This window comes from Roseivirga sp. UBA1976, from assembly GCF_002336325.1.
Classification (GTDB): Bacteria; Bacteroidota; Bacteroidia; order Cytophagales; family Cyclobacteriaceae; genus Roseivirga; species Roseivirga thermotolerans.
Genome location: NZ_DDDQ01000161.1, coordinates 1 through 47,900 on the forward strand (window position 1 = coordinate 1; position 47,900 = coordinate 47,900).

35 protein-coding genes and 1 other RNA gene are annotated in these 47,900 nt (G+C 43.6%); 21 read left to right on the plus strand and 15 right to left on the minus strand.

Annotated elements, in window-relative coordinates; translation table 11 throughout:
- Nucleotides 1-138 precede the first annotated feature (138 nt).
- Nucleotides 139-1,626, minus strand: coding sequence for a glycerol kinase GlpK (gene glpK, locus B3763_RS16515; RefSeq protein WP_286747945.1), 1,488 nt, complete (start codon nt 1,624-1,626; stop codon nt 139-141).
- Nucleotides 1,627-1,682: 56 nt separating this feature from the next.
- Between glpK and B3763_RS16520 the strand changes: the two genes are divergently transcribed.
- On the plus strand, nt 1,683-2,138 hold the full coding sequence (locus B3763_RS16520) for a RidA family protein (protein WP_286747947.1): 456 nt from the start codon (nt 1,683-1,685) through the stop codon (nt 2,136-2,138).
- Between the two features lie 16 nt (nt 2,139-2,154).
- Here the strand turns inward: B3763_RS16520 and B3763_RS16525 are convergent, their stop codons facing one another.
- From B3763_RS16525 to B3763_RS16545, 5 genes are all read right to left on the minus strand, one after another.
- The gene (locus B3763_RS16525) at nt 2,155-2,586 is read right to left on the minus strand and encodes a hypothetical protein (protein WP_286747949.1); all 432 of its coding nucleotides are present in this window, start codon (nt 2,584-2,586) and stop codon (nt 2,155-2,157) included.
- Nucleotides 2,573-3,736: a DUF4221 family protein gene (locus B3763_RS16530; protein ID WP_286747951.1), complete on the minus strand. Its 1,164-nt coding sequence runs from the start codon at nt 3,734-3,736 to the stop codon at nt 2,573-2,575. Before B3763_RS16530 ends, B3763_RS16525 begins: the two co-directional genes overlap by 14 nt.
- Nucleotides 3,737-3,787: 51 nt before the next feature.
- On the minus strand, nt 3,788-3,916 hold the full coding sequence (locus B3763_RS16535; RefSeq protein ID WP_286747953.1) for a hypothetical protein: 129 nt from the start codon (nt 3,914-3,916) through the stop codon (nt 3,788-3,790).
- Between the two features lie 1,052 nt (nt 3,917-4,968).
- Nucleotides 4,969-6,018 carry a fatty acid desaturase gene (locus B3763_RS16540; protein WP_189630492.1) on the minus strand — a complete coding sequence of 350 codons (1,050 nt, stop codon included), beginning with the start codon at nt 6,016-6,018 and terminating at the stop codon, nt 4,969-4,971.
- 181 nt (nt 6,019-6,199) lie between these two features.
- A complete protein-coding gene (locus B3763_RS16545) occupies nt 6,200-7,072 on the minus strand; it encodes a LysR family transcriptional regulator (protein WP_286747956.1) in 873 nt (290 codons plus the stop codon).
- A 239-nt stretch (nt 7,073-7,311) separates the two neighbouring features.
- Between B3763_RS16545 and hutH the strand changes: the two genes are divergently transcribed.
- From hutH to hutI, 3 genes are all read left to right on the plus strand, one after another.
- Nucleotides 7,312-8,868, plus strand: coding sequence for a histidine ammonia-lyase (gene hutH / locus B3763_RS16550; RefSeq protein WP_286747958.1), 1,557 nt, complete (start codon nt 7,312-7,314; stop codon nt 8,866-8,868).
- A 10-nt stretch (nt 8,869-8,878) separates the two neighbouring features.
- Nucleotides 8,879-10,885 carry a urocanate hydratase gene (locus B3763_RS16555; protein WP_286747960.1) on the plus strand — a complete coding sequence of 669 codons (2,007 nt, stop codon included), beginning with the start codon at nt 8,879-8,881 and terminating at the stop codon, nt 10,883-10,885.
- Between the two features lie 175 nt (nt 10,886-11,060).
- Nucleotides 11,061-12,302: an imidazolonepropionase gene (gene hutI / locus B3763_RS16560; protein WP_286747962.1), complete on the plus strand. Its 1,242-nt coding sequence runs from the start codon at nt 11,061-11,063 to the stop codon at nt 12,300-12,302.
- A gap of 165 nt (nt 12,303-12,467) precedes the next feature.
- Here hutI and B3763_RS16565 read toward each other — a convergent pair whose 3' ends face one another.
- Nucleotides 12,468-12,776, minus strand: a complete 309-nt coding sequence (locus B3763_RS16565; RefSeq protein WP_286747964.1) for a hypothetical protein — start codon at nt 12,774-12,776, stop codon at nt 12,468-12,470.
- 252 nt (nt 12,777-13,028) lie between these two features.
- Between B3763_RS16565 and B3763_RS16570 the strand changes: the two genes are divergently transcribed.
- The 3 genes from B3763_RS16570 to B3763_RS16580 all read left to right on the plus strand — a co-directional run bounded on the left by B3763_RS16570 (nt 13,029) and on the right by B3763_RS16580 (nt 17,947).
- Nucleotides 13,029-14,903 carry a mucoidy inhibitor MuiA family protein gene (locus B3763_RS16570; RefSeq protein WP_286747966.1) on the plus strand — a complete coding sequence of 625 codons (1,875 nt, stop codon included), beginning with the start codon at nt 13,029-13,031 and terminating at the stop codon, nt 14,901-14,903.
- A 106-nt stretch (nt 14,904-15,009) separates the two neighbouring features.
- Complete coding sequence (locus B3763_RS16575) at nt 15,010-16,602, plus strand: amidohydrolase (protein WP_286747968.1); 1,593 nt, start codon at nt 15,010-15,012, stop codon at nt 16,600-16,602.
- Between the two features lie 70 nt (nt 16,603-16,672).
- Complete coding sequence (locus B3763_RS16580) at nt 16,673-17,947, plus strand: hypothetical protein (RefSeq protein WP_286747970.1); 1,275 nt, start codon at nt 16,673-16,675, stop codon at nt 17,945-17,947.
- A gap of 171 nt (nt 17,948-18,118) precedes the next feature.
- Here B3763_RS16580 and B3763_RS16585 read toward each other — a convergent pair whose 3' ends face one another.
- The 5 genes from B3763_RS16585 to tsaD all read right to left on the minus strand — a co-directional run bounded on the left by B3763_RS16585 (nt 18,119) and on the right by tsaD (nt 21,384).
- On the minus strand, nt 18,119-18,616 hold the full coding sequence (locus tag B3763_RS16585; protein WP_286747971.1) for an HNH endonuclease: 498 nt from the start codon (nt 18,614-18,616) through the stop codon (nt 18,119-18,121).
- A gap of 1 nt (nt 18,617) precedes the next feature.
- Nucleotides 18,618-19,403, minus strand: coding sequence for a C40 family peptidase (locus B3763_RS16590; protein ID WP_286747973.1), 786 nt, complete (start codon nt 19,401-19,403; stop codon nt 18,618-18,620).
- Entirely contained in the window at nt 19,403-19,870 is a 468-nt protein-coding gene (smpB, locus tag B3763_RS16595; protein WP_189630482.1) for an SsrA-binding protein SmpB, read from the minus strand. Before smpB ends, B3763_RS16590 begins: the two co-directional genes overlap by 1 nt.
- On the minus strand, nt 19,857-20,264 hold the full coding sequence (locus tag B3763_RS16600; RefSeq protein ID WP_286747976.1) for a thioesterase family protein: 408 nt from the start codon (nt 20,262-20,264) through the stop codon (nt 19,857-19,859). Before B3763_RS16600 ends, smpB begins: the two co-directional genes overlap by 14 nt.
- Nucleotides 20,265-20,370: 106 nt before the next feature.
- The gene (gene tsaD / locus B3763_RS16605; RefSeq protein WP_286747978.1) at nt 20,371-21,384 is read right to left on the minus strand and encodes a tRNA (adenosine(37)-N6)-threonylcarbamoyltransferase complex transferase subunit TsaD; all 1,014 of its coding nucleotides are present in this window, start codon (nt 21,382-21,384) and stop codon (nt 20,371-20,373) included.
- A gap of 44 nt (nt 21,385-21,428) precedes the next feature.
- Between tsaD and B3763_RS16610 the strand changes: the two genes are divergently transcribed.
- From B3763_RS16610 to B3763_RS16635, 6 genes are all read left to right on the plus strand, one after another.
- The gene (locus tag B3763_RS16610) at nt 21,429-25,922 is read left to right on the plus strand and encodes a translocation/assembly module TamB domain-containing protein (protein WP_286747980.1); all 4,494 of its coding nucleotides are present in this window, start codon (nt 21,429-21,431) and stop codon (nt 25,920-25,922) included.
- Nucleotides 25,923-25,962: 40 nt separating this feature from the next.
- Nucleotides 25,963-27,261 (plus strand): cryptochrome/photolyase family protein, encoded by a 1,299-nt coding sequence (locus B3763_RS16615; RefSeq protein WP_286747982.1) that lies wholly within the window; start codon nt 25,963-25,965, stop codon nt 27,259-27,261.
- 17 nt (nt 27,262-27,278) lie between these two features.
- A complete protein-coding gene (locus B3763_RS16620; protein ID WP_286747984.1) occupies nt 27,279-28,172 on the plus strand; it encodes a DUF2279 domain-containing protein in 894 nt (297 codons plus the stop codon).
- A gap of 47 nt (nt 28,173-28,219) precedes the next feature.
- Nucleotides 28,220-29,092 carry a hypothetical protein gene (locus B3763_RS16625; protein ID WP_286747985.1) on the plus strand — a complete coding sequence of 291 codons (873 nt, stop codon included), beginning with the start codon at nt 28,220-28,222 and terminating at the stop codon, nt 29,090-29,092.
- A gap of 28 nt (nt 29,093-29,120) precedes the next feature.
- An RNA gene (rnpB, locus tag B3763_RS16630) (RNase P RNA component class A) lies at nt 29,121-29,442 on the plus strand.
- Between the two features lie 154 nt (nt 29,443-29,596).
- Nucleotides 29,597-30,751 (plus strand): sigma-54-dependent transcriptional regulator, encoded by a 1,155-nt coding sequence (locus B3763_RS16635; protein ID WP_189630475.1) that lies wholly within the window; start codon nt 29,597-29,599, stop codon nt 30,749-30,751.
- A 1-nt stretch (nt 30,752) separates the two neighbouring features.
- On the opposite strand, the gene B3763_RS16640 is transcribed toward B3763_RS16635, so the two are convergent.
- Nucleotides 30,753-30,893 carry a hypothetical protein gene (locus tag B3763_RS16640; RefSeq protein ID WP_189630474.1) on the minus strand — a complete coding sequence of 47 codons (141 nt, stop codon included), beginning with the start codon at nt 30,891-30,893 and terminating at the stop codon, nt 30,753-30,755.
- Between the two features lie 97 nt (nt 30,894-30,990).
- Nucleotides 30,991-31,980: an acyl transferase gene (locus tag B3763_RS16645; protein ID WP_286747988.1), complete on the minus strand. Its 990-nt coding sequence runs from the start codon at nt 31,978-31,980 to the stop codon at nt 30,991-30,993.
- Between the two features lie 72 nt (nt 31,981-32,052).
- Here B3763_RS16645 and B3763_RS16650 point away from each other — a divergent pair, with 72 nt between their 5' ends.
- Nucleotides 32,053-32,814 (plus strand): hypothetical protein, encoded by a 762-nt coding sequence (locus tag B3763_RS16650; protein WP_286747989.1) that lies wholly within the window; start codon nt 32,053-32,055, stop codon nt 32,812-32,814.
- A 25-nt stretch (nt 32,815-32,839) separates the two neighbouring features.
- Here the strand turns inward: B3763_RS16650 and B3763_RS16655 are convergent, their stop codons facing one another.
- Entirely contained in the window at nt 32,840-35,245 is a 2,406-nt protein-coding gene (locus B3763_RS16655; RefSeq protein ID WP_229838656.1) for an alpha-ketoacid dehydrogenase subunit alpha/beta, read from the minus strand.
- A gap of 335 nt (nt 35,246-35,580) precedes the next feature.
- Between B3763_RS16655 and ald the strand changes: the two genes are divergently transcribed.
- From ald to B3763_RS16690, 7 genes are all read left to right on the plus strand, one after another.
- Nucleotides 35,581-36,696, plus strand: coding sequence for an alanine dehydrogenase (gene ald, locus B3763_RS16660; protein WP_189630471.1), 1,116 nt, complete (start codon nt 35,581-35,583; stop codon nt 36,694-36,696).
- A gap of 147 nt (nt 36,697-36,843) precedes the next feature.
- On the plus strand, nt 36,844-37,656 hold the full coding sequence (locus B3763_RS16665; protein ID WP_286747992.1) for an SDR family NAD(P)-dependent oxidoreductase: 813 nt from the start codon (nt 36,844-36,846) through the stop codon (nt 37,654-37,656).
- Nucleotides 37,657-37,748: 92 nt separating this feature from the next.
- Nucleotides 37,749-39,602: a 7TM diverse intracellular signaling domain-containing protein gene (locus B3763_RS16670; RefSeq protein ID WP_229838655.1), complete on the plus strand. Its 1,854-nt coding sequence runs from the start codon at nt 37,749-37,751 to the stop codon at nt 39,600-39,602.
- A 260-nt stretch (nt 39,603-39,862) separates the two neighbouring features.
- Complete coding sequence (locus B3763_RS16675) at nt 39,863-42,916, plus strand: SusC/RagA family TonB-linked outer membrane protein (RefSeq protein ID WP_286747995.1); 3,054 nt, start codon at nt 39,863-39,865, stop codon at nt 42,914-42,916.
- A 17-nt stretch (nt 42,917-42,933) separates the two neighbouring features.
- Nucleotides 42,934-44,475, plus strand: a complete 1,542-nt coding sequence (locus B3763_RS16680; protein ID WP_286747997.1) for a RagB/SusD family nutrient uptake outer membrane protein — start codon at nt 42,934-42,936, stop codon at nt 44,473-44,475.
- Nucleotides 44,465-46,267 carry a LamG-like jellyroll fold domain-containing protein gene (locus B3763_RS16685; RefSeq protein WP_286747999.1) on the plus strand — a complete coding sequence of 601 codons (1,803 nt, stop codon included), beginning with the start codon at nt 44,465-44,467 and terminating at the stop codon, nt 46,265-46,267. Before B3763_RS16680 ends, B3763_RS16685 begins: the two co-directional genes overlap by 11 nt.
- Nucleotides 46,268-46,344: 77 nt before the next feature.
- Nucleotides 46,345-47,900 (plus strand): glucoamylase family protein (locus tag B3763_RS16690; RefSeq protein WP_286748001.1); only part of this gene is annotated, 1,556 nt, incomplete at its 3' end.

Consider the following 47,900-nt stretch of genomic DNA (forward strand, 5'->3'; position numbering starts at 1 on the left):
CTTTTCTTACATCGAACTCAGGTTGCTTTATATTCCATCGATCTAACACCTAATGTCAAGAATTAAATTCCTCGCTAATCAAATTCGGCCTGGTGGTAAGAATACCGCGATTGACCATAAATCGAGGTATTTCAACTATCACTCTTCCACCCACGCTTTTGCTCTTTCAACTGCCCGTGCCCAGTTGTGTTTTAACTTTTCTACGTCTTTTCCTGAAGGGCTAAAGTGCTTATCGGCTTTCCAGATGGCTCTGATCTCATCCATATTCTCCCAAAAGCCAACGGCCAATCCGGCCAAAAATGCCGCTCCCTGAGCGGTGGTCTCTACAATCTCCGGCCTAACAATATCCAGCCCGGTCACATCGCTCTGGATCTGCATTAATAAATCATTGGCCGATGCCCCTCCGTCTACCCGCAATTCCTTTAAGTCAATCCCCGAATCTAGCGCCATTGTAGTGATCACCTCCATACTTTGAAGAGCCAGAGCTTCCAGAGCGGCTCTGGCTACATGCCCTTTTTGAGTACCCCTGGTTAGCCCAATCATTAGTCCCGTAGAATATTGGTCCCAATGGGGAGCACCCAGCCCCACAAAACCGGGTACAAAATATACTCCACCGTTGTCTTCTACACTGCGCGCCAGAGATTCTATCTCAGCCGAAGACTCCACAAAATGCACATTATCGCGGAGCCACTGCACAATGGCACCTCCAATAAAAATACTGCCTTCCAAAGCATAACTTACCTCTCCATTTACCTGCCAGGCTATGGTGGTAAGTAGTTTATGTTTAGAGGTTATGGCTTTTTTTCCGGTGTTCATTACTAAGAAACAGCCTGTACCATAAGTGTTTTTTACCATGCCCGGCTCAGTACACATTTGCCCAAAAAGGGCAGACTGTTGGTCTCCTGCAATACCGGCAATGGGTATTTCTGCTCCAAAGTGTTCTTTGGCGGTATGCCCATAGAGGCCGCTGCTCTGCTTCACTTCCGGCAACATGGCCTTAGGAATATCAAATAAGTCGAGTAGTTCATCGTCCCATGTCAAATTATGTATGTCAAACAGCATGGTGCGGCTGGCGTTACTCACATCGGTAGCATGCACCTTTCCGTTGGTCAACTTCCACAGCAACCAGGAGTCTACCGTACCAAAGGCTAACTCCCCGTTTTCTGCTCGTTCCCGGGCACCCTCCACCTGATCGAGAATCCAGCGAATTTTAGATGCAGAAAAATAGGCGTCAATCAGCAAGCCCGTTTTTTGCTGAATGATCTCGGCATGTCCTGCAGCCTTTAACTCTTCGCAGTACCCTGCGGTTCGTCTGTCTTGCCATACTATGGCTTTATAAATGGATTTGCCTGTTTTCCGGTCCCACACCAGGGTGGTTTCGCGCTGATTGGTAATACCAATTGCCGCAATATCCTGAGCCGATACTCCTTGTTTTTCCAGTACATCATTGATGGTAAACTTCTGTGTCTCCCATATCTCCAATGGGCTATGTTCTACCCAACCGGGCTTTGGGTAAAACTGTTGAAATTCACGCTGTGAGGTGCTCACAATTTGCCCCCTTTTATTGAAAAGTATGGCCCTCTCGCTGGTTGTACCGGCATCAATGGTAATGATATAGTCAGACATGGGAAGTTTTATTGATCAATTCCTAAATTATGATTTTAAATGATCTCAAGAAACCTATGAAACCACTCTTCAGCCTATCGTTTGTATTAATTTTCTTTATGTCTTGTAACAGTGCCAGTCGCAGCCCAATAATTGAACACTATCAGTCGGAAGAAATGGCGGCTTTGGGCTTGCCCTTTAGCGATGCCGTTCGGGTAGATAACGTGCTTTACCTTTCAGGAGTTATTGGTATGAAACCGGGCAAAATGGAGTTGGTTGAAGGCGGGCTGGAGGCAGAAGCACGACAAACCATGGAGAGTATTAAAAAAGTGCTGGAAGCACATGGCAGCTCACTGGAACATACCATTAAGTTCACAGTTTTTATAGATGATATTAATCGTTGGAGCGACTTCAACAAGGTTTATGTGGAGTACTTTCCCGGTAAAAAACCGGCCCGGTCAGCCTTTGGAGCCGAAGGTTTGGCCTTAGGCGCTTCTGTTGAGGTGGAGTGTATTGCGGTAATCAAGAATTAAACAAGAATAAGAACACTTATTGATAGCGCTTCCAAACCTCTAAATTGGAAGGGTCAGCAATAACAATTTCATTATTATCATTCCTGAAATCTAGTATGGTTGGATAATAAGAAGACACTCCATGTTCAATTATTTTTGACGCCTCATTAATAAAGATTAGGTTCGAAACCTTCACTTGATAAATGTTCAAACGGATTTTGATTTCTTTTTCTGAACTATAATTGATAAATACTATTAAATCCTTTTCAATGGGATTCTCTTTTAAATAATCGAATGCTTTTGCCACACAATTAGAACACCCTCGATAAGGTATAAAAACAACCTTTTCGAATTTACTTTTAACAGGAACAATTTTTTCCAGTTCTGTAATAATTCCATCCGAATCATTGATTACGCATGATTGAACCAGATACAAGAACAGAATTAAGAATAATCTAAATGACTTCATAAAGTTCGAACATAGCAAAGCTTAATAGGTTTTCATCTTCTTGATTCTTGAGAATAAATAGCTTTCCATCTTGAACAAACATCGAATTAAAATCCAGATCAAATCGGTTTTCGAAAGTAAATTCTCCTAAAGCACTGAAATCATGATCATAAATCATTACCGAATAGTCCCAATTTCTTTTCTCACCCGTCTCTCTAACCTTAGAAAGTAAATCCATGGATGAGGGTAATCGAGCAAAACGGAAAACAAATCTATTTTCATCATCTGATAAAATCGCGTGATACTTAGCTGTTATCATAGAATAATCGATGTAATCTTGAGACATGTATGTTTTTTGATTTATCTCTTCACTATAGATGCTCATATCAGCTATCTTGGGATTAGCTAAGTCAATGATTTCTATTTCGGAATCTGAATATTTGATTATCCTATGATCCTTAGGGTAGCTGACTAAAACATCACCATAGTTTATTCTCGTATTAGAAGGTTGAAAAAAATATGAGCTACCAACTCTTAACCTGTCCCATTGAGTATAAAGCGGTAGGTTTTCAGGTAGGTTTAACTTGATTTCATTTTTTAAATCGAGAGTCAAAATAGGAGGAACACCATCTTCATACCATGAAAGAGAGCCTACGATTATAATTTTACCATCTTGAAATTGAATCGGATTCAAAGTGTTAATCACATATGCAGGATATTTCGGATCATCTCTAATTGATTCTATACCCCATTTATTTTTGACCGTAGCGTCAGAGGAAATTAAAAAAAGCTGACTTTGTACAGCAGAATAAATAAATATTGAATCTAAATTTTTAATGTAAAAGTTGCTAGGTGCAGAGTTAATAGATATCAATGCGTTTGGCCCTTCAGTTTGAAGTCTCACTCTTTGAACTAATTGCTTAGTGTCGAAATCGTATAGTAGTATTGAATTATCAGGTTGATTAAAAAATGACAAGAATACTTGATCCTCGTTTTTGATAATAGAAAAATGATCAGATTTAGCTATTGAAATACTATCCAAGGCAAAATTGATTTGCCCACTTTCCCTAAACGAGTAGTTCTTATCAAAGACTAAGTCTTCATTTGAACTAGCCCCACATGCACAAATAAAAAAAACTGAAAATTGCCAGATAAGGATCCTTCTAAACATAATAGTGACCTAAAATTAATTTGGTATTGATTTACTGTGGAACAGGATTCATTAGATCCCCAATACAATCCATTGGTTGATTTGGGTAACCAGGGAACCAATCACATCTAAATACCAACTCACCATGCTCTCCATTTTCTGTATGCCTACAATGTCCTGTGGCCTTGGGGTGATTTTCATCTGTAGGTGCACAATACACTAGTTGATCTGGCTCAAAATATGCCCGAAGACTCAAAGCAGAAAATAATATTAATAGAACCAGAATTTTCTTTTTTTTCATAAAAAAATTATTAAAATTAAACTACTCAGTGATAGGTTCAGCATTAAGTAAGTTTCCAATGCAATCCATCTGTTGACCTGGAGCTCCTGGAGTACTTTGACACCTGAAATATATATTACCATAATTCTTCTCATAAAACGCACAATATCCATCTGCATTTGAGACTTGTTCATTCGGCTCAATGCAATAGGTAAATTGAGGTTCAGATTGGAAGGAAAAAACCAAATATGATGTTGAAATTAACACCAAAATCACATTAAATACTCTTTTCGTTTTTGCATTTTTATTGTAAAAACAAGATCAGTTAACTTTAAAACTAAACGAGAAAAATATTATTAATATAAACTAATATATATATTATAACCAAGCTAATATATTAAAGTATACATGAAATCTAATCATCTAATTATAATTACAAATTATAACATAATAAATTAAATTGTCAATAAAAAGATCATTTTTATTGACAACTGTTTTTACTAAAATCGGTAAGGTAATTGACCATGTGTTAAATATTGATCAGTGTTGAAAACAAGAATATTTAATGGTGCTTTGTTAAAAATAAACCCTCTATGAGGCCAAAAAAGGAAGCTTGAGCAGTACTTTAAAGTTGTTTTTTGAGTTCGAGTCGATCGGACTGTTTAGGAAATCAGACAGGTGAATATAAGCTATCCAATGATACCTGACGGAAGATAGCCTATTGGAAACAGCCCATCTCCTTCTAACTATCTACCTACTACTTCCATAGGCAACACCCTATCAAAGAACACTAGATTTGTATTTTATTAGCGTTTTGGTGGTCTATTTAGAAGTACATTAGGGTGGAAATCTCTGCCTGAGTTATTTTTTGAACAACAGTTCGATATACCATCGATGCTTGTAAATGACAGCAAGTTCCATCATATCATATTTCTGATTAGTCCCCTGGAATTGTCCTCCATTTTCAATCAGGTTAAGACCTAACCCTTATAGCCTGCATTTTTTCCTTACGGTAAAACTCGCGGAAGCTAATCATGCGCTGCTCGGCTTCGTCCCAAAGCTTGTTGGTAATGAGCGTTAAACTTTGCCTAAAGTTGATAGTGGTGGTGTACTTATTCAACCATGGGTTCTCCTCAATACATTTCTTGAGATTGTAGTTGGGAATAAACGGGTTTAGATGATGCACATGGTGTATACCAATGTTACCCGTTAGCCAATTGAATAATCGGGGAACCTTATAGTAAGTACTGCCTTTGAGTGCAGAGGTCACATAGTCCCAATTTTTCATCCACTGTTTGTAGGTATACTCATGTTGATGTTGCACATAAAAAAACCAGATGGCGATAATGGAAAACAACACCAATATGGTCAGGTGTACCAGCAGGAATTTTTCCCAGCCCAGTAAGAACCCAAAAAACACAAAGATGGCCAGCATTACAAAGTTGTTGAGCACCAACCACTTTTTGGCTTTCTGAAACATGGGTAGTTTAATAAAAGCAATGCGGTTATGAATAAAAAGGTAATACACCGGGCCAATCAAAAACATTACAATGGGCGATCTGTAAATTCTGTACTTCAGTCGGCCCCATCGACTCATTTGCTTAAATTCTTCAACAGTCATGGTGGTCACATCGCCTATATCTCTCATTTCTAACTGACCATTGTGCTTGTGGTGCACATTGTGCGACTTGGACCAGTAGTTGAATGGTATAGCGGAGAAATAACTGCATATGTAGCCAATGATTTTCTGAGCCTTTCGGTTTCTCAGGAAAGACTGATGACCGCAGTCGTGCTGAATGATGAAAATTCGAACCAGAAAAAAGGCATTAACTACTCCCAGCCCAAGGGTAATCCAATAACTGTAATCGAGGCTAATGTACATCAACGTCCAAAGGCCAAGAAAAGGTAAAAACGAATTGATGATTTGTATAGTAGCCTTGGCTTTATGTTCCTGTGCGTATTTTTTTAAAGCCAGAATCTTCTCTTTGGCTAGTACTATTCTTTCTGAAGGTGAATGCTGCATGAAACAGATGGTATTCTAAATTATTCTATGAGTTAGTAACACACAAATTTAATCAGTTCGTTCCTTAAATGCAGTAGTTTAAAATGCATTTCTGGTTATTATCCATTCTAAAAACGGTAGTTAGATCAATAATTTATGGCATGCGATGCCCCAAGAGTGCTCTCTTTCAAAGAAGTAGACCTTAGTCAGACAATAACTCCAAAAACTTGCCTAAAGCTTCATTTCGGTTCTGTTTATGCCAAACCGCCATCAGTTGCGTTCTTTGCCTCAGGTGGGCCAATGAAATAAACTCAATATCCAGGTTTACACCGCTTTGCAAAGCACTGGGCACAATAGCTACACCCAATCGCTTTTCTACCAAACGGAAAATGCTGTTGGCCTGAACTGACCGATGGGAGACCTTGGGCTCAAATCCATGATCGGTGAAAATACTCATGATGTTGTCGTAATACTCCTGACTGTAGTCATTCGAAAAAAGAATGAAATTTTCTTTTCTGAATTGCGTCAGGCTGGAAAAATTACTTCTGCTCACCGGATGTGTTTTCGACACTACCAGCGAAAAGGAATCTTCAAAAACCACTTGGGTTTCCAGCTCTTTCGGTACGGTAACTAAGCGCACAAAGGCAATATCGAGCTTATCATGCCTAAGGGCATCCAACTGGTCTCTATTGTTCAATTCCTGCAAAGAAGTATGAATTCCCGGGTGCTTCTGGTGAAGTTTTTCAAGCAAGTTGGGAATAATATTTTGCATAGCCGACCCCACAAAGCCAATCCGAACTTCTCCCTCCTCACCTTCCGCCTTCCGTTGCGTAGCCTCTACTACCTGCTCTAAATGATTAAGCATGTACTCCGCTTCGGTAAGCAAATATTCACCGGCTGCCGTAAGCTTAACCCTTCGTTTGGTGCGCTCAAAAAGCTTCACCTTTAACTCCTCTTCCAACTGCTGAATTTGCTTGGTAAGAGCCGGCTGAGTGATGTACAGCTTCTCAGCAGCTTTGGCAAAATGCAACTCCTTACCCAGTGTGAGAAAATACCTTAAATGCCTTAATTCCATTAATTACTATTAGTTATTAAAACATAAAAATAAATCATTTTTAAGAATTAAGTGAAGAAGGTAATTTTGATTAAAGCTTGATAAAAGTATTAGAAAGTCATGCCGGAAAAAGAGACCATATCTTTTCAAATGGCCTATTTCATACGGTAGCTCAATCGATACTGAGATTCCGGGCAATTTCTTCTTTTGAAATTTCAAGAAGAACATTTCCGGAATGACCGAAAGTAATCTGGAAAAACATGAAACATTTTAATTACGGAATTGACTTTCTCACTGTAGGAAAGGCACTTCAAATAGCAAAAGGGGAAATAAAAGGCACCTTGTCGGCATCATCGATCGAACAGGTTGAGAAGAGCGCTCAGGCCGTAGAAGATATTGTTTCCGGAGAACGAACCGTGTATGGCATCAATACAGGCTTTGGCCCACTGTGCACCACTAAAATATCGGCCAAAGACACCAGGGAACTTCAATACAACATTCTGAAAAGTCATAGTGTAGGCGTTGGCAAACCAATTGACCCCACCATTGCCCAACTCATGCTTATTCTTAAGGCCCACTCCCTGGCTCAAGGCTTTTCAGGTATCCAATTAAGCACTATTGAGCGCATTATTTGGCACATCGACAATCAAGCCATCCCGGTTGTTCCTGAGCAAGGCTCGGTAGGAGCTTCGGGCGATCTAGCTCCCCTTGCCCATCTTTTCCTTCCCTTAATTGGGCTGGGCGAGGTATATTTTAAGGGTGAAAGAATGAGCACTGAGCGTCTTTTTCAGATTACCGGACTCCAACCCGTAGCTCTAGGTCCCAAAGAAGGTTTGGCCCTCATTAACGGTACCCAATTTATAGCTGCACATGCCGTAATGGTGGTAGACCGGCTGTACAACTGCCTGAGCCATGCCGATATCATAGGTGCAATGATGATTGAAGCACTAATGGGAAGTGCAAAACCGTTTAGCCCCAGACTTCATGAAATAAGACCTTTTAAGGGCAACCGGCACGTTGCGCATAGAATAAGAGTGCTATTGGAAGGATCGGAAATTCTAAATGCTCATATAAACTGTGGCCGTGTACAAGACCCCTACTCCTTGCGGTGTATACCCCAGGTGCATGGTTCCTCACGCAACGCTTGGCTGCACCTAAAAGAGCTGTTGGAAGTAGAACTCAATGCGGTAACAGACAACCCTATTATACTCAGTGCTGAAGAAACCATTAGTGGGGGAAACTTTCATGGTCAGCCAATGGCCCTGCCGCTGGACTATGCCGCTTTAGCGGCTGCTGAAATTGGCAACATTTCAGATCGAAGAATTTATCTGTCTCTGGAAGGTAAAGTAGAGGGCTTGCCTCAATTACTTATGAACGACACAGGCATAAACTCCGGTTTTATGCTTCCGCAATACACATCGGCTGCTTTGGTTTCAGAAAATAAAAGCCTGTGCTTTCCGGCCAGTGCCGACTCCATTCCAACCTCTCTTGGCCAAGAAGACCATGTGAGCATGGGCTCCATTAGTGGAAGAAAAGCACTACAGATTATAGGCAATCTGGAACAAATACTGGCCATAGAATTACTTTGTGCCGCCCAGGCCTTCGACTTCCGAAGACCACTCAGGTCGGGGCCTGCCTTAGAGGCCTGCCACGCCTATGTAAGAACCAAAATAGACCATGCCGACAAAGACCGAATCTTCGCAGACGATATTCAGAAGGCTCATACCATTATTACAGAACGCAAGCTAATTGCATTGACGCAATCTGAAATGGCTCAGAAAGAAAGCCCATTCCATGTTGAATTTGAAAACTATTAAACCATCCGTCATGACTTTTCAAGAAGAAATATTGCAGGGAATTCCTTCTCAACTGCCTGAAATTCCGACATTAGACGCTTCTGTAAACCGAGCCCCTAAGAGAAAAGAAATACTGAACGCTCCGGAGAAAAAGCTGGCACTGCAAAATGCCCTTCGCTATTTTCCTGAGGCATGGCACAAAACTCTGGCCACTGAGTTTCTGCAAGAGCTCAACCAATTTGGCCGTATTTACATGTACCGGTTTATGCCCAAACATGAGATTAAAGCCAGAAGCCTAAAGGAGTATCCGGGCAAATCGGATCAGGCCCGGGCCATCATGCTCATGATTCAGAACAACCTGGACCATCGGGTTGCCCAACACCCTTACGAACTCATTACCTATGGCGGCAATGGGGCAGTTTTCCAAAACTGGGCGCAATACCGGCTCACTATGCAATACCTGGCCGAAATGACCGATGAACAGACATTGGTTATGTACTCCGGACACCCCATGGGACTTTTCCCTTCTTCCCAAAATGCCCCGCGAGTGGTAGTAACTAATGGTATGATGATTCCCAACTACTCCAAACCGGATGACTGGGAAAAATTCAATGCACTGGGCGTAACCCAGTATGGACAAATGACAGCCGGATCGTACATGTACATTGGCCCGCAAGGCATTGTGCACGGCACAACCATTACGGTGCTCAATGCAGCCCGTATGAAACGTCCCGATGGCAACTTTAGCGGATTACTGTTTGTGACTTCCGGTTTGGGAGGAATGAGCGGAGCCCAGCCCAAAGCCGCCAAAATTGCCGGACTCGTTTCAGTAACGGCAGAAGTTAACCCAAAGGCTGCGTACAAACGGCAGGAACAAGGCTGGGTAGATGTGGTAATTGATAGAATTGAACAACTAATTGCCCAGGTAGAAACAGCTAGAAAGAATGGCCAAAACACTTCATTTGCTTATCTGGGCAACATAGTTGAGGTTTGGGAGGGATTTCATGAGGCCGGTATAAAAATCGATATCGGGTCTGATCAAACCTCTTTGCACAACCCCTTTGCCGGAGGCTATTATCCCGTAGGCATGGACTATGAAGAAGCCAACAACCTAATGGCCAGCAGCCCTGAACAATTCAAAGAGGCCGTATACGCGAGTTTGCGAAGACATGCCGCTGCCATCAATAAACATACCTCCAATGGTACTTACTTCTTCGATTATGGCAATGCCTTCTTGCTAGAGGCCGGAAGAGCCGGGGCCGATGTGTTTACCGGAGAAGGAGTTGGAGGCGGAGAATACAAATACCCAAGTTATGTACAAGACATTATGGGACCGCTCTGTTTCGACTATGGCTTCGGGCCTTTCCGATGGGTATGTACTTCTGGCAAACCGGAAGATTTAGACCAAACCGATGCCATTGCCGCTAAGGTGCTACAACAAATGCTCAATGAAGCACCAGAAGAAATTAAACCACAACTCTCTGACAACCTTCACTGGGTTAAAGAGGCCAAGAAAAATAAGCTCGTTGTAGGCTCTCAGGCCAGAATTCTCTATGCCGATGCAGAAGGGCGCATACGCATAGCTTCAGCATTTAATGAGGCCATTCGTAAAGGAGAAATTGGACCTGTGGTCTTAGGAAGAGATCATCACGATGTATCGGGTACCGACTCTCCATACCGCGAGACTTCCAATATCTATGACGGCTCGCAGTTTACGGCCGATATGGCCGTTCACAACTTTGTGGGCGATGCCTTTAGAGGAGCCACCTGGGTTTCGCTACACAATGGCGGTGGCGTTGGCTGGGGTGAAGTAATCAACGGAGGTTTTGGCATGCTACTCGATGGCAGTTCAGAAGCCGATGACAAACTAAAAAGCATGCTTTTTTGGGATGTAAACAACGGAATTGCCAGAAGAAACTGGGCCAGAAATCCACACGCAATGAGTACCATTGAAAGAGCCATGAAGGCCGAACCGAAACTAAAAGTTACTCAACCAAATTTAGTAGACAAGGAGTTGCTAAACGGACTCTTTGAGTAATTGCAGCAATGTATGTCAATGATGAAAAACGCGTTAATCCGACATCAGACTTTAAGCAGTATAACTACAAATTGCTGCCATTCTTAGATAAGAGAGTCGATTAATTGTAATTTAAAATCAGGTTTCATCTAATCATTGAGTTGTACGCAATTCGTATGCAACCAAACCCAAGCTTATGACAAAAACCTTTATCAATATTGGCCGGCTTATTCAGGTAAGAGAATCGGGCACTAACATATTAAGGGGTGCCATGATGGCCGATGTACCTACTATAGAAAATGCCTGGATGGCCGTAGAAAACGGTCTTATTTCCTCATACGGTTCAATGGATGATTTTGCTGAATCGCCTGCTACAGAAATCATAGACCTGAATGGCAGAATGGTTTGCCCCACATTTGTAGATTCGCACACTCACCTTGTTTTTGCCGAAGACCGGGATGAAGAATTTGTAATGAAAATCAAGGGCATGGACTACCAGTCGATTGCTGAAGCAGGTGGCGGCATACTCAACTCGGCCAGAAAACTGCAGAAAATGAGCCTTTCTGAGTTAACAGAACGGGCTTCTCTCAGGCTACAAGAAGCTATTGGTTCGGGAACCGGGGCTATTGAAATAAAAAGTGGCTATGGACTAAGCATGGAAGCAGAAATAAAAATGCTGCAAGTAGTAAATCAACTGGCACAACAGTTTCCTATTCCCATTAAAGCCACCTTTTTGGGCGCCCATGCCTTTCCCGATAAGGACAAGGAAAAATACATGAGTAGCCTAATTCAAGAAATGTTACCCGAAATATACTCCCAGCAATTGGCCGACTATATTGATTGTTTTTGCGAAGAAGGATACTATACTGTAGAGCAAATGTCCAGAATTCTGGAGGCAGGAGAAAAATTTGACCTTAGAGCCAAGGTTCATGTCAACCAATTCAATTCAATCGGAGGTATAGAAAAGGCTATCGAATACAACGCCTTAACAGTAGACCATCTGGAGGTTTTGAGCGAAAGCGAAATCAACCTACTCAAAGATTCAGACACCATACCGGTTGCCTTGCCCGGCTGCTCCTTCTTTATCCGAATTCCCTACACGCCAAGTCGCAAAATTATTGATAGCGGTTTGCCGCTTGTCATCGCTTCCGATTTTAATCCGGGTTCCGCACCCTCTTTCAACCTAAGCCTGGCCAATAGCCTGGCCGCAGTAAACATGGGACTTCTCCCCGAAGAGGCCTTCAATGCCACAACCTACAATGCTGCCTACGCTCTGGAACTGGAAAACGAAGTTGGTAGTATTACTGAAGGAAAAAGAGCCAATTTTATAGTGGCCAAAGCGGGTAAAAATCTCAACTCCATCAGCTATAATTTTGGTGTTGACTGGATAGACAGGGTATATATTAACGGGGAGCTTTTTAGTAAACCTACAATCTAGCACCAATGAAAAGACCTCTCAAAAATCCATGCCCGGTTACTCAATACTTTGGTTCGGGACAAGCAATGCTTTTAAGAGGTCTTCTTCTAGTCATGCTGTACACAATAACTATAACCCGGTACAGCCAATAATCTAATCAGGAATTTAGAGCTTTAATACCTCAAACTACTTCTCCTCGCTGGCATCAGATTTAGACACATGCTTGAGTTCTTCTTCAATGGCCTTCTTTTCATCTTCTTTAGACATTGGGGCGGCAGGCTTGTAGTTCTCCAACTCCTTTTTAATTGAATCATATAACTCTTCTCCTACATGCTCAGGGGCCTGGGCTTCTTTCAACTGATCTTCTACACTTGGGGGGGCAACCTTATCTGGAGCATTTTCCAGACTCTTTAAAAACTCATCTTTCAGTTCCTGGGTAGGTAAGCTTTCAAGTATAAAACTCTTATTTTCTATTAAACTTTGCTTAATCGCCATAATTGTGGTGTTTTCGCGTTGAACATAAATTTCTCATAAGTTAAGGTATTCTTTAGTGCTTTCCCAAACCAGCCCAAATCAAAAGCCAGACAGCATTTTACATTATAAAATCGGACTCAGTTAGGGGTTATATGGCAAATAGATTGTCTTAACGGTAAGACGGCCGTCTCATATTTTTTCTACTGATAGTTATGGAAACACTAAAGCTTGTGCATCTCAATTATCAGGAACCCCTAACTAAAGACAAAATTTATGAGACACATTGCATTTTTAACCCTTATGGGCCTATTGGCTTGCTCCGTTCAGGCACAAACCCAAATAACCTCCACTATTGAGTCGGTTAAGGTATTTACTCAGGGAGCAGAGATTTACAGAAAAGCTCAGGTTAACCTCGTAGAGGGCACGCAAAAAATTGAACTCACTCAATTGAGCGGACAATTAGACCCAAGCACCATCCAGATATCAGCCGAAGGCATAACCATACTTTCAGTGAGGCATGAAATGGACTTTCTCGACAAAAAGACGCCTGAGGCAATAGAAAATTTATGGAAGAAAAGACACCGCCTGTCCGACTCTATAGAAGTACTTAACATGCAACTGGCAATACTTAAAAACGAAGCGGAAATCCTCAACAAGAACACCAAAGTCATTGGTAGTCAAGGCATCTCGGGCCGGGACTATCAGAGCGCTATAGAATACTTCTCAACCAAACTTAAAACCAATGCCCAACATATATTTTCAACCCAAAAAGCCATTGAAAACCTAACCGGAGAAGTGGAATCAATTACCAACCAAATAGCTGCAAATAGTGGCACTAAGGAGCGCCCTACCTCCAAAATTCTACTCACCATTAAATCTGAAAAAGCTCAAAAAACATGGCTTTCCATAAGCTATTCGACACTTGAGGCTGGTTGGATACCCTCTTATGACATTCGAGCCAAAAGTGTAAACTCCCCACTCCAAATCACCTACAAAGCCAAGGTATTTCAGAATAGTGGCGTAGACTGGAAGAACGTTAAACTTACCCTAAGCTCAGGCGATATAGCATCTACAGGAACTGCTCCGCAACTCTTTCCCTATTACATTGGTGGACAAAACTATGTACCATCAGACTTGGCAGACGGAGACATAACCGGCCAGGTATTCGATGCTTCTGACGGGCTCCCATTACCTCAAGCTCTGGTAATGGTAAAGGGCACAACCATTGGAACCACAACCGACAGCAACGGCTTCTTCTCGCTTCAGGTACCCAACGGCTCCTCAACTCTAATAGTTAGGCTTTTGGGCTTTACTACCCGTGAGGTACAAATATCCGATTCACCAATTAAGATACTGTTGGACCCGGAAGAATTAAGCCTTGGTGAAGTGGTTGTGACCGGCTATGCGGCAGAACAAAAACAAATGAAAACAGGAGCATCTGCGGCTCTTCAGGGTAATGTGGCAGGAATAGGAGTGAGAGGCACTTCCAGTTTAACTAAAAAATCGGACCCCATACCTATCAATGTCATCAATTATGAAACAACCTTTGCTTACGATATAGAACTTCCATACGATATACCTACTTCAGGTATTCCTGAAACTGTAGAAATACAAACCAAAGAAATAGATGCAGAGTACCTCTACTCTACCAGCCCCAAAATAAGAGCCAACGCCTATTTGGTGGCCCAAGTAGCCAATTGGCAAGACCTTAAACTGCTGGATGGTGAATCAAATCTATACTTTGAAAACAGCTTTGTTGGCAAATCCATTATTGACACCAACCTTGGCTCTGACACCCTGTCTCTTTCGCTCGGCAAAGACGAAGGAATTATTGTGAACAGGCAGCGTCTCAAGCAGTTCGAAAAACACAAGCTCTTTGGAAATAGAAAGCGGGAAGAAAGAAAATATCTCATTACAGTGGTTAACACTAAGCAAAGCATAGTTTCGATTAGCATTTACGATCAAATTCCGCTTTCTGCCCTAAGCTCAGTAAAAGTGAGAATTACCAATTTAACCGATGGAATTTACAATGAAAAAACAGGCTTGGTAAGTTGGAAGATCACTCTTCAACCGGGCGAAAAGCGCGAGATTGAATTTGCCTACGAAATAGACTGCCCAAGTCACATTAAGCTCAGTACCGATCTTTGATTAATGGGTTGTTCGGTTAAAAATGAGCCGAACAACCCTCCAACACATTCCAATAACTTAACAAGTGTTTTTTTCTTATTTTGGTTGATATCAACCACAACAAAAAATGTCTGTAAGAAAATACACCCTCCTTCTAGTCCTAACCTGCTACAGTGTACTAGCCTTTGGCCAAAAGAAATATAGCCCAAAGCAAATTAGTAAACTGAAAAACGAAGTGGCCCAGTTGGTAGAACAAAACCATAAACAAACCCAGGTCATGATCGATAAAATCTTCAGTTTTGCTGAATTGGGCTTTCAGGAGTTTGAATCGTCCCGATATCTGACCGGTATTCTTAAAGAAAATGGGTTTGAAATTGTGGAATCAGTTTCAGGAATCCCTACGGCCTGGTTTGCCACATGGAGCAACGGGGAAGGCCCTACCATAGCTCTTGGTAGCGATGTAGACTGTATTCCCAAAGCCTCTCAATACCCTGGCGTGGCCTATCACAAACCCATGGTAGAAGGAGCTCCCGGCCATGGTGAAGGGCACAATGCAGGTATTCCTCTCAATATTACTGCTGCTCTGGCCGTAAAACAGGTTATGGAACGTGAAAATATTGGAGGAACATTAGTGTTGTGGCCAGGAATTGCCGAAGAACTCGTAGCCGCAAAAGCCTGGTATACCCGCGATGGTCTCTTCGATAACATCGACCTGTGCATATTCACTCATGTGAGCAGCAACCTTTCCGTTTCTTACGGACAAGCCTCTGGTACAGGACTTATTTCAGTAGAATATACTTTTGAGGGAGAAGCCGCTCATGGAGCCGGTGCACCATGGAGAGGCCGATCGGCCCTCGATGCTGTAGAATTAATGAATGTAGGTTGGAACTACAAACGTGAGCACTTACACCCTCTAAAACGATCCCACTCCATTATAACCGATGGAGGTGATCAGCCCAATGTAGTACCCTCGAAAGCATCCATCTGGTACTACTTTCGCGATGTGACCTACGAAGGTATTATGGAAATGTATGAAGCCGCCAACAACATTGCCAAAGGAGCTGCACTGATGACCGACACCGAGATGAGCTCCAGAATCTTGGGAACAGCCTGGCCTAGACACTTCAACAAAGTAATAGCCGAAACCATGTACGAAAACATTAAGCAGGTGGGACTTCCCGTATGGGACGAAAAAGACCAAACGCTGGCCAGAGCCGTACAGCGAGAGGTTGGCTCAAACCCGCGAGGCCTAAGCACTACGTTGTCTGATTTGGGGCTTCCGGTAAAGTCTCCCGTAAGCGGTGGCTCAGACGATATTGGCGATGTAAGCTGGAAAGTACCTACGGTAACACTTCGCTTTCCTTCTAATATTCCCGGCCTACAAGGACACCACTGGAGCAATGCCATAGCAATGGCCACTCCGATTGCACACAAAGGAGCAACTGCCGGAGCAAAGGTAGAGGCCATGACCATTATTGACTTTCTGCTAAATCCGGAGCTGGTCGATCAGGCCTGGGATTACTTCAACAACGTGCAAAGCAAAGAAACTCAATACAAACCCATGATTGGGGCCGATGATCTTCCGCCTGTTTATCTGAACAAGAAAATCATGGATGAATTTAGACCCCAACTGGAAAAATTTTACTATAACGAAAAGCAATTCAATACTTATCTCGAACAACTGGGGGTAACATACCCTACCATTCAAAAAAAGGATTAAGATTTTAATTTATAAAATTTGTGAGATTCTTTAAGATATGCTTGTTTTAGCATTTCAGCTTTCAATAAACATGAACCTAGATACTTTTTTAAAAACCTTAGCCTTACTCCTGTTTGTTTTATCCTTCTGTTCAAAATCTTACGGGCAGATTGAATATGCCGAAGGATACATTATTAATGCCAACGGAGAAAAACTCTCTGGGCTTGTAGGCATCGAGCAAAGTTTCTTTACTCCACAGGAATTCCTTTTCAAAACAGAAGAGTCAGACAATCCCATAACTTTCACTAGTACTGCAGCTAAGGAGATTGGTTATGATAAGTTGGTATTCGTAAGCGCAAATATCCAAGTTATTGATGGCTTTGATACGGAGGAGCTTTATCAGGACATACCATCAGTAAATACAGTAACCAAGAAGTCATTTGTTCAAAAAATAGTTGAGGCCGATAAAGGTATTTATAGATACATCGATAACTCAGGCAAAGTTAGCTTTTACATATCATCCCATGGCTCATATCACCTTCTGATGTTTCAGAGATACTTCAGACAACTTGCTGCCAACCAATCTGTAGAAGAAGAAATCAGCACATACAAAGCAACATTGCTTGAACAACTTGAAGATTGCTCCGATATATTACCTATAATCCGTAATACTGATTATAATGAAAGGTCATTACGCAAACTGATGGAAAAATATGGCACTTGTACGAACCAGCAGGTTAATGTTTATCCCCTTTCCAAATCTGACAAAGCCTATGACATTACCTTAAATACCGGGGTCATGTTGACGGGTATTGAATTTGTTGGTGACGAAACCTTTGGTGCTGTAATGAGTGATTATGAAACTTCAATTAGCCCTATTTTCGGAGCCAATTTGAACCTTCGATTATCCAGAACCGATAAGTGGTTCATGAATATTGGAGTCCTCTATACTACTCTAAAGACGAAAGGTTCTGGTTTTCAGGATTACGGCTCTCGAACCCGTGAGGTAAACGGTGAAATTGAAATAACTCAAATCAAACTTCACACACTCATCCAAAGAAGCATTGCTATAAAACGATCATCGATTCTTCTTGGTCTGGGACTTAATTATGGACTTGGTAACGAAAAGCGAAATATTCAAGAAAACATATCTACTATTGGTCAAAGCAGAGTAGTTAATGAAATTCCTGTTTACCAAACTTTCAATGAACTAGAATTAGGCATTATAGGTCAGGCCGGTTTTATGAGAAATAAGCACTCTTTTGTTTTTAGATACGAAATTGGAGGTGGTATATCCAGAGACCCAAACTTCACATCGGAAGTTTATCGAATGTATTTTATCTATGGTTATTCTCTTACAAGATAAACTATGTTTCAAGCTTGATAAATTGACTCCTGGGAAATATCTCAACTTACTCCATGTAGGCTATATTTGCCTACTGGCTCAGGCAGATCACTATAATTCTAACGGCATTCAAGATAGGTTAATCACGAGTTGGAGAACGTCTATATCTAGTCGGAGCTTGAAATTTCACGATCAATTCACCCCAAGATACTTTAGCCACTCCTCTGAAGTGAAGCCACTGAAGTTGCGCACAAACATAACATAGGAGGGCTTAAATGGCTTTTGAAAAAGGGGCATTCCGGCCTCTTCCGGGGTTTTATCACCTTTAACCGAATTGCAACGCTTGCATGCCGTTACCAAATTACTCCAAGATGACTTCCCTCCTCTAGACTTGGGCAGCACATGGTCTAGCGTAAGGTCTTTGCTCCTTCCACAATACTGACACTGTTGACCATCGCGCTTAAATATGTTCTGCCTGTTGAGCAACACCCCTTTGTAGGGCATAAAGATATAACGTTGTAAACGGATGACAGATGGCATGGGAAAATCGGCATTGACACTGCGAAACTTATGTCCGGGAGCATCATGAACCAACTCGGCTTTTTCCAGGTAAAGAAGCAGGAACGCCCGTTCGGCCGAACAGACTGAGAGTGGCGAATAGTCCTGATTCAATACCAATACTCTCCTCATACTAGGTTATAATCCGTTTTAACTTAAAGAAATGATGTGTATAAGTATTTTGTTCTAAGTTTTTAATCCCCTTTTGGTCGAATACATCGATGCGAACCTTTCCTGATGCGTGAATGATTCTATCCGGTTCGGTAAGTAAACCTACATGGTTCATTTTACCGTTGCTATTCGTGAAAAAGGCTAAATCGCCCGCTTTTCTATCGGCAAAATCTACCTCCTTACCCTTTGCTATCTGTTGAGAAGAGTCGCGCGGCAAGGTGTAACCGGCTGTTCTGAATACCACTTGAGTAAAGCCGGAACAGTCTATACCAAACGGACTCCTGCCTCCCCATAAATAAGGACTGTTTAAATATTTTTCCGCATGGTTGAGCAAAGTGGCTACTCCCCACTTTTGGTGCATACTTTTGGCCGTACCGTTGAACGCCACATTTTCTTCTTCCTTAAATATAGGATTATTCAAAAGGGGAAGAATGGAGCCTGCTACGATATGATTGATTTGCTGTTTGAACAAAATCTTGGCAACCAGATCGGTGCATATCTTGTATTCTGTTTCACTAATCTGACGGTAATATTCTTTGGAAATCGAATGATGCTGCTTTCTGTCGATCCACCCTTCATAACTATCAAAGGCATTGACCACTTTAAGCCATTTGCGGTCTTCCGACTCTTCCAATACGGTATAGTGCTCACCAAAAAGCAACTGAGAGGTCATTTCAGCAGCATCTGCCGGCTCACCCCTTACAGGCACCATACTCAACCGGGTAACACCATAACCTAATGCTTCCATCAGAATTTCATTCGTTGTAAATCTCGTTTCACATCGCGCTCCTTAATGGAGTCACGCTTGTCGTGCAATTTTTTACCTTTGGCCAAGGCTATTTCTAATTTGGCAAAACCCCTCTCACTAATAAAAAGTCGGGTGGGCACAATAGACATCCCTTTCTCTTCCGTTTTAGAAAGTAGCTTTTCCAACTCCCGTTTATTGAGCAACAGTTTTCTCTCACGGGTTTGGTCGTGGTTATAATGAGACCCTTGGGCATAAGGCGAAATGTGCATCTGCTTTACCCACAATTCTCCCTTTTTAAAATAGCAGTAGGCATCACTAAGTGTTGCCTTTCCCTCTCTGATCGATTTTATTTCCGTGCCCATCAGTTGCATTCCGGCCACATATTTATCAATCAGTTCATATTCAAAACTGGCTCTCCTGTTTTTTATATTAATACTGTTCGAAAACCTGTTCTTATCTTTTGCCATCCTCTTCTAAACTACTGAAAATCTTATTTATCTTTTGTTTTGGCAGTACTTTTTGTCCGGTACTCCCCTCGGCAATTACTCTGTCACCACACTTTACCACAACACTACAAAGCAATTCATTCTTTTCTAATTTATGGATAGTTGCCTGAAGGGTCAATTGGTTCCCTACCAGAGCCGGACTTTTGTGCTCAATGTGCACCATCGTACCAATACCTTCTTCATCTTCCTCTTTTGACTCCAGTACAAAAAGTCTACCCACCCACTCCATTTCTCTGGCTAGAGCAAAAGTAGAGCAAACCGGATGTACTACGCCCGATTCAAAACCGGCCACATCGTATGGCTTCACTGTGTATGTGTGTGTTTTGATATCTCCCGGTTTGAAAATATTCTTCATGATTCAACACTTATCAATATTCTGGCCTAACCAAGCCATAGACTACTGTAAAAACTAAAACGAACGCTTCTCTGGATCATCAAAACTCGGGTTGATAAAACGCCTATCAGAACTTCATTCGTGGTAAAGCACTAACACCTTGGTCGACAAACTCATTGGCCAGGAACTTGTAATGTCCGGCCATAGCTATCATTCCGGCATTATCAGTGCAATACTCAAAAGCAGGAATATACACCTCCCACCCTTCTTTACCGGCCATTTGCTCCAAGCCATTCCTCAGGCCAGAGTTGGCGGATACGCCTCCGGCTATGGCTATCTGATGAATTCCATATTGTCTGGCGGCTTTTCTCAGTTTTTGCAAGAGCATAGCCACCAGTGTTTTCTGAATGCTAGCTGCTAAATCGGCCTTATTTTCCTCAATAAAACCTTCGTTTTGCTTTAGCTGGTCTCTCAAGAAGTAAAGCACAGCCGTTTTTATACCACTAAATGAATAGTCCAGACCCGGCATTTCGGTTTCAGGAAACTGAAATGCCATAGGATTCCCTTTCTGCGCCAACTGATCGACTTTTGGCCCACCAGGATAGCCCAGACCGAGCATCTTGGCCACCTTATCGAAAGCCTCTCCAACGGCATCATCTTGAGTTTCGCCCACAACCTCCATAAGATTGTAGTCCTTTACCAACACTATTTGTGTATGTCCTCCACTCACCGTTAAACAGAGAAATGGAAACTTAGGCTTAGGATCATCGATAAAATGAGCAAGTATATGGGCTTGCATATGATTTACCTCTATAAGCGGAATATCCAGTGCCAGAGCAAGGCCTTTGGCAAAAGAAGTTCCCACCAGTAAGGCTCCCATAAGCCCTGGTCCGCGGGTAAAAGCCACAGCCGTAAGCTCTTCTCTACTTATGGCAGCATTTTTGAGCGCCTGGTCTACAACTGGCACAATGTTTTGCTGATGGGCACGGCTGGCCAGCTCAGGCACAACACCACCATAATTTTCGTGTACAGATTGCGTTGCGACTATATTATTAAGTACTTTGCCGTTGACTGCAACAGCCGCAGATGTCTCGTCACAAGATGATTCGATGGCCAGGATTTTGATATCAGAGGAAGGCATTGAAGGAGAAAATTAAAAGATCGCAAGTTATTAAAAAACGGATTGTGAAATCAATCCTTTGGATGCTTGCCACTCCATTCATCTTACTTATCCTTGCCGCTATTCTTATTCACCTACCTCCGGTTCAAAATTATATTGTAGGAAAGGCTACCGCCTACCTCACCGAAGGCACCGGCTTTAGAACTGAAATTGGCTATGCCAACATCAAGTGGTTCAATGCAATAGCACTCGACAACACTCAAATTTATGATCAGAACGAGGTGCTAATGATTGGTGTAGATGAGTTGGTAGTCACTTTCGATTTGGCCGACCTAATTGGAAAAAAGAACATTCGAACACGCGAAGCATGGCTAAAAGGAGCCAATGTGAATCTGCGTGATGACTCCACCGGAGGGCTGAATATTGACGAATGGGCCGACCGAATTGGAAAACTCACCGCCTCTGACACTCCTTCTGATGCTCCGGCAGGCACTTTTTCCATCGACCAGATTACACTGCTAGATTCCCGGTTTAGTATATCTGACAGTCGCAAAGACAGTATAACCAACGGGTTCGATTACAACCATTTTCAGCTGGTAGACCTGAATGCAGACCTGTTAAACCTTAAAGTAGTGTCTGACACCTTTCAGATTGATGTAAAAAGCCTTTCTACCCGGGATCCTGTTACCGGCTTGACGATCGATAATCTTCAAACATTTTTCAGGAACTCCAGCAAAGGACTTGTTTTCTTCGATCTGGATCTGAAAATGGGTAATACACACATTAAAGACTTCATTGAACTTCGACACGAAAGGCCTTCACAAATGGGCTACTTCGTAGACAGCGTAAACATTAAAGCTGATTTTGATGAGACACGCATCCATACAGATGAGCTGGGCTTTTTTGTTCCGGAGTTAAAAAAATACAATCAATCCGTCAACATAAACGGACTGTTTCAGGGACGCGTAAATAAGTTTTTCTCCGACAATTTTTCCATTTCTTTTGGACAAGACAGCCGTTTTAAAGGAGCCATAGACATTGAAGGACTGCCGAATATTGATCAGACCATCTTTGGCCTAACCTTGAGAGAGTCTACCCTAAAAGCAACGGACCTGCGTAAATACATAGGGCCGGAAGCCTTTCGAATCTCTAATAAGTTTGGGCTCATCCGAATGTCCGGACAGTTCGATGGTCTGCTGAACGATTTTGTGGCCGATGGCTCCTTTCAAACCCGAATTGGTAGACTTGAATCGAACATCCAGATTCGGATTATAGAAGGTGAAGCCCCATATTACCGGGGCGATCTGTTTTTACAAAACTTCGATATAGGTCGATTTACGGAGGTAAGCAATTTTCAGAAAATTGATTTAGATGGTCGGGTAGAAGGCACCGGATTTACTCTGGAAACCGCCAACTTTGAACTAGACGCAGTAATTCCAAAAGTGGGTATTAATGGCTACAATTACACCAATATAGAAACCGATGGTGCTTTTGCAGAGTCGTTCTTCTCTGGTCAAATTGATGTAGACGACCCTATGTTTAAGCTCTTTGCTACCGGTTCGGTAGACTTGCGGGAAGGCAATAAGCTCTTTAAGCTCAGGGGTAGGCTAGACACTGCACTTTTAAAAGAGGTAAAGCTCACTGAAGAAGAAATGCTGGTCTCTACCAACTTTAACCTGGACATCACCGGACTTAAGTTAGATAGTATTAGAGGAAGTATTAGCCTCTCCGATACCTACTACCGCTTTAAACAAAAAGATATAGAACTGGACTCGGTGTTTTTTGAAGCCTCCAGAAACAGCAACGGCCGCAAGTTCACCATCGTTTCTGACCTATTTGATGCCGACTTCAGTGGCGATTTCGAATTTACAGGTATTGCCAAAGAACTCTCCAACATCAACGAACAGTACAGATTGCAGTTTTCCAGCAGGTCGGAAGAGGTAAATTCTTTTTTGCGCAGAAGCCCACCAACAAAGAAAAAATTTAACCTCAACTACTCGGTCGATCTGCACAATATTAGCCCACTCATACAGCTTTTTGATAGCACCATTTATGTAGCTAAAAACACCAAAATAGAAGGCCGCTTTGACAACCGGCAAGGGCAGTCGCTTGTGCTCAGCTCGCAGGTAGACACCGTTCAGTTTGGTAAAATTTACATGCTCGAAAACGATTTATATATCAACACCAAAGACATTCGCGACCCGGAAAAGGTCTTTGCACAAGGCTACCTTTCCAGCGAAAAACAAATATTCTCGAACTCTTCAGAAACCAATAAGCTGGTATTGGAAGCCGTATGGGACGGAAAGCGCATGGATATTAAGCAAACACTTACCCAGGCCAGCACAGGCAACTATGCTGAAATTAGTGCCGGCATAAATTTCTACCCGGACCGAACTGAACTGAGGTTTGAAGACTCGAACATTACCGCTCTTAATGAAACCTGGAAGATCACCGAAGAAAATGTAGTTGTGTTTGGCAACCAGCGCATAGACTTCGAAAACCTGAGCATATACAATACCGATCAGTCCATTAGCTTCAACGGTCAAATTGCCATTACCCAAGACAGTTCGCAAACCCTAACCGTAAACTTTAGCGATGTGGAAGTGGCCAATATCAATCCACTTACCTCCGAGTCGTACACCGGTAAATTAAGTGGCACTGTCAATGCTCAGAACCTTTATTACAACCCCATTATCTTTGGCGATATAGAAGTCATAGACTTCAAAATCAACGAGTTTCTGGTAGGCAATCTGGACGGCAGTATTACCTGGAACGACTTTCGCCAGCGGTTCGATGTGGACTTTGAGGTAAACCGGCTCAACCGAAGAATCATTGCTATGAATGGCCAGTTTTATCCGGCCCGACCTGAAAACCAATTGGCCATCAACCTGCGTCTCAACGAAGCCAACCTGAACATAGCCGAACCATATATAGACGATTACTTTTCGAACCTGGGCGGATTTATTGATGGTCGGTACACCATAAGCGGCAACATAGACTCACCCCTAATGAAAGGCCAGGGAGCTATAAAAGAAGGTAGAATGAAGATTAACTACCTCAACACAAGCTATAATTTTGAAGGTGGTATAGACTTTAGTAAAGACGTAATAGCCCTGGAAAACCTGCAGTTTGTAGATGCCCGAAATCAGACGGCACAATTCGGAGGGCGTATTAGCCATAATTCGTTCAAAGACTTTCGCTTAGACCTTATCGGGCAATTGAATCAGTTTCAGGTGCTCAATACCAATGTCGATAATGGCGATGCTTATTATGGAAGTGCCATAGCTACAGGTCAGGTATCGTTGAGCGGAGAGGCTTCCAGCCTCAATATTTCGGCCAAGGTAAAAACCGAAAGAGACACCCGCATTTACATACCCATTACGGAAGATACCGGCAATAACGATGTGCCCGAATACATCACTTTTGTAGACCGCACTGTTCAAGACACTACCAGCACCAAAGATTCGCTGATCAATGAAGTAAACAAAATAAAAATAGAGGGTCTAAAACTAGACCTTGACATAGAAGTAACACCGGAAGCTTACGTAGAAATTATCATCGATCCGCGCACAGGCGATATTATCAGAGGAAGAGGCGATGGACAGCTTCGCCTGCTCATCGATACGCAGGGCGATTTTCAAATGACCGGTGAACTAGACATTACAGAAGGCGCCTACAACTTCAGTCTGTACAACCTCATTACCAAAGAGTTTCAAATAGAACAGCCCAGTACCATAACCTGGTATGGCGACCCCTATGCGGCTGTCATGGACATTAAAGCCTCCTATACCCAAAACACTTCTCTGGCTCCTCTTTTGGAGCAATCGGGAGGAAGTGTAAGCCAAAATGGTGGTATAAGCCGCAGAGTGCCCACCAAAGTGCTGCTCTACCTGGACGGCCCAATGCTTTCTCCAAACATTGGTTTCGATATTGACTTTACCGACCTGAACGTAAACGACTACCAGCTAACCACGGCCATCAATGCCTTTAAAAACCGAGTACAGAGCGATGAGCAGGAGTTAAACCGGCAGGTTCTTAGCCTTATCGTACTCAACCGCTTTTCAGAACAAGGCGGGCTTCGCAACATTGGAGGCAGAACCACCACCCAAAACGTAAGTCAGTTGCTTTCTAACCAATTGAGCCAACTGGTAGCCCAGCTCGATGAAAACCTGGAGGTCAACTTCGACCTGGCCGATTTGGATCAGGACGCCTTCAACACCTTCAGGCTCCGCTTGAGCTACACCTTTCTGGATGGACGATTGAGGGTAACGCGTGAAGGAGCCATCTCAGGAGATATTAACAACATTGCCGGAGACATTACCGCAGAGTACCTGCTTACTACAGATGGGAAATATAAAGTAAAGGTATTTTCGCAAAACAACTATAACCCGGCAGACCGTGCCCTGAGCCAACAGCCCACCAATCAAACACAAGGCGTGAGCATTTCGCAAACCACCAGTTTCAATAATCTTCGCGAATTCTTTAATGGTGTAAATAACAGCCGCAAAAAGAGAAAAGAAGAAAAGAAGGATAACAATACTGAAGGAAACACAAACTAAAATACCTTTAGAGGGTTAGGTTTATTGGAAACACTCTTTCATGGAAAAGATCAGTATTTTTTGGTTTCGGAGAGACCTTAGATTCATAGATAACACCGGCCTCTATTATGCTTTGAGCGAGAGAAATCCGGTACTCCCTATTTTCATTTTCGATAGAAATATATTAGATAAACTACCCAAAGCCGATGCAAGAGTTGAATTTATTCAACGCACTCTGGAACAGCTAGACAAAACCCTTAAGGATAAAAAAAGTGGGATAAAAACCTTTTACACCACTCCCATTGAAGCCTTCAAAGAACTTAGCAAAACATATACCCTCGAAGCAGTATACACCAACAGAGACTATGAGCCTTATGCCCTTGAGCGAGACAGGGAAATAGAGAACTTTCTTAAGGAACAGGGTGTGAGCTTCTTCACTTTCAAAGATCATGTGATTTACGAGAAAGAAGAAATTGTGTCCGGCTCAGGCAGTTTCTACAAGGTCTTTACCCCGTATAGTAAAAGCTGGAAAGAGAAATACAAAGCCAATCCGCCTGAAACCAAGCCCAGTGCGCTCTATTTCGACAATTGGGTACCCCTGAAAGAAGAAAAAGTACATTCCCTTGAGGCCATGGACTTCAGACACACGGACATAACCATTCCATCTAACACGGTAGACGAAGAGATAATAAAGCACTACAGCGAAAAAAGAGACATTCCCGCCCTGGACGCTACTTCCAGACTAGGTATTCATTTACGCTTTGGCACCATTAGCATCAGGCAACTGGCCGAAAAAGCTTTGAATCTGAACGAAACCTTTCTAAATGAATTGATTTGGAGAGATTTCTATGCCATGATTCTGGCCAACAACCCAAGAGTAATAGACCAAGCCTTTAAACCGGAATATGACAGGATACCCTGGAGACAAGACGAAGAAGGTTTTGAGAAGTGGTGCCAAGGAAAAACCGGCTACCCGATAGTAGATGCTGGCATGAGGCAACTTAACCAAACCGGATACATGCACAACCGGGTACGAATGATAGTGGCTAGTTTTTTAACCAAGCATTTGCTCATAGATTGGCGCTGGGGAGAAACCTACTTTGCTGAAAAACTGCTCGATTTCGATTTGGCCTCTAACAATGGAGGTTGGCAGTGGGCGGCAGGTACGGGCACTGACGCTCAACCCTACTTTAGAGTGTTCAACCCACAGTCTCAAACAGAAAAGTTCGACCCTCAACTAGAATACATTAAAAAGTGGGTTCCTGAGTATAGAACAGATGCATATCCAGCGCCCATTGTAGACCACAAACTAGCACGCCAACGCGCAATTGATACCTACAAACAAGCTTTGGCTAACTAGTTTGTGTATCTTTCGGCATGTACAAAAAGTTGCTTCTGATCTTTCTTTTGGGGCTTATGGGCAATCTTGTTCATGCCCAAACAGAACCCGTTAGTCCGGCAGAAGCAACACATCGCCTGCCTTTAAATAAAGTAAAACTCTATGGAGGCATTGGTTATGGCACAGGCCTTTTGGTGTTGAGCCAGGCCTGGTATGCCGAAAACGGCTTCGATCGCTTCAAGTTTTTTAACGACAATGCAGAGTGGCTTCAGGTAGATAAATTGGGGCATACCTATAGCACTTATCATTTTTCTCGGGTAAACTATGAGCTACTAAGCCGAACAGAATTAAACCACAACAAAGTCCTTATGTGGTCCTCGCTATTAAGTACAGCGCTCTTTTTGCCAATTGAAGTACTCGATGGGTTTTCACCGGACTACGGATTTTCTTATGGCGATATGTTGGCCAATGCAGCTGGTTCGGCCCTTTTTTTTATTCAACAAAAGAGCTGGAAAGAACAACGTATAAAACCAAAGTTTAGCTTTAGAAGCACGGCATACCCAGACATGCGGCCTCAAATTCTTGGCAAGTCCTTACCTGAACAGCTACTCAAAGACTACAATGGACAGAGCTACTGGTTTTCTTTCGATATTCACGCTTTTGCTAAAGAGTCCTACTGGCCCAAATGGCTCAACCTGGCCATAGGATACGGTGCCGAAGGAATGGTTTTTGCGCGCAATGTAGAAAATGCATCTGCCGGCTATAGCAATTCCCGACAGTATTTCCTTGGATTAGACTTTGACCTGAGCTACATACCAACCAACAACAGGTTCTTAAAAACCATTCTCTTTCTGGCAGACTTCATTAGGCTACCTGCCCCGGCTATACAACTACAGCAAGGAAAAATTACCGGCCACTGGCTATACCACTGATGCACTTAAAACCGGTAATTCACGTTTTATGAGACAAACACCATAATATGCGCACAAGGATCTTGTTTTTACCATTGATTATAGCCCTGTTATTCGCCTCTTGCCATAAGGACGATGTGGTGGTACTCAGCGAACCTAATATTCCCTTGCCGGAAGGTATTTCAGAAGCCCTCGCTTTTGAACTACTCGTTCATCAGGTAGAAAGCACCACTCTCAATGTGTTGCACTCCCTTAGCGAAAGAGACCGGGGCGCAGCCAACACACACATCAACTTTAATATTTTTTCCGACAGAGGAACATGTGGAGGTCAGTTTCTGGATACTTCCAACAATCAACTGTTGCTTAGTTTTGGCGAAGGATGTATTGATGGCACTGGTTATACTTTAAAAGGCTCTATTCTACTAGACTACGATCACCCGGCAGACACTCCGGGAAACACCATACGCATTACTCTTACTGATTTTGAACTCAATAATATTTCTCTAAATGGAGTGCTGGAACTAACCAACACCTCAGAAAACAATAGCGACACACAAAAAAGCTATAGGCTCGAATTCGATGATTTAACACTAACGCTGAGAGGCAAAAGCACCCCTTTTGAAGGAAGTCGCAACATTCAATATGAAAAAACCAATGGGCGCGATCATCTTGACACCAAGGCCAACTACCTGACCTCCAACTCATGGCATTTTACTCTTCCCTCAGGTACAACCTTTGAGCTCATTAACACAGGCCCTAACCTGAGTACCTTTAGCTGTTGGCTCCACAAAGTATACCTCCCGGCCAGAGGGAGTCTGCAGGTCGACAATGGAGAAACTACCTTGCAGATAGACCTGAACACTAATGCTTGTGACTTCTTGTTTTACTGGCAATCTGAAAATGGAATCCCAGTTCTTCACGATTTGCGCGAGAGCCTTTAAATCGCATCATTTATTGTATCTTTGCCGCGATATAGACCGTCTTATCGCTCTCCCGATTTATCGGGAGTGAGGAAAGTCCGGGCACCACAGGGAAGCATAGCGGCTAACGGCCGTCATCCGTCAACTGACGGAGAGGACAAGTGCAACAGAAAGTATGTACAGGTAATGCTGTAGTGAAATCAGGTAAACTCTATGCGGTGAAATGCCACGTATACTTGCGTTTGAGGGTTCCCGCCCAATGCAAGAGGGTAGGCAGATAGACTTCGGTAGTAATACCGCGGCCAGATAAATGATAAGATCATCCTCAAAAGAGGAGTAGACAGAACCCGGCTTACAGGTCTATATCTTTTTTTCCTTTCAGTGAATTTGGTGATTGGGCAACTGGTTAATTAGGAAATGATCACTTGATTATCTGCCAGATTTCAATTTTAGCACTATTTTCGCTTGAAGGAACGAGTTGGAACCAATTCACTAATTACCCATTTTCCTAATCCACTAAAAAGCATGGCAAAAATTCTGATCATCGATGACGAACAAAGTATTCGCAGCACTCTTAGGGAAATACTAGAGTATGAAAAATACTCAATAGAAGAAGCCAAAGATGGGCAAGAGGGGCTGGAAAAACTGATTGCCGATAAGTTCGATATTGCGCTATGCGATGTGAAAATGCCTAAAATGGATGGTATTGAGTTGCTGGAACGAGTGCAAATGGCTGGAATAGATACGCAATTCATTATGATCTCGGCCCACGGCACTATTGAAACCGCAGTAGACGCTACCAAAATGGGAGCTTTTGACTTTGTGCCCAAACCGCCAGACTTGAACCGTTTGCTACTTACGGTAAAAAATGCGCTTGACAAGTCTTCGTTAGTTACCGAAACAAAAACTCTCAAACGAAAACTCTCCAAGAAATATGAGATGGTGGGCGAATCCAAAGCCCTTGCTGAAGTAAAGGAAATGATGGACAAAGTTGGTCCTACCGATGCCAGGGTTCTGATTACCGGCCCTAATGGCAGCGGCAAGGAACTGGTAGCCAGAGGAATTCATGAGCGAAGCAATCGGGCCAGCACTCCCTTTGTGGAGGTTAACTGTGCGGCTATCCCTGCCGAACTCATTGAAAGCGAACTTTTTGGGCATGAAAAGGGCGCATTTACTTCGGCTCACAAACAGCGCATTGGCAAGTTTGAACAAGCCAATGAAGGCACTCTTTTCCTTGATGAAATTGGTGACATGAGCCTTTCTGCTCAAGCCAAGGTGTTAAGGGCACTACAAGAACATAAGATTACCCGGGTGGGTGGCGACAAAGATATCAATGTGAATGTGAGGGTATTGGCAGCCACTAACAAAGACCTAAGAAAAGAAATTGCGGAGAATCGTTTTCGTGAAGACCTATACCATAGACTCAGCGTCATTGTCATTCAGGTTCCCCCGCTAAAAGACCGTAAAGAAGACATTCCAATGTTGGTGGATAAATTTCTGGACGACATAGCCGATGAGTACGGAACCAAGAAAAAGAAAGTATCGGCCGATGGACTTAAGGCTCTTCAGGCCTATGATTGGTCGGGCAACATTCGGGAGTTACGTAATGTTACGGAACGACTCGTGATTATGTGCGGAGATGAAATTGGGGAAGAGGACGTAAAAAAGTATCTGATTTAGATCAGAACTGCCCTTCCTTTTTTTCCTTCTTTACCTCTTCAGTATCGGCCTTGGCATAGGCAGCGCAAATAGATTGGGCACAAGAGGTAATACCTAAAAAGGACACGGCAATCAACAAAAGAAAGATTTTCTTCTTATTCATGATGTAAATTTGAGCGTTAAAGATAAAAATTCAATCGTGTTTTTAATCTATTGAATGCATTTATCTTACCCTTCAACGGGTGGTTGGCCGGAAAATTTTAGACCACCATCAAATTACAACCCCGAAGATCCGAGTTATCCATCCTTCCTTTTACCTCAAAACGACCATCAGGAAGCACCCGACCAATGTCTTTGGTTTCTATAAATGAACAGGTATGTACATTGGCCAAATCCACAATATTGAAAGCCACAGTATGCTGAAAACTGGGATAAGATAGTGGATCATTTAATTCTCGCCCAACTACTTTGAGGGTTTCCGAAGGTCTAAAGAGCCCATTGCCGGTGGAGTAGCCCTGAGAGAAAAGCTCGGTCATGCCATACTCCGAGTGCACCTCTTTTACACCAAATGCACGTTTAATGTGGTCGTGTACCTCTTCCCGAACTAACTCCTCTCTTCTGCCCTTCATGCCGCCAGTTTCCATAACCAGCAACTCAGGAAAGTGCATTGAATATTGCTCCGCAAAATCGAGCAAGGCAAAAGTAACTCCCCAAAGAAGCACTTTTTTAGTTCCCTTTTTCAAAGTCTGGAGTTGATGAGCCAGTTGCTCTAAATTATTCAGGTAAAATCCTGACTGGGTGTCATCAGTACATTCTATAAATCTATTGACCATGGCCACCAAACCACTATTGCCCCTCTCCAGATAAGAAGGCAAAAGAGCAAGAATAACGTAGTCATTCAAAGGACCATAGATAGCCTCAAAGGCCTTTTTACAATTATCTAAATAGAGCTGATTATCGGCCACAAAGTGTCTGCTCGGCTGTGTTCCGGTGGTTCCGCTACTCTCAAAAACAGATGCAGCTTGCCATTGCCCTGTTTTTATTTCAAATGCTTTAAAAAAGCTAATGGGTAGAAAAGGCACCTCTTCCAGCCGGCTCACATGCTGTGGGCTGCGCTTCAAATGATCGCACCAGGCTCGATACACCTTGTTATACCGATACTGAAACCGATAAACATCTAGAGCAAGCGCATTAAATTCCTCTTCTGAAACGCTTTTTATCCGATCGATTAAACTATTGATTTCGGCCATACGTTATAGAGCTGGTGTTTTCCGTTCACTTAGGGCAAATATTGCTATAATTGTACTTATATAAAGTAATCCATGAGAATAAAGCTATCGTCTTCTCAAGTTTTGGTATTAGTGTTTGCTCTGGCATTGGGTGTTGCCTGCAACCGCCCACCAGACCTACCCATTGAACCAGAAGTAAGCTTTTCTAACATTGAATTTGAAGTTAGAAATGCAGGCGACCCGCTGTTCGAGGAGAACATTCTCCGTTTATCCATAAATGTGAAAGATGGAGATGGCGACCTTGGGCTAGATGGTGACGAAGACTTTGGCCCCTATGCTCCCTACCACCTGGTATTGGAAAACAACCAGCCGGTGGAATTTGGACAGCGGCCCAACGACCCTCCGTTTACTTGCCTGGACTACATAATTGAAGACCGGGAGAACCAAGACATCAATGGAGACAATGATTTGCTAGACACCCTTCTCATTGACTTCAACAGAAACCAATACAATATAGAGGTTGACTTCTTTGTGAAACGCAATGGCACCTTTCAGGAGGTAGACCTGAGGGCTCAACCCAGGGGAAGTGCCAACGAAAGCACACTTTGTGGCATTAGCTTCGATGGACGATTCCCTTGTCTTTCTTCCGAAGAAAATCCCTGTGCCGTGGTGAGAAATAACAAACGACCTATTGAAGGTGTAATTACCTACGATATGAAGTCTGGTATATTCCTACCTATTTTCCGAACCGACACACTGAAATTGCAATTCATTATTCGCGACAGAGCCCTGCACACCAGTAATGTGGGAGAAACCCCTGAATTTACACTTCAGAGTATTCGGGTAGAAAGGTAATTTTCCTTACTCCTTATCTGAATCATTAATAAATAGGTGGAAATCGGTCAGGCTCCGCTTCACTCATCAATTCGTAGATTTTGTCGAACACCGTTTCAACATTGGGCTTAGACCAATAATCTCCGTCAGAAGCATAGGCAGGCCTGTGTTCTGCAGCGGTAATAGTAACCGGCTGAGAATCCAAATGGTAATATCCCCCTTGTTCTTCCAGCACCTTTTGCATCATAAACGCAGAAGCACCACCCGGCACATCTTCATCGGCAAACACCACTCTATTGGTCTTCTTCAACGACTCTACTATGGTGTGGTGAACATCGAAAGGTAAAAGCGACTGAACATCTACAATCTCTACGGAGATGCCATACTCGGCCAGCTCCTCAGCTGCCTGCATAACAATGCGGCACATAGAACCATAGGTAACTACCGTCACATCGGCTCCCTCTCTTATGACTTCAGGTACTCCAACAGGTACTGTAAATTCACCGATATTGTCTGGAATACGCTCTTTAAGACGATAACCGTTCAGGCATTCTATAATAAGCGCGGGATCGTCAGACTGCAGCATGGTGTTGTAAAAACCGGCCGCTTGTGTCATGTCTCTCGGCACCAACACATTAATTCCACGCAAAGAGTTCAATATCATACCAATGGGCGAACCTGAGTGCCAAACCCCTTCTAATCTATGGCCTCGAGTTCTAATTATGAGTGGAGCTTTCTGTCCCCCTACGGTTCGGTACTGTAGAGTGGCCAAATCGTCACTCAGAGTTTGTATGGCATACAGTAAATAGTCCAGGTATTGTATTTCCGTAATAGGACGCAAGCCACGCAAAGCGGCACCAATTCCCTGGCCAATAATGGTTGTTTCACGAATACCGGTATCTGTAACTCGTAGCTCACCATATTTCTCCTGCAAACCGGCAAAAGCCTGGTTCACATCGCCAATTTTACCCACATCTTCTCCAATAGCAAACACTCGGGGGTCGCGACTCAAAGCAGCATCAAAACAGGCCTGGAGCACCTCTCTGCCATCAACTAAAGGAGAGTTCTCAGAAAACACCGGCTTTACTTCCGGCACTTTCAACGAAGCTTCTTCCGATTCGCTCATTACATGGGAGCTAAACCGTTTAAAGTTCTCTTCATCGGCCTTTTTCAACCAAGCAACCAGAGAAGCTCTGGCCGAGGTTTGTTCGTTGCGGGTAATACGCAACACTTTTTTCACGGCCTTGTATGTATCTAGGCGAATGGGGTTCAGCGTCTTCTTTAATTCAGAAATGATCTGTATGATTTGTCCTCCGTGCTCACTCTCTTCAGCCAGGGCTTCAAGAATAACCACAGCGGTCTCCTGATCTTTCTTAATATCATTTATAAAGGCGTTCCAGGCATTAACCCTGGCTGTCTTAGCCGATTCTTTAGCGTCTTTCTCCAACTCATCGAGTTGTTCTTCAGAAGCTAGTTCATTGGATAATATCCACTCCCGGAACTTCACAAGGCAGTCATGTTCTTTCTCCCACTCCAGACGCTCCTTCGACTTGTAGCGTTCGTGAGAACCGGAGGTTGAATGCCCTTGCGGTTGGGTAACCTGATCTACATGAACCAATACCGGCACATGTTCATTGCGGGCAATTTGTTCTGCCTTTTGGAAAGCGGCTATCAGGGCTTCATAGTCCCAGCCATGCACCTTAATGATTTCATAGCCCTGGCCATCCTTATTACGTTGCAAACCTGCCAGAAACTCTGAAATGCTTCCTTTAGTAGTATGATATTCCTTAGGCACCGAAATACCATAATCATCGTCCCAAACGGCCATAACCATTGGCACCTGAAGTACTCCGGCAGCATTTATGGCTTCAAAGAAGTGACCTTCTGAAGTGGAGGCATTGCCAATGGTTCCAAAGGCAATCTCGTTTCCGTTGATCGAAAAATCAGAAAGGTCTTTGAGCTCGTCAATGTGGCGGTATAGTTTGCTGGCATAGGCCAAGCCAACCAATCGGGGCATCTGGCCGGCAGTAGGAGAAATGTCGGCACTGGAGTTTTTCATGGAAGTTTGCGCCTTCCACTTTCCCGATTCATCGAGCAAGCGATTGGCAAAATGCCCATTCATTAATCGGCCGCCTGAAGCGGGATCGGCCTCAATGGAGGTATGAGCATAGAGCTGAGCAAAGTATTGCTGCACCGTGAGTGCTCCAATGGCAAACATGAAAGTCTGATCTCTGTAGTAACCGGAACGAAAATCACCATTTCTGAAAACCTTGGCCATAGCTATTTGAGGAAGCTCTTTACCGTCTCCGAAGATGCCAAACTTGGCTTTCCCCATAAACACTTCCTTTCTACCTATTATACTTGCCTCGCGACTCTCAACGGCCAATCGATAATCGGCCAATACTTCCTCCACATTGATCTTCTTTTTGCTCACAGCCTTTGATACTCCCACACGAATTAATTTAATGGTTAATAGACATTTCTACGTCTAACAAATGTAATACAGTTCCAAGACAAATCAAATTTGGTAAACCCTTATTTTTTTTGAGTTTGAACAAATATTATATCGAATTAATAGCCATAACTTATGTTTTAGTCTGCCATATTATTTATATCAAAATTTCATTCCTCTGAAAAGTAATTACAAGAAAGATAATTTCCTGATTTCCACATTTGGAAATATATACTTCTGATTATCAATGAAAACAGGGTTTTTAGGCCGTTTTGCAAACGTTTGTTGGTTCCGCTTGCTATATTTGCCACTCAAAAATTTAAACAGTTCAAAACATGATCATTGGCGTTCCAATAGAAATCAAAAATAACGAGAACCGGGTGTCTCTAACACCAGGTGGAGCACTGGAGCTCATTAAGCGTGGTCACGAAGTATACGTGCAAACCAATGCGGGTCTAAACAGTGGATTCCCAGATGAAGCCTACGAAGAAGTTGGCGCTAAAATTTTACCATCCATTGAGGCTGTCTATGAGAAGGCCGAAATGATCATGAAAGTAAAAGAGCCAATTGAACCTGAGTACAAACTCATCAAGAAAGATCAATTGGTATTTACCTATTTCCACTTTGCCTCTTATGAACCACTTACTCATGCAATGGTAGAAAGTGGAGCTGTTTGTCTGGCCTATGAAACGGTTGAAAAAGCAGATGGTAGCCTCCCTCTTCTTATTCCAATGTCGGAAGTAGCCGGCCGAATGGCAACTCAGCAGGGAGCCAAATACCTTGAAAAACCAATCATGGGTAAAGGAGTTCTTCTGGGCGGTGTTCCTGGTGTATCTCCCGGTAAGGTATTGGTTCTAGGTGGTGGAGTTGTTGGTACTCAAGCCGCTAAAATGGCCGCTGGCCTTGGGGCTCAGGTAACTATTATGGATGTGAACCTGGACCGCATGCGGTACCTCAACGATGTAATGCCTCCAAACGTAGTAACTCGCTACTCTAATGAGGTTAACATCAGAGAGTTAATCCCTCACATGGACCTGATTATTGGTGCGGTACTGATTCCCGGAGCCAAAGCACCTAAGTTAATTACTCGCGATATGCTTAAGGAAATGCAACCGGGTACTGTATTGGTTGATGTAGCAGTAGATCAGGGCGGATGTATTGAAACATGTACACCAACCACTCATGAAAACCCAACGTTCATCATCGATGACATTGTACACTACTGCGTAGCCAACATGCCTGGGGCAGTGCCTTACACCTCAACTATAGCCCTAACCAACGCTACTCTTCCTTATGCCATTCAATTGGCTAATAAAGGATGGAAAAAGGCTTGTCAGGATAATAAAGAACTGGAAAAAGGCCTGAACGTTATTGGAGGTGAAGTAGTTTACAAGGCCGTTGCCGAAGCGTTTGATCTTCCATACGTGCCAGTAGAAAAATACCTGGCCTAAGCCAGACAGAAAATAGTTTCGAAAGAGGGTTTCTAAAAAACACCGCAAAACTGGTTTTTCAACTCTTTATAGCTCGACCCGGGCTATAGCCGACACGAAAAACAAAAAGAAACGGTACTTTTAAGAAACCCTCTTTATTTTTGTTCGATGAAAAAGACGGCATTAATTACCGGAGCCGCTGGAGGTATTGGATTTGAGTTTGCCAGAACTGCTGCCGCTCAAGGTTACAATTTGCTTTTAGTAGATATAAATGAACCCCACCTTATACAGACCAAAGAAACGCTACTAAGCTCTTTCTCTGTTCAGATTGAAGTATTTACCCAAGACCTTTCTACCGAAGACGCTGCCTCCAATATCTTCGGTTTTGCACAGTTTCAGGAGATTGAAGTAGAGCTGCTATTCAACAATGCCGGCTTTGGTAACTTTGGATATTTTGCCCAAAGCAGTTGGGAAAAAGATCGGGCCATGCTTCAGGTACATATGGTTACTGCCACAGATCTGATTAAGCGATTTTTACCGGGCATGATTCGAAGAGGCAAAGGCTACATTCTCAACAATGCCTCGGTAGCGGCATTTGTACCCGGGCCGCTCATGTCTACTTATCACGCTTCTAAAGCCTATTTACTCAACTTTTCGCAAGCATTGGCCAATGAGGTTCGCTCGCATGGCATACATGTGAGTGTACTTTGCCCCGGCATGACCCGTACCAATTTTGCCAAAGCCAATGGCAACGAAAACCCTAATATAAAATTCAATATTGCCGATGCACACACCGTTGCCACCTTCGGATTCCAGGGGCTCATGCACGGTAAAGTAGTATTGGTCCCTGGCATTTGGAATAAGTTGAGCGCTTTCTTGCCACGCCTGCTTTCACGAGGAAGAGTAACAAAAATGGTAGGGAATATTCAGCGTAAAAATCATGCAAAGCGGCAAGACGGCAAGGCCCGTGTAGCCATATAAATAGCCATTCGGCCTTTTCACAGACATTCTGTTCCAAAAAACAGGATGCTTTCAAAATTTGTATTTTGCAAAGCACAGCCTAACTCAGGTCTATGGCATTGATTAAAAGTGGTTTTCTTGGCATGTTCGTAATGCTCCTCTTTCAGGGCAATGAAAGAGAACGCATCTTTATAGACAACTCCAGCGAACAGGTGTTGCTCGCCTTCAATGACCTCCCCATTTTGGTAGACAGCACCGGCACAATGACATTTCAGGAGGTAGTCAACTCACAAAAACAATTCATTATTAATCCGGGCTATAAACCCAAGGATTATTGTGTAGACTGCACCTATTGGGTAAAAGTACCTCTGCTCATTGCCAACAGCCTGGACAAACAGTGGATGCTGGAGTTCTACGACCAAACCATAGACCATATCTGGGCCTACTTCCCTACGGCAGACGGTAGCTACGAGCAAGACCACGTTGGAGATGCCATAGCCTTCAACCAAAAACCTTTTGAGCACAAAAACTTTCAGTGGATCATAGACACGAGCATAAAAGGCCAGCAAAATCTCTACTTCAAAATACAATCGCACACCTATGCCGATGTGCGCATCAACATTCGTACGGTCAATGCGTTTGTGCGCTATTCGCTCAATGAGTACTTTCTTTATGGTATTTTCTATGGTATGATCTTCATCATATCCATTTACAACATGCTCATATACTTTGCCATCCGCGAGCAGAAGTACCTCTTCTACACTTTTTACATTCTTAGTGTAGGCGTATATGCCATGTGTGTCGATGGTATTGCTTATCAGTTCTTATGGCCTCAATGGCCCGAATGGAATCAGATTGCCTATGGTACAGCACTGTTTTCATTGATTTTCTGGTCGTTGCTCTTTTCCAAGCGCTTTTTAAGCACCAACATAAAGGCCCCTATAATCGATAGAGCACTCACCTGGGCACTGGTATTGCGCACGGCACTGTTTATATACGTATTGCTTTTCGATCATAGCCTGTTCGAATACCGCAACATAGAAATCATTCCCCTTTCGCTTATATTCTACTCGAGTATTCACGTATGGAAAAAAGGTTACAAGCCGGCCCGTTTCTTCGTTGTGGCCTATGGCGTGCTCTTTTTGGGATTTTTGGCCAAGGCCTTACTCTATTTGTCGGTTATTCCGTTTACCACCATCACCTACTACAGTTTGCATATTTGTTTCTTGCTAGAGATGATCTTTCTCACCTTTGCACTTAGCGACAGAGTGCGAATTCTGAAATCAAACCGCGATAAAGCCTTCAAACGCATAATTAATCAGCAAAAGGAAAATGCCGAACTCAAAGACCGGGTAAACAAAGAACTGGAAGAAAAAATCAAAGAAAGAACGCGGCAGCTCGAAGAAAAAAACCTGCTTCTGGCCAACACCAACCAAAAGCTCATTGAGCAAACCAAGGAGATCAACGCCATCAATTCCAAACTCGATCTGGACAACTGGAAGCTCAAAAACAACATCAAAGAGATTCTGCAAGACAGGCTCATCAACAAGAACCTAAACCTGGAGCAATTCCAGAAAATTTTCCCGAACGAGCTCACCTGTTATCGTTTTTTAGAAAAACTAAAATGGGGCAATGGCTATCACTGTTCCAAATGCGGCAATACCAAATACTTTGAAGGTAAGACCAAGTTTATGAGACGCTGCTCCAAGTGCGGCTACAACGAGTCGGTAACCAGCAACACCATATTCCATAGAATAAAATTCCCCATTGAAAAGGCTTTCTTCATTCTGTACATTACCAACAACCGGCAGAAGGAGTATACGCTCGATCAGCTTTCGGAAATGTTGGAGTTGAGAAGGAACACCATTTGGAACTTCAAGAAGAAGATTGAAAAGGTATATGATGGCGACTCTAAAAACTCCTCAACCGTGCTCATCCACAATCTCTTTAGCTCGCATCTCAACTAGTCGTTTCTGGTTGACATTCTCACTTTGTTTTTTAAGCGCAACATGCAAACGTTTTCCCCTTGAAAATGCTTTAAAAGCTAATTTTTTAATGTGACTAACGCGCAAAAAAACAATCGTTTTACCCCTTATTTAAAGGCCAAAAATCAACTTTTCACACCATAGAACTTGCGCATTTTCTAAGAAAGTAATTACAATTACTCTACGTATATCAATCGATTTACTGAAACGACATTACCTATTTGAAACAAAATGATTAAGGCATGAAAAAAACTCTACGCTCGTACTTAAAAGTACTCCCGGTACTGCTGATGTGCGCGCTGGCACAGCCAGCCTGGGCACAATCGGTGGTAGTAACGGGAACCGTCATATCTTCGGAAGACGGACAGCCGTTGCCTACAGTAACGGTACGCGAAAAGAACACCAACAATGGTATGACAACCGATATGAATGGTCGGTATCGGTTAACGGTCTCTGGCAAAGACGCAGTATTGGTCTTTAGCTTTGTTGGCTTTGTAACACAAGAGGTGGTAGTGGGTAATCAAACCACCATCAACATTACACTTAACCCCAATATTAGCGAATTGGGCGAGGTGGTAGTTATTGGTTATGGTAGTCAGGAACAAAAAGACCTTACCTCCTCCATTTCAACCGTAAAAACCGATGAAATAAATAAAACACCTACTGCCCAGGCTATGCAGGCCCTTCAGGGTAAAGTGCCCGGCTTGCAAATAGTAAGTAGTGGTGCTCCCGGAGCAGCCCCAACCGTTAGGGTGAGAGGAATTGGCTCGCTTGAAGGCAATGCAGCGCCTCTTTATGTGGTAGATGGAATGTTCTTCGAAAGCATAGACTTCCTTAACCCAGCGGATATTGAAACCATTTCAGTTCTAAAAGATGCTTCGGCTTCGGCAATTTATGGGGTAAGAGCTTCCAATGGAGTTATACTTATCGAAACAAAGTCGGGTAGCTATAATAAGCAGGCCGAGGTGGTGTACGATGGATACTACGGTGTGCAAGTTGCCCAAAATGTACTTAAGCTGGCCAATGCCCAACAATTTACGGAGTATGCTCTGGCCACTGGATCCAGTGCCGATGCAGCCTTTATAGACAACGCCTTCCAGCGCTTTGGTCGCAGCCGCATTAACCCCAACGTACCCAATGTAAATACCGATTGGTACGGCCAGGTTTTGGAAACTGCTGCCCCCATTCAAAACCACTCCTTAACAGTAAGCGGAGGTAGTGACAACACACGTTACTCACTGGGAGTCAACTACTTTCAGCAAGACGGCCTACTCAAAAGTACCCGCAATGAATATGAACGCTTAAACCTACGGTCTAAAATAGACTTCGATGTAAACGAAAACCTGAGAGTAGGTGGAAACATTAACATAAGCAACGGAACTCAATATGTGGCCGAAAACTCGGTTTGGTTTAAGACTTACTTTGCTGTACCCATATTGCCTGTATATGACGACCTGAACACTGCCGCAACTCCGGTTAGGCTTTCCAATGCCCAAACCCTTGGTTATAGAGGTTCTCAAAACCCAATGTACGACCTCCTCTACAATGACAACCGTAATAAAATCGGTAAATTTCTGGCCAACTTCTATGCAGAGGCAGACCTTATTCCAGATCGCCTGACTTTCCGAACCGCTTATAACTACAGCTATTCGAACATCAACTCTAGAAATGTCAATTTTGAGTATAGCGATGGAGTTACTGATTTTCAGTCTTCTATAAGAAGAAGCCACGCTACATCATTCAACCAAATTTGGGACAATTACCTTACTTACAAGCAAAACATTGGCCTGCACAACATTACTGCAGTGGCCGGTTATTCTTTCAGAAGCGAAAGTACAGAAGGGCTCTTTGCCAGAGGTACGGAGTTAGACCCTTCACCAAGCCGTATTCAGGAAGAACTGTGGTACATTTCTCTGGCCGATGTTATTGATCAGGGTGGAGTTGGCGACTTTGGTGCTAAAACCTACGGTTCATCTTATTTTACCCGTTTGGCCTATAACTATGACGACCGATATCTTCTTTACGGAACTTACCGAAGAGATGGCACCAACATTTTCCAACAAAAGTGGGGTAACTTCTTCACCATTGGTGCCGGATGGGTACTTTCAGAGGAGAACTTCTTTAACCTTTCCGGTGTAGACTTCCTTAAAATAAGAGGTGGCTGGGGACAACTTGGCAACGCAGGCGTTACACCATCTGTAGGTGCCCCAACAGTAGAACAGAGATTCCTGGCTATAGATGGAGTAAGAGTTCCGGGTAATGTGGTTATTCCTACCTATGACTATGTGGATCGTTGGGAAACAACCGAAGAACTTAATATAGGTGTAAGCTCAAGAATGTTCAACGAAAGACTATCAGTTGAAGCTGACTATTTTCAGAGAGACACTAAAGATGCAGCCGTAACCATCATTCTCCCACTTATTAGAGAAAATGTAAGAAGAAGTGCGGCCGGAATAAGAAACTCCGGTATTGAAGTGGCCATGAACTGGTCCGATGAGCTCGCCAACGGAATCAGCTACCGTGTTGGCGGAAACTTTGCCACACTAAACAACGAAGTGCTCACACTTGGCGGCCCTCAATACCTCGATGGTGGTCAGGCCGAATTCCGTCAGCGTTCCATTGTAGGGCAGCCTCTACAGGCATTCTTTGGATATGAAACCGATGGTATTTTCCAAAACCAGAACGAAATCAACAACAGTGGATATACCGCTGAGTTCATTAACGATTCGGGCATTGAGCCCGGAGATTTCCGATACAAAGATCAGAACGGTGACGGTGTGATAGACGATCAGGATCGTGTGGTATTGGGCTCTTTCTTACCCACGCTAACCTATGGATTCAACCTGGCGGTTAGTTATAAGAACTTCGATTTTTCGGCCGATTTCCAGGGACAATCAGGACACAGCATTCTCAACCGTAAAAGAGGTGAAATCATTTTCACTACCGATACTAACATTGATGCAGAACTGGCCACCAACCTTTGGACAGGCGAGGGCACTTCAAACAAGTACCCTTCGGCCGCAGGTTTAAGAAAAGGCTGGAACCAGAGCATGAGCGATTATTTCGTGGAAGACGGTTCATACTTCAGAATTCAGAACGTGCGCCTGGCCTACAACATTCGTAACAAAACCGTATTAGGCACGGATATCCCTGACGCCCGCATAACCTTTACGGCAGAGCGTCCATTAACTGTCTTTAACTACAATGGATTTAACCCGGAAGTAGCCAACGGAATAGACAGACAGACTTACCCAATTCCTGCGGTATACACCCTTGGTTTGAACATTAAGTTTTAAAACGAAAGAAACAGACAATGAAAGCATTAAATATAGTTAAGAAGCTCACAGCACTAAGCCTGGCCATGGTACTGGCAACCGGCTGTGACGACAAGCTCAACGATCCGCTGGAACAACGTGTGTTAGTAGAAGACACAGACTACACCAAAACGGAAAACATGGCTCAGCTTATTACAGGAGCCTACGAATTGCTCTACGCTCTGCAATGGGAAACCTTCCCTCTGCTATCCGTAAGGGGCGATGATGTAAACGCAGCCGGAGACCAGTTTCCACTCACAGAAACCGACTTTTTCCGCTACGACAGATCTTTCTGGATGTACAACTCCACATGGCTCAACTTCTATGACGACATCATTAAGTTTCATGCCGCAATGGAAGAAATTGAGAAGTACAAGGAGTTTGCCGCCAACCCTGCCACGGCCGACCAGTACATTGCAGAGATTCGCGTAATGCGGGCCTTTGAACTCTTTCAGCTAGCCAGGCTCTGGGGCAATATATTGCTCCCTACCAGCTCGCAAACCGATGGACTCTATACGACCCCGGTTTCTAGCTTCGAAGAGGTAATGACCCACATTTCTGAAGAAATGGATGCCGCTATCCCCCTCCTTCCGAATGTTCGCCCTAACCAGCGCACTGATATTAAGGGTGGAATTACCCGATACACTGCTCTGGCTGTAAAAGCCATGGCCAATCTGGAGCTTAAAAACTACCAGGCCGTTGCCGATGCCACCGGAGCCATCATTAGCTCCAATGCCTTTGAGCTATACCCTGATTTTTATGAGCTATTCAAAATTCCGGGGAAACTAAGCAACGAAAGCCTCCTGGAGTTCCAGTACTCAGACTTTGGTCAGAGCTCTGGCGAAGCCGAATACTACCTTCATGCCTTCTTTGGGCCAAACAACTGGACCCCTGCAGTAGCCGGTTCCAGCGGTGGATGGGGTTTTTGGGAGCCTACCATGAAGTACATCAAGTTTATGCTGGACCGAAACGAGACTGTACGACTGGAAACAAGTGTTCTATTTACCAGAGAAGGTATTCAGCGCATTCAGGAAGACCCCAATTATGCCAACCTGCCGGCCTTCGTTTCCAATACCACCAGAGATGGCGATGTAATAGGCCGAACAGACAACCAGCCTAACCCGCGTGCCATTTTCTCCAGCGGAAAGCACTACCTGCCCTCAAATCAGTTAACTCCGGGCAGAACCAGATATGGTGAAAACAAGAACTTCCTGGTTATACGCTATGCAGAAATTCTGCTCATGCATGCCGAAGCACTGGTGAATGGAGCCACAAGCACTGTTATGTCGGCCGATGATGCCGTGAACGAAGTACGCAACAGAGCCGGGCTGCCCGATATTAGCGGAGTAACTCTCAATGAAGTACTCAACGAAAAATTCGCTGAGTTTGGGATGGAATGGGGTATTCGCTTCTACGATTTGGCGCGCTACGAGCGCACCTCAGAGCTGACTCACGATGGAAGAACCTATACGCCTGCTGCGCGATTCATTCCTTATCCATTGGCTCAATTGGATCTGTTAACCCAACTCAATGGCAACTAAGAAAACACAAAGCATTATGAAACTATTTAAATCAATCGTAACAAGCTTCGCCCTGCTACTCGTATTGGTGGGTTGCGACAACAGCTTTATAGACGAAATAGAGGCGGTTGACCCCGGTGCAGACGAGTCGGCACCGGCCGTCACCATCTCCTACCCTACTGAGGGCACCCAAATTCAGGTCTACGAATCGGTAACCTCCATAAACATTCAATTTGAGGTGACTGACGACATCGAAGTAGACAACATCTCAGTGAGGTTGAACGACAACGAAATTGTTAGCTACAGCGATTTTAAAGACTACAGACGTTTTGTAGGCGAATACCTCTACGAAGAATTGGTAGACGGTGATCATACACTCTCTATAGTAGCCACCGACATTGACGGTAAAACCACTACCAGAAGCGTGAATTTCTCCAAAGTACCACCTTATCAGGCCAAATATGATGGAGAAATATTCTACATGCCTTTTGATGGTGACAACATAGAGCTGGTAAGCGTAACCTACCCTACGGAAGTAGGCAACATGGGCTTTGCCGGACAGGGAAAAGTTGGCGGTAATGCTCTTGCAGGTGCCAGCGGGTCGTACCTTACTTTCCCAACCAATGGCCTGTTGGAAGATGAGTTCAGTGCTGTTTTCTGGATGAAGGTAAATGCAACTCCTGACAGAGCCGGTGTATTGGTTATTGGGCCACCCGATGAAGCCAACCCTACCAACCCGAACAACAGAAAGGCCGGTTTCCGTTTCTTCAGAGAAAATGCAGGAGGCAAACAACGCTTTAAACTCAATGTGGGTACCGGTGCCTCCGATAGCTGGTTCGATGGAGGCGCTGCGGCCGATGTAGACCCCACCAAAGACGAATGGGTGCACATGGCCTTTACCATTTCTCAGTCAGAGGCCACCGTATACATAAACGGTCAGGTAGTGAAAACAGGAGCGTTTGCAGGAGTAGACTGGACCAACTGCGACATTATATCCATTATGTCAGGAGCTCCAAGGTTCACCGCGTGGAACCACCTTTCAGATCAAAGCTTTATGGATGAGCTCCGTTTATTCAACAAGGCACTCTCGCAAACCGAAATTCAGAACATTATTAGAGACGAAGGAGGCAATGTGCCTTATCAGGGTGAATTCGGTGAAATTTTCTATATGCCATTCGATGGCAACTATACAGAGGCAGCATCTGGCAGTAACGCTACTGCAGTGGGATCTCCTTCTTTTGCCGGATCGGGTTTGAGAGGAACCAATGCCTACAAAGGAGCGGCCGACTCTTACCTGACATTCCCTTCGGAGGCACTTGAAAACGATGAGTTTAGCGCTTCTTTCTGGTATAAGGTAAATGGCGATCCGGACAGAGCCGGTATTTTGGTAATAGGACCTCCGGACGATGCCAACCCCACAGCGCAGAACAAGCGCACCAGCGGCTTTAGATTCTTTAGAGAAAATGCCGGTGGAGAACAGCGTTTTAAACTCAATGTAGGTACCGGTGCCTCCGACAGCTGGTTCGATGGAGGCGATGCAGCCGATGTTCCCCTTACCAATACAGACTGGATTCACATGGCCTTTACCATATCGCAAACAGAAGCTAAGGTCTATATTAATGGTCAGCTGGTAAGCGAAGGCACTTTCGATGGCATAGACTGGACCGATTGCGATATTATGTCCATTATGTCGGGGGCTCCGCGCTTTACCGGATGGGGACACAATGCCGACCATAGTGTGATGGACGAGTTGCGCATTTTCGACCGTGTAATTACACAAACAGAAATACAGACAATCATTAATGCTCGCTAAGTAGCAATCGAATAATTACTATGAATTGGGGAATTCAGCCTGGCTGAAATCCCCAATTTCATCTAAACCAGTTAATAATGAAGCTCCACTACCTTCTGTCTTTAGTGTTTTTAAGCATGCTAGCCTGTAGCAAAGATGAGCCTGGCGCAGAACCCCTTGTGCTCAAAAATGCCTTTGCCGGTGACCTTGAACTGAGCACTGGTAGTGTTACAGAAGGAGTTCCTGTAGACCGAACTATATCTTTGGTATTTTCTGCTGCCCTCGATGAGTCTACTACTCAATCAGGAATACTATTGAGTGAAAACGACAACGAAGTTTCAAAAACCATCTCCCTTTCATCCCAAGGCAAATCAGCCCTACTACTCGTTAACGGTACACTTAAAGACAACACCCTATACACCATATCCATCAACCAAAACCTAAAAAGCACCGCGGGAGCAAGCACAACTCCCACCACTATTCAATTCAAAACACTGGCAGGAGCCCTCAGCCTAATCTCCATTGAAATAGATGGAGAAACGGTAGGCAACAACCCCAGAGTACAAGACATTGGTGTGCAACCCACTATTACCTTCAATTTTAGCACCGGGGTAAGCCTTCAAAGTTTTCAGAAAGCATTTAGGCTAACAGGACGCTCCGTGAGCATAAGCAGTTCTGATGAAAACAGAGTGGTTTCCGTTACCCCAACCACAGCCCTAGACTACATTAAAAAATATAAAATCACCCTCTCAGAAGAATTAAAGAGCAGCGAAGGCAGAGACTTTGAAGGGTACTCCCTGGAGTTCTACACACAATTAAACCCGGCCAATAAATTTCCGCAAATCTCTGAAAGCGAATTACTCACCAAGGTTCAGGAGCAAACCTTTAAATACTTCTGGGATTTTGCTCATCCTACCAGCGGATTAGCCAGAGAGCGCAACAGCAGTGGCAATACTGTAACCATTGGAGGTTCGGGCTTTGGTGTTATGGCCATACTGGTAGGCATAGAACGCGGTTTTATTAGCCGGCAACAAGGAATAGACAGGCTCCAGACCATTGTGAACTTCTTAAAAAATGCCGATCGTTTTCATGGGGTATGGCCTCACTGGATGAACGGTAATACCGGTAAGACCATTCCTTTTAGTGCTACAGACGATGGAGGCGACCTTGTAGAAACGGCTTTTATGATTCAGGGGCTCCTCACCGTTAGAGAATATCTCAACGCCTCCAATACTCAGGAAAAAGCCATTATAGATACCATTACAGAACTTTGGGAAGAGGTAGAATGGGATTGGTACACCAGAGGCGGCCAGAACGTATTGTACTGGCATTGGTCGCCCAATGTAGGCTGGGAAAAGAACCTGAAAATTCAGGGCTGGAACGAATCGCTAATAGTCTATGTACTGGCCGCCTCTTCTCCCACCCACCCTATTTCAGCCAATGTATACCATGAGGGTTGGGCCAGAAATGGCAATATGGCTAATGGTGAAGAATACTTTGGCACCACCTTGCCACTAGGCTACTCCTATGGAGGCCCACTATTCTTTAGCCACTACTCTTTCCTTGGCTTGGATCCGCGGCAGCTCGAAGATCAATACGCCAACTATTGGGATCAAAACGTAGCCCACAGCAAGATAAATTATGCATACGCTGT

What these genes read in the sequence shown, in the direction of transcription:
- glpK (WP_286747945.1), bottom strand. Translation starts at nt 1,626, where the DNA reads ATGTCTGACTATATCATTACCATTGATGCCGGTACAACCAGCGAGAGG.
- B3763_RS16520 (WP_286747947.1), top strand. Translation starts at nt 1,683, where the DNA reads ATGAAACCACTCTTCAGCCTATCGTTTGTATTAATTTTCTTTATGTCT.
- B3763_RS16525 (WP_286747949.1), bottom strand. Translation starts at nt 2,586, where the DNA reads ATGAAGTCATTTAGATTATTCTTAATTCTGTTCTTGTATCTGGTTCAA.
- B3763_RS16530 (WP_286747951.1), bottom strand. Translation starts at nt 3,736, where the DNA reads ATGTTTAGAAGGATCCTTATCTGGCAATTTTCAGTTTTTTTTATTTGT.
- B3763_RS16535 (WP_286747953.1), bottom strand. Translation starts at nt 3,916, where the DNA reads ATGAAAATCACCCCAAGGCCACAGGACATTGTAGGCATACAGAAAATG.
- B3763_RS16540 (WP_189630492.1), bottom strand. Translation starts at nt 6,018, where the DNA reads ATGCAGCATTCACCTTCAGAAAGAATAGTACTAGCCAAAGAGAAGATT.
- B3763_RS16545 (WP_286747956.1), bottom strand. Translation starts at nt 7,072, where the DNA reads ATGGAATTAAGGCATTTAAGGTATTTTCTCACACTGGGTAAGGAGTTG.
- hutH (WP_286747958.1), top strand. Translation starts at nt 7,312, where the DNA reads ATGAAACATTTTAATTACGGAATTGACTTTCTCACTGTAGGAAAGGCA.
- B3763_RS16555 (WP_286747960.1), top strand. Translation starts at nt 8,879, where the DNA reads ATGACTTTTCAAGAAGAAATATTGCAGGGAATTCCTTCTCAACTGCCT.
- hutI (WP_286747962.1), top strand. Translation starts at nt 11,061, where the DNA reads ATGACAAAAACCTTTATCAATATTGGCCGGCTTATTCAGGTAAGAGAA.
- B3763_RS16565 (WP_286747964.1), bottom strand. Translation starts at nt 12,776, where the DNA reads ATGGCGATTAAGCAAAGTTTAATAGAAAATAAGAGTTTTATACTTGAA.
- B3763_RS16570 (WP_286747966.1), top strand. Translation starts at nt 13,029, where the DNA reads ATGAGACACATTGCATTTTTAACCCTTATGGGCCTATTGGCTTGCTCC.
- B3763_RS16575 (WP_286747968.1), top strand. Translation starts at nt 15,010, where the DNA reads ATGTCTGTAAGAAAATACACCCTCCTTCTAGTCCTAACCTGCTACAGT.
- B3763_RS16580 (WP_286747970.1), top strand. Translation starts at nt 16,673, where the DNA reads ATGAACCTAGATACTTTTTTAAAAACCTTAGCCTTACTCCTGTTTGTT.
- B3763_RS16585 (WP_286747971.1), bottom strand. Translation starts at nt 18,616, where the DNA reads ATGAGGAGAGTATTGGTATTGAATCAGGACTATTCGCCACTCTCAGTC.
- B3763_RS16590 (WP_286747973.1), bottom strand. Translation starts at nt 19,403, where the DNA reads ATGGAAGCATTAGGTTATGGTGTTACCCGGTTGAGTATGGTGCCTGTA.
- smpB (WP_189630482.1), bottom strand. Translation starts at nt 19,870, where the DNA reads ATGGCAAAAGATAAGAACAGGTTTTCGAACAGTATTAATATAAAAAAC.
- B3763_RS16600 (WP_286747976.1), bottom strand. Translation starts at nt 20,264, where the DNA reads ATGAAGAATATTTTCAAACCGGGAGATATCAAAACACACACATACACA.
- tsaD (WP_286747978.1), bottom strand. Translation starts at nt 21,384, where the DNA reads ATGCCTTCCTCTGATATCAAAATCCTGGCCATCGAATCATCTTGTGAC.
- B3763_RS16615 (WP_286747982.1), top strand. Translation starts at nt 25,963, where the DNA reads ATGGAAAAGATCAGTATTTTTTGGTTTCGGAGAGACCTTAGATTCATA.
- B3763_RS16620 (WP_286747984.1), top strand. Translation starts at nt 27,279, where the DNA reads ATGTACAAAAAGTTGCTTCTGATCTTTCTTTTGGGGCTTATGGGCAAT.
- B3763_RS16625 (WP_286747985.1), top strand. Translation starts at nt 28,220, where the DNA reads ATGCGCACAAGGATCTTGTTTTTACCATTGATTATAGCCCTGTTATTC.
- B3763_RS16635 (WP_189630475.1), top strand. Translation starts at nt 29,597, where the DNA reads ATGGCAAAAATTCTGATCATCGATGACGAACAAAGTATTCGCAGCACT.
- B3763_RS16640 (WP_189630474.1), bottom strand. Translation starts at nt 30,893, where the DNA reads ATGAATAAGAAGAAAATCTTTCTTTTGTTGATTGCCGTGTCCTTTTTA.
- B3763_RS16645 (WP_286747988.1), bottom strand. Translation starts at nt 31,980, where the DNA reads ATGGCCGAAATCAATAGTTTAATCGATCGGATAAAAAGCGTTTCAGAA.
- B3763_RS16650 (WP_286747989.1), top strand. Translation starts at nt 32,053, where the DNA reads ATGAGAATAAAGCTATCGTCTTCTCAAGTTTTGGTATTAGTGTTTGCT.
- ald (WP_189630471.1), top strand. Translation starts at nt 35,581, where the DNA reads ATGATCATTGGCGTTCCAATAGAAATCAAAAATAACGAGAACCGGGTG.
- B3763_RS16665 (WP_286747992.1), top strand. Translation starts at nt 36,844, where the DNA reads ATGAAAAAGACGGCATTAATTACCGGAGCCGCTGGAGGTATTGGATTT.
- B3763_RS16670 (WP_229838655.1), top strand. Translation starts at nt 37,749, where the DNA reads ATGGCATTGATTAAAAGTGGTTTTCTTGGCATGTTCGTAATGCTCCTC.
- B3763_RS16675 (WP_286747995.1), top strand. Translation starts at nt 39,863, where the DNA reads ATGAAAAAAACTCTACGCTCGTACTTAAAAGTACTCCCGGTACTGCTG.
- B3763_RS16680 (WP_286747997.1), top strand. Translation starts at nt 42,934, where the DNA reads ATGAAAGCATTAAATATAGTTAAGAAGCTCACAGCACTAAGCCTGGCC.
- B3763_RS16685 (WP_286747999.1), top strand. Translation starts at nt 44,465, where the DNA reads ATGGCAACTAAGAAAACACAAAGCATTATGAAACTATTTAAATCAATC.